Consider the following 55,709-nt stretch of genomic DNA (forward strand, 5'->3'; position numbering starts at 1 on the left):
GCCGGCGCTGGAAGACGTGCATGACCGTGCCGTTGAGAGTCACGCCGCCAGCGTGCGTTTCGGAAATGATCTTGCGCCGTTCCTCACTTTCGTCGCCAAAATAATAGAGCGCCAGCGGGCGCTCATGCCGGTTTACGTAGCGAATGAGCTCGTCTTCGGAGCGATATGGCATGATCGGCAGGATCGGTCCGAAAATCTCCTCCTGCATCATCGCCATGTCATCGGTAACGTCGAGAACCGCCAACGGCACGATCCGATGCCGTTCAGGAAGCGTTCCATCGCCGTTGTCCGAGAGGTTGAGCACCGTCGCGCCCTTGGCTTCGGCATCATCGAGCAAACCTTGGAGCCGCGCGAACTGTCGGTCATTGATGATACTGGTGAAATCGGGGTTGCTTGCCGCGTTGGGGTAGCATTTGGCAACCTGAGCGCGGAGTGCGGCGACGAAGCTTTCCATCTGATCGACATGGACGAAGGCATAGTCAGCGGCGATGCAGGTCTGGCCGGCGTTGAGCAGCTTGCCGAACACTAAGCTTTCACAGACTTGTGCAAGCGATGCACCCTTGCCCACGATGGCAGGGCATTTGCCGCCAAGTTCCAGAGTAACAGGTGTAAGGTTGGCAGCCGCCGCTTCATAGACTTTGCGGCCAACCGCGGGTGAACCGGTGAAGAGAATATGGTCGAAAGGTAGGGCCGTCATCGCCTGTGCCATGTCGGGCCCGCCCTGGACAATCGCGAATTCCTCTTCGGCGAAATACCGGCGCACAAGCCGCTCGCTGGCTTCGGCGGCGTTGGCGGAAACTTCGCTCGGCTTTGCGATCACGCGGTTGCCGGCCGCCAATGCACCGGCCGCGCCAACGAATATGGTGCCGAGCGGATAGTTCCACGTGCCGAGAACGCCCACCACACCTAGGGGCTGGGGGACCAGGCGCGATGAACCGGGAAGGCCGAAGATGTCAGTCTTCACCCGCCGCGGCCTCAGCCACGTCTTCAGATTGCGGCGCGCAAATTTAATTTCCGATATGCCAAGCATCAGGTCGAGCAGGATAGTCTCGTAGCGGGATCGAATGCCGAAATCGGCGGCAACGGCATCGACCAATTCGTCTCTGTGCTGCTCAAATATCCGGCCAAGGCGCCCGAGCAGGTCCATGCGTTCTTCGTAGCTGCGCGAAACCTGCTCACGCGTCCCTTCGCGTTGGGTCGCGAAAATTCGTTCCAGCTCAGTTCTGTTCCGAGACGCATCCACGTTAAATCGTCCGGAGGCGCGCTGGCCGCTCGGCGCTGCTCGCCTGGGCGGTGCTTTCAGCTGCGCCGATCTCAGTGATCACAGCGCGCTCGATTCTGTACGCCGTGCCGATGAATGAGGGACCGTTGCCGGTGGAACGTATCATGGATGCTCCTCGGTCTGAAAGTCAGGTCGAAAAAATCGGGGGCAGCGGGCGGGAGAGGATGCCCGCCGCCCCCGTCGCAGCAGCGATCAGAACTTGACTGTCGCTTCGACGCCATAAGTGCGCGGCATGCCGCGGTTCAGATAATCGTAGCCGAACACGTTGATGTTGAGGCCGTAGGTGTAGTAATATTTGTCGAACAGATTCTTCGCCCACAAGCTAACCGACATATTGTCGTGCGCATAGGTTAATCGCGCATTGGCGAGCCAGTAGCCCGGATTTGCGCATGTAATCGCCTTACCCGCGAGCGTTATGTTCGATCCCGCTGGGGGTGTATCGCACGGTGTCTGCCCATAATTCTTGAACGGATCAAAATAGTACTTGCCCATGTAGGACGCATCACCGCGCAAGGTCAGCTTGTTGGTGCCGTCATCGATCATATCCCAGTCGAATCCGGCCTGGAACGTAACCTCCGGCGCGTTCGGGAAGGGATTGCCGTTGACGTTCAATGTCGGGCCGGCCGGGTTTGCCGGATCGATCACATTGCCTTTGTACTTGCTGTTGAGATAGCCCAGCGAAGCATCGAAACGCAACGTATCGGCCACCTGCCAGGCGAGTTCGGCCTCGCCACCGAACAGGCGACCATTGGCGCTGCGCGTGAAGGTTGTAGCGCCGACCACCTGCGTTACTTGGTGATTCGAATACTCGTAGTAGAAGCCCGCGAGGTTAAGTTGGACGCGGCGATCGAACAGCCGGGTTTTGAGCCCCGCCTCATATGCATTCACCTTTTCAGGCTGGATATAATAGACTTGATTGACGCCCTGATAGGCAAGCCCGTTGAAGCTGCCGCTGCGGTAACCGCGACTGTACTGGAGATAGCCCATGATATCATCGGCGAACTCATAGCTGACATTGATACGGCCGGTTAGCCTGTTTGCCTTTTCGCGCTGCTCAAGCGGCGCGAGATTGGGGTTGTATGGATTGCTGTAGGGGATCAGGTTGACAACCGGCGTCGTACCGTCGAGCGCATAGAGGAAAGTGCTGCCGTTAAGGTAATTGACCTTATCCTGGGTGTAGCGTGCACCCACCGCCACGGTCAGCCGCTCGGTCGCTTTCCAGGTTACGTCGCCGTAGATCGCCTTCGAGGGGCGCGACACGTCAAAACGCTGTTCGCCGAGGATCGGGGTGAACGGAGGCGCGCCTGCCCCGGCGCAGCCCGCCGAAAAGCTACCCCCCATGCCGCCATTGCCCGTATTATTGATCGCGATGTCGGTCTGGAGTGCAATCAGCGAGCGTGCATCAAGGAAGCCGTTGGGATTGATCTCGATCGCGTCGCAGAATCCGGCATCGCCAGGCCCCAACGCCGGATTGGCGGCAAAGGCTGGGATATAGCGGATCGCGTCGGGCGTTCCGATTGCGGCGTTATTGTAGCTGCCCGGAAGACCGGCGCCAAGCAGCAGCGGCCTCAGCGCCCCGAAAAAGTCCGGGTAGTTGACCGTCTTGACCTTGTCCCTGCCATAATAAAGGCCGGCAATGATATCGAGGCGGTCGTTCGAATAGCTGAAACGCAGGTCCTGGTTGAAATTCTTGCTCGTCGACGTGAGGCCGATCGAGCAGAGATCGGCTGGGCCGCCATCGCAATCATCAGGATTGTTGATATAGTCGCCGGTGTCGTAGCCGGTAATCGAGGTGACGGAGAATTGGTCGCTGACATCCCATTTGATGTTGAGGGCTATCCCTTTCGACTTGCTGATGTTCTTACCTACCCGATCAACTGCGACCTCATTGTCACGCAGCAACCGCCCGCCTAGGAAAGGTTGCGGATCGTAACGCGAATAGCCGAGCGCATCCTGCCCGCCCGCGAGTTGACCACCTGCATAGGGCGCGGTGCCCCATGGATCGTCCTTCGCGGCATAGAGCTTCAAATTGATGTCGAGATCGGGATCGGGCCGGAAGCGGATCGAGATGCGACCGCCGATCGTATCGGTGGTCCCTAGGTCGCGCTCATTCCCAGGCAGTACATTGCGCTGCCAACCATCCCCTTTTGCAAAAGTACCGGCGACGCGGACGCCCAAGATGTCGGGAACCAGCGTCGCTTCAGCGGCGCCCTGCACCGTGAAAGTGTCGTAATTGGCATAGCCGGCGGTCAGATAGCCATTGGCCTCTCCCAGATCCGGCTTGCGCGTGAAGAAGCTGATCGCGCCACCCGTGGTGTTGCGACCGTAGAGTGTTCCTTGCGGTCCGCGCAGTACCTCGACCCGGTCGATGTCATAGAGTTGCAGGCCATGGCTCGCCCGGAAGCTCTGATAGACTTCATCGACATAGACGCCAACCGGCGACGCAGTGGAGGCGGAAAATTCGTTCGCCACTGAAATCCCGCGCAGCGAGAAATTCGGTTGGGTGCGACCATAGGGAGTGGTGACTTGCAGGCTGGGGATCGCGCCCATCAAGTCTGAGGTCTCCGTGATGCCGCGCGTGCGCAGCGTCTCGCCGCCTATGGCGGAAACGGCGGCTGGAACATCCTGCAAATTCTGTTCGCGCTTCTGCGCCGTGACGACGATTGTCTCAAGGCCACCTTCCTGCGCCTCGGGCTTTTCGCCCTGCGATGCAGCGTCCTGGGCATGTGCCGGCACTGCAAGCGCACACGCGATCGATAGCGCGGTGGCACAAAGCAAATTTGTCCTAAAGGCTGTGACCATGACTGTCCTCCCCACGGCATTTTTTGATTTGGCGCCATTTGCCGCGCCTTGGGGCTCATCGTCCAATTCAATTTGTTGGCGAACTATTCCTCCCACTCATTGATTAAGGACTGATGAGCCTGCACCGCTGACGCTTCGTGGCGACGCAAATAACCCCATATATTTCATTGAATTAGTCACGCTGAGCGCGTCCATCGGGACGGATGCGCGCGTTCTGCTCGCCCCAATCGAGCCCTTCCAGACGATGTATCGGCGTAATTGGCGGTCCCGGCGGTTTCCCTTGTCGAGTTGCAAGGGGAATCAGCTATGATGAGATGTAGTGAGATACGGTTTCTTGGAGTTCATTCTACTATTCGCGGATGCATCTAAGTAGCTGATATTTCTAACAACTATGGCAGAAAACCGCGCCTCTAAATCGGCGGTTCTGACTTTTGAGGCTCATCGCGAAGCCGCCCGAAGGGGGCGTTGCCAATACGGCTGTCTCTGGTCGCTTGGTGGCAGGTGCTGGATGGGAGCGGAACAGCGCATGAATTGTGAGAACTCGATAGGATTCTTCTCGACATTCGACACTGCGGTTGCCGCGTCGATCACGTCGGCCCAGTCTTGGAGCATCCGCCTTCGCGGTGTGAGATAGAGCGCACTGTTGTAAGCGCCGCGCACCTCATCCTCGTCCTCGTGAGCGAGCGCCATCTCGATCCAATCCGGCTTGTAGCGTTCGGCTTCGTTCGCCCAGGTCGAGCCGAGCCCCCTAAACCCATGTACCGTCTGCCGATGGAGATACCCCATCCGATAACAGGCATAGATCATGGTGTTCTCGGAAATAGACTTTCCAGGCTTGGCTCCGGGAAAGAGGAACGCATCGTTCGTCGCCTGCAAGCGGCGCTGAACGATCATTGCGGCCTGGCGGGACAGCGGAACAAGATGCTCACGTTCCATCTTCATGCGCTCCGGCGACAGACGCCATAGCGGGTTCGGTCCATAGAGATCCTCGAACTCGTCCCTGGCCGCGAAGCGGGTTTCGCTGGTTCGGACCCATGTGAGCAAGGTGAACAGCAGCGCGTCACGGGTGATCTCGCGGCGGCGCGGCGTGTCCTCGCCGTCATAGGCGAAGATCGCTCGCACCAGCTTCGGAAACTCCGCGAGCGGCACGCGCGCCATGTGCCTGACGGGCGGCTTGGGCTTGAGCGCATCGTTGAGGCCGAGCGTCGGATCGATGGTCGCCCAGCCGCTCGCGATCGCGAAGCGATAGATCTGGCTGACGTTCTGCTTGAGGCGACGGGCGATATCGAGGGCGCCGCGCGCTTCGACCGCGCGGATCATCTCGAGAATCTCGGGCGGGTCGATTTCCGTGATCGGACGCTTCCCGATGACCGGAAAGACGTCGCGCTCCATCCGGTTGATGACGCGCAGGGCATGGGCCGAGTCCAGCCCTTCAATACGATTGGCGTGCCAGGCCCGCGCAATCTCTTCGAACAGCTTGAGCGCGGCCCTCTGCTTCTTCGCCCGCTTCCTGGCCTCGGCGGGGTCCTCACCCTGATCGAGCAGCCGCTTGGCTTCGGTCCGCTTCTCGCGGGCGATCGCCAGCGTGACGGTCGGATATTTGCCGAAGCTCAGCAGTTTTTCCTTGCCGTCGAAGCGGTATTTCAGGCGCCAGAGCTTCGATCCGTTCGGCTGGACGAGCAGGTGCAGGCCTTCTCCATCGGACAGCTTGTAGGGGCGCTGCCGCTTGGTGGCGTATTTGACCTCAAGTTCTTTCAAAGCCATCTGGGGGTATCGCCTGTTTTGGGGACAGCCGAAAAATACCCCCAAAATACCCCCAATCCAAATCGCCGTGGGTGGCCGCAGCCGGTCGCACCGGGACGCCGGCGTACGCAACGGGACGCGAAAAATATTTGATTTTCCTCGAAAAATGTCTGCCAGTGGCCTCAGTGGGTCACTGGTGGACAATCCGGGTTGGTAGCGGAGGAGGGACTCGAACCCCCGACACGCGGATTATGATTCCGCTGCTCTAACCTGCTGAGCTACTCCGCCCCGAAAGGCCGCCCCGGTGGGCGAGCAGCGCCTATAGGCATGGCTGCTGCGCCGGTCAATATCATCTGCGCGGCGCGCGAAATTTGCGCGCGAAGGCGGGTTCCCATGGGCCGCCGCGATAGTGCCAGGCAGCAAGGCCGACGATGTCGAGCGGGCGCGGTCGGAAATCGGCGGCGAGTTCGGCGAGTACCGCCTTCGCCTCCCCCGCCGATACCTTGTTCTGCACGGTGATGTGCAACCGCGGGACGCCCTGATCCTGCGCGGTGAGCAGGCCGTGGAAATGGCCGGCAATCCGCGCGCGGATGGCGAGCAGTTCGGGACTGTCGATCCGGTAGGCGACCCCTTTGCCGAGCGAATAGACCTCGCGGATCGTCGCCGCGGGCGGCGGGGCGGCCGTCAGGACGCGCAGCAGCCCGTCGAGTTCGTCCAGCGCCGACGGCGGCAGGTGGTGGAAGAGCGTGATGTGCGCGCGCAGGACATTGCGTTCGGGCGGGAAATGCCTGGTTCGCAGATCGTCGAAGTGGCGCTGGTCTGCCGCACCCATCATCGCGGTAAGGATGACAGGCGCGGCGCCAGTGGCCCGGTAGGGAGGGGGAAAGGCCCGGGTCACCATGGGCGAGACGGGTTCGAAACAGCGGCCAAGGGGGACATGCCGCGAAAGATCGAACAATGCATCTCGTCGCGCGCATATATGGCCGACATGCTGATTACGATCCAATCGATTAATCGGGTCACTATGATCGACCTTGGCGATGACTTCGCGATTTCCGGTGGTTAGAGGCCGTTCCAGAAGCTGTGCAGCGCGGCGGCGACGGCATCCGGTCGCTCGGCGATCGCCCAATGGCCTGCCCCTTCGATCACGGTCAGCGGCGTTCCGGTGCGCGACGAGAAGCGCTGCGCGACCGACAGTTCGACATAGGGATCGCCCTCGCCCCAGACGAGCATGCCCTTTGCCGGCAATTTGCCGATATCGCGCGCCCAGTCATGTTCGAAGCTAAGCCCCTTCGCCGAGCGATAGAGTTTCAGGATCGCGCGGCGCTTGTCCTTGAGCGCCCATTGCGCGGCCTCTTCCTCGGCGATGTCGGCGGGCACCCCTTGCGCCGCGAGACCCTCCGCGAGCTTTGCCGGTTTGCTGAGCGCCATGAAGAGCTCGCCGAGGATCGGGGTGTTCCAGATGCGCGCGAGGCGATGGCCGCGATAGTCGGGATCGATCACCGCGTTGGACACCGCCCAGCTGCGGAACAGGTCCGGCCGCAGCATCGCAGCGCGCTGCGCGATGAGCGCGCCCCAGTCGTGGCCAGCGATGTCGATCGGGCCATGCTCGGCGAACAGCGCCTCGGCCTGCCCCACCGCCCAGTCGGCATACGCCTCCTTGGTGGCGGGAAAGCCGGCCGTGAGCGGCGCGGTAAAGCCCGGAAGCGCCGGGACCGCCACCGGCGTGTCACCGAGATCGAGCGCGGCGAGCAGCGGCTGCCAGATCGCGGGGCTGTCCGGAACGCCGTGGAGGAAAAGCTTTGCGGTCATGTCTCTCTCCGTCGCCCCCGCGTGCATCGCGGCCTATTCGATTTCGCCGCGCTCGCGGCGGAGCGCATACCATTTCTGGACGTTCGCATTGTGCTCGGACAATGTGCGCGCGAAGATGTGGCCGCCGTCGCCCTTGGCGACGAAGAAGAGATAATCATTGGCCTCGGGGTCGAGCACCGCGGCGATCGACGCCTTGCCGGGGTTGGCGATCGGCCCCTTGGGCAGGCCGGTCATGCTGTAGGTGTTATAGTCGTTCACCGCGAGAATCTCGGAGCGCAGGATACGACGACCTAGCGGTTTGCCCTTGGTGATCGGATAGATGATCGTCGGATCCGCCTGCAGCCGCATGCCGACCGCGAGCCGGTTGGTGTAGACTCCCGCGACGGTGCGGCGTTCGGACGGGACGCCGGTTTCCTTCTCGACGATGGAGGCGAGCGTGATCGCTTCGTTGCGGTCCTTCGCGGCGGTCCGCGGGCTGCGCTTCGCCCAGAGTTCGGCGAACGCCTTGTTCATCGCCGTCTGCATGCGCTTGACGACGGCGGCGCGGCTTTCGCCGGTGGTGAAGGCATAGCTGTCGGGCAGGATGCTGCCTTCGGCCGGGACCGGGATTTCGCCCTTCAGCCGCGGTTCGGCCATCAGCCGCTCCCAGACCATGATCGAGGGCATCCCCTCGGGGATCATCACGAGCCGCTGGATCGTCTTTCCCGACTGGAACAGTTCGAGGATATCGCCCGCGTCCATCCCCTTTTCGATCTTATACTCGCCGGGCTTGATCGGATCGTCCGACCCGAAGAAGCGCGCCTCGTTGCGGAAGCTGGATGCCGAAACCACACCCTTCGCCTCGAGAATCTCCCCCGCCTTCGCGATGCTCGCGCCGGGCGGGATGACGACCTCGGTATCGTTCGGCGCGCTGCCCGAGCAGGCGGCGAGCGACAATGCGATAATCGCGATCGTCAGCCAGCGGAACGGATGCAACCTAATCTCTCCAATCGACGCTTAAGGAGACAAAAGATACGCACAGGCGCATCGAAACTGTCTCCTTTGTCGCCTTAGCGCCAGTCACCCGGCAGGCTCAGCCGAGGGGTAAAGCATGGCGGGATAATGTAGGAAAGGCTTTTATCCTCCCTGTGGCGAAGCCATGGAGAGGTGCCAGCGCGCAGCGCTGACGGAGGGGCGATTGCGCCGACGTCGCCGGCCCCTCCACCACTTGCTTCGCAAGCGGTCCCCTCCCCATGGCCTTTGGCCACAGGGAGGATTGGAGCGTCAGTCGACCGCCTTGACGATCAGGCTGGCGTTGGTGCCGCCGAAGCCGAAGCTGTTGTTGAGCGCGGCGCGCACCTTGCGCTTTTTCGCGACCTTGGGGACCAGGTCGGCGCCCTCCGTGCCTTCATCGGGATTGTCGAGGTTGAGCGTCGGCGGGACGACCTGATCGCGGATCGCGAGGATGCAGAAGATCGTTTCGACCGCGCCGGCGCCGCCGAGCAGGTGGCCGATCGCCGATTTGGTCGAGCTCATCGAGACATTGCTCATCGCGTCACCGAACAGGCGCTTCACCGCGCCGAGTTCGATCGTGTCGGCCATGGTCGAGGTGCCGTGGGCGTTGATATAGTCGATGTCGGCGGGGGTCATGCCCGCCTTCTTCAGCGCCGCGCTCATCGAGCGGAACGCGCCGTCCATTTCGGGATCGGGCGCGGTCACGTGATAGGCGTCGCCCGACAGGCCGTAGCCGACGACCTCGGCGTAGATCTTCGCGCCGCGCGCCTTGGCATGCTCATATTCCTCGAGCACGACGACGCCCGCGCCCTCGCCCATCACGAAACCGTCGCGGTCCTTGTCATAGGGGCGGCTCGCCTGTTCGGGGCGATCGTTATAGCTCATGTTCAGCGCGCGCGCCTGTGCGAAGCCGGCGATGCCGATCGGGCAGATCGTCGCCTCGGCGCCGCCCGCGAGCATGATGTCGGCGTCGTCGTCCTTGATCATGCGCGCGGCGTCGCCGATCGAGTGCGCGCCAGTCGAGCAAGCGGTGACGACGGCGTGGTTGGGACCCTTGAGGCCATATTTGATGCTGACCTGGCCCGAGATCAGGTTGATCAGGCGACCGTGAACAAAGTGCGGCGAGACGCGGCCGGGACCCTTTTCGGCAAGCAGCAGGCTCTCGCTCTCGATGCCCGGCAAGCCGCCGATGCCCGACCCGATCGAGCAGCCGGCGCGCACCTTCTGTTCTTCGGTGAGGTCGGTCAGGCCGGCGTCCTCGAGCGCTTGGCCCGCGGCGTCGATGCCGAAGATGATGAAGGGATCGACCTGGCGCTGGACCTTGTGATCGACGCGCTTGCCGGGGTCGAAACCATATTCATGGTCCGGGCCCTTCACCTCGCACGCGATCGTGCATTTCTGGTCCGAGGCATCGAAATGGGTGATCGGACCCGCGCCCGATTTGCCGGCGATCAGATTTTTCCACGTGGTTTCCACGTCGGCGCCCAGCGGCGTCACCAAACCCAAACCCGTCACCACAACCCGGCGCATAGTCATTCCTTTCGTCGGCCCTGCCCCGCAGGCGTCCGTGTGTCACTCAACGCGATCCCAAGAAAAAGGCTTCCCGGTCACAGCGCGTAAAGCTCTGGACCGGGAAGCCGGAAACGCGTGGGCGGCGTCGCCGCCGCGTCCGGCTATGCCGGACGGGCCATGTCAGCCCTTGTTCGCTTCGATATAGTCGATCGCATCCTTGACGGTGGCGATCTTTTCCGCCGCGTCGTCGGGAATTTCGACGCCGAATTCTTCTTCGAACGCCATCACCAGTTCGACGATGTCGAGGCTGTCGGCGCCCAGATCGTCGATGAAGCTCGCTTCTTCGGTGACCTTATCGGCTTCGACGCCCAGATGTTCGACGACGATCTTTTTAACCTTTTCGGCCGAATCGCTCATGCACAGTTCCTTTTTCTGACTATGTCGTGAATGTTGGGATTTGCCCTAGTGCCCGTCGGCGGGGCTGGCAAGAGGGCTGGCGTCAGTCGGTGGGCGGAGCGCTTTGTCGACCAGTCTTTCTTCTGCGGCGCTGTAGGCCGAACGATCCCCTTTCTGCCCCTCCGGCACCTGCGTGACGAAATAGGCAATGCCATTGCCCGCTTCAAGGTCGAACCATAATCCCGAGCGCAGGCCATAGGCATCGCCCGAATGGCCGAGCCGCAGACGGCCGTCGCCGAACAGGTCGTCGCGGCACGCCGGATCGGCGAGCGCCGGCCCGCCCGTGCTGTGCATCGCCGCGCCATATTCGCAGAAAAGGCCGCCGGTCCCCTCGCCGCTCACCGGATGGACGCGCGCCATCGCCTCTAGCCGGGCCAGACTCTGCGGCTTCAAAAAGCCGTCGCCACCGCGCAGCAGCATGACGCCGATGCGCGCGAGGCCGTTCGCCGAGATGCGCAGCCCGCCCTGCGGGCTGAACCCCGCACCATGGCGCGCGAGGCGGTAGGTCGACAAGTCGCAGCTGCCGTCGGCAGCCGGGACGACGGGGCATTCGGGCCGCTTGCCGCCCAGATCGTCGCGCTGAACCATGCCGTCCGCGCCGTAAAGCACCACGGCGCGGGCGAGCGCGGCGTCGCTGCACGCCGGCCAGTTGAAGCAAGCGTCGAGGCCGAGCGGCTTGAAGACCAGCCGCTGCATCGCCGCGTCGAACCGCTCGCCGGTCGCGCCCTCGATCGCCGCGGCGATCACGGGATAGTTCATATTGGCATAAGCGAAATCGCCGCCGGGCGGTCGGGCACCGTCCCACGCGGCGGTATCGGCGAGCGTCTTTTCCAGATCGGCGTCGAGCGGCAGCGCATAATTGACGTCGTCGGTCAGTCCCGCGCGATGGCCGAGCAATTGGGCGAGCGTGACCGGGCGATTGGGGAAGGCCGGATGGCGCAGCCGCCAGCCGAGATAGTCCGACACGTCGCGATCGAGATCGAGCTTGCCCGCCTCGACGAGGCGCAGGACGCCCAGCGCGACGACGAGTTTCGAGACCGAGGCAATGCGAACCGGGTCGTCGGCGGTCACGGTCCGGCCGCGCCCAACGTCGGCGAGCCCCTCGGCGACGCGGGTTTCGACCGTGCCCGCGCGGTCGAACCGCACCGCGACCGCCGCGGGCGGCGGTGCGATCGACGTCAGGAGGAACAGGACCAGCGACATCAGATCAGCGTCGCCGCCGATGCGCCGAAGGTCAAGAGGCCAGCGCGGTCACGACCCCGGAATCGCGCAGCGCCGCCGCCGACCGCGTGATCACGACGGGCGAGATGACGAACTGCTGCAGCACTTTTTCGGGCGATGCGTCCTTCGGCTGTTTCGTATAGGCGACCAGCCGCCGCCAAAGCGCCCGCGCTTCGGGCAGCCGCCCCTGCCGCGCCAGGACGATCGCGCGCACCATGACGAATTGCGGCTCGCGCGTGCTGGTCGATGGAACGCGGTCGAGAATCGCCATCGCCGCATCTTGGTCGCCGCCCTGCGAGCGAATGAAGGCAAGCGTCACCGCCGGCACGCCGGGATAGGACGCGTCGAGATCGAGCGAGCGCTGGAGCAGCGCCGCGCCCGCTTCGGGCTGGTCGCAGGCGAGCTTGAAGAGCCCGAGAAAACCGGCGAGATCGGAATCATAGGGATTGAGCCGCGCCGCCGCCTCGCCCATCGCGACGCCGCCGGCGCAATTGCCGGAATAGAAATTGGCGCGCGCCATCGCGAACTGTCCCGCGGCGCTGCCCGATCCGTTTTCATAAGCGCGCTCGGCGAGCGACCGCGCCTCGGCAAATGCGGCGGCGCCCGCGGGCGTACCGCGCAGCTGCTGCCAGTCGCCGAAGCGAAGCAGCGACAGGGCGTTGAGCGCGACCGGATCGTGCGGATTGCGGTCGAGAGTGGCGCGCAGGCAGGCCTCGATCTGGCGCGCATTGGTCGTCGTGCGCATCTGGCGCATCCGGTTGAACTGCGCGAGGCAGGCGAAGCCCGGGGCAAAATTGTCGGGATGGCGCTGCAACTGGTCGCGGACGATCACGCCGTAGTCGCCGGCGATCTGGGCAATGGCGGTGTCGACGGCCTCGAAACGGGGCATCTGGTTGCCCACGAGATCGAATTGCTGCGACCAGATCGTGCGCTGGTCGGCGACGCGATTGAGGACAAGCGTCACCTCCGCCCGCTCGGCCTCAAGCTGACGGACGATCGACACGTCGAGGCGATAGTCGGCGCGGTCGGCGGCCGGCGTATTCGCGGGGGCTCGCGCACTGCGCAGATCGACGAGGTCAAAGCGGCGCAGCCCATCGCGCAGACGGCCGTCGAGACCACGGGCGATCGCACGCGAAGGCGCGGTCTCTCCCGACGACGGCGTGCTGACTTCCAGCAGCGGCATCGGCACCAGATCGCTTCCGAACAAGCGGCCGCGATTGTCCGACACCCACCAGGCCGCACCGATCAGCAATATCGCCACGAGCAGAAGCGTCAGCCAGCGCCACACGGGACGCCCGCCGGGAGCCGCCTGAACGCCAGCGCGCGCGGGCGGCGGCGCGACCGCCCCGGCGGGCGTCGTCGATGGCATGACGTCACCGGCTTCGACCGTCTCCTCGCCCGAGCGAGCCGCCGGCGGCGCGGCGCGATGCTGCACGACAATCTCGTAACTTCCCTGCGGCACCCGTAACCGGTGGACCCAGGCGGTTTCGGCATAATAGCGGTCGAGCAGCGTGCGGAGACGGCCGACCATCACGCGCGGATAGCTGTCGACCGCGGGATCGAAATCGGCGCTCCGGCCGAGCGCCTCGGTCGCGATCGCATAAGCCTTGGGCGCACTGCGCCCGCCGCGCAGACGATGCTCGACCAGAAACTGCAGCAAACGCGACAGCACCGGAGAACGCGTGAACAGCGGCGACGCGATCAGCCGCTCATATTCTTCCGCAATAATCCGGTCGGTGTCGGCCGTATCCGGTACGTCATTCGCTGTGATACGGTCCATGCAACCCTCTATAGCCCTCTTGCGAGGCTGGGCGGTAGATACGCGAAACGACCAGCACGACCAGCCAATTCGCTACCATGTAACGGTTACAAGCGGCGGCGACCTTGTAGCAGACTCGCGCCTCCGCACCAAATAGCCCGGAAAACAAAGCAAAATGATGAATAAATGGTTGCCAGATGGCTACACACCGCGACGCCACCTATTGTAACTGACATCTTCCGCACGCCCGTGGGAATGTCCAATTGTCGCGACGCGCCTCGTGCCGTCGTGGTCTGGGCTGGGCATCCGCCCGGGTTGGACGAATGAGGCCGAAAGATCGAAAAGTGCGAGCTGGTCCCTGGCGCTTTTCAATCCGTCTTCCGACCTCATAAACAGTGACTTCGCCGGGCGGGATTGTAGCCCCACCTACACCCCGCCCGGCAAGTCCGCTCTCCCCTTTCCCGAATATGCTGGCACGATGCGACTGTGCGCAGAGCCCCTTGTCGTCGCGCGCCATCTCAAAGGAAAAGGGCGCCGGTTCGCACCGACGCCCTCCCCGATCTGTTCGATGCGAGCCTTTTGGATCAGGTGGTCGCGCCGGTCTTGCAGGGGCCGGTGTGGGTGCTGGTCATCTGCAGCACCATTTCCATCGCGCCCTGACCGGTCGGCATCTTGCCCTTGGTCGTGATCGTGACGTCGGTCTTCTTGGCCTCCATCGTACCGGCCATCGTCATGTCGACGGTCTGGCCGTTCGCGGTGCAAGTGCCCGCGACGTCGATCTTGCCGCCAGCGACTTCCTTCTTGGACCATTTGCACTCGCCGCCGTTGCCGGGACCCTTCGACAGTTCGGACGCGATGTCTTCCTTGTCGACCTGTTCCTGCGTGAAGCACTGGTCCATGCCGCTGGCGCCTTCCATCATCTTCGCCATGCCGTCCTTCATTTCGGGCGGCATGCCGGGGACGTCGAATTTCACCAGCTTGACGTCGGTCTTCCAGTTGCCGGCCTCGCGTTTGACGGTGCCTCCCGCGTTTTCGCTCTTGCCGCAGCCCGACACCGCCAACGCCACGCCGAGAGCGGCGATCGTCATAAATTTCTTCATACCCAGTCTCCTGTGACTTTTAGTGACTCTCAATCGTGTTCCGTTCGGATTCATTGCGATTGTGGACCCGCGCCATCGATACCATATTGGCAGCGATGGCAATTCAGATTCGTACATCGCTCGATGAAATCGACACGGCGGAGGGCTATGTCCCGCATCGCCCGGCGCGCCCCGACAAGGTCGAAGGCGGCAAGCGATTTGAACTGGTTAGCGACTATGAGCCCGCCGGCGACCAGCCGACCGCGATCCGCGAGCTGGTCGATACCGCGCTGGCCGGCGAGCGCGATCAGGTGCTGCTGGGCGTCACCGGATCGGGCAAGACCTTCACCATGGCGAAGGTCATCGACGAACTGCAACGTCCCGCGCTGATCCTGGCCCCAAACAAGATCCTCGCGGCGCAGCTTTACGGCGAATTCAAGAGCTTCTTCCCAAACAACGCGGTCGAATATTTCGTCAGCTATTACGACTATTACCAGCCCGAGGCCTATGTCCCGCGGTCCGACACCTATATCGAGAAAGAAAGCTCGGTAAACGAGGCGATCGACCGGATGCGCCATTCGGCGACGCGCGCGCTGCTCGAACGTGACGACGTGATCATCGTCGCGTCGGTGTCGTGCCTTTACGGTATCGGGTCGGTCGAGACCTATTCGGCGATGATCTTCGACCTCAAAAAGGGCCAGGTCGTCGACAATCGCGAGATCATCCGCAAGCTCGTCGCGCTCCAGTATAAGCGCAACGATCAGGCATTCGCGCGCGGCAATTTTCGCGTGCGCGGCGACAGTCTGGAAATTTTTCCGTCGCATTATGAGGATATGGCGTGGCGCGTCAGCTTCTTCGGCGACGAGATCGAGGAGATTACCGAGTTCGACCCGCTGACCGGCAAGAAGATCGCCAACCTCAACTATGTCCGCGTCTATGCGAACAGCCACTATGTGACCCCCGGCCCGACGCTGAAACAGGCGTCCGAAGCCATCAAGCATGAGCTTGCCGAGCGGCTGAAGGAACTTGAGGCCGAGGGCCGGCTGCTCGAGGCGCAGCGGCTCGAACAGCGCACCAATTTCGACCTCGAAATGATCGCCGCGACGGGCAGCTGTGCCGGGATCGAGAATTACAGCCGTTTCCTGACCGGCCGCCTGCCCGGCGAGCCGCCGCCGACCCTGTTCGAATATCTGCCCGACAACGCGCTGCTCTTCGTCGACGAAAGCCACCAGACGATCCCGCAGATCGGCGCGATGTCGAAGGGCGACCATCGCCGCAAGATCACCCTCGCCGAATATGGCTTCCGCCTGCCGAGTTGCATCGACAACCGGCCGCTGCGCTTCGCCGAATGGGACATGATGCGCCCGCAGACCGTCAGCGTGTCGGCGACGCCGGGCACCTGGGAAATGGACCGCACGCAAGGTGTCTTCGCCGAACAGGTGATCCGCCCCACCGGGCTGATCGACCCGCCGGTCGAGATCAAGCCGGTCGAGGAACAGGTCGACGACCTGATCGCCGAGGCCAAGAAGACCGCGGCGGCAGGATACCGCACCCTCGTCACGACGCTGACCAAGCGTATGGCCGAGGATCTTACCGAATTCCTCCACGAAGCGGGCCTCAAAGTCCGCTACATGCATTCGGACGTCGAGACGCTCGAACGCATCGAGATCATCCGCGATCTACGTTTGGGCGTGTTCGACGTGCTCGTCGGGATCAACCTGCTCCGCGAAGGGCTCGACATCCCTGAATGCGGGCTTGTTGCGATCCTCGATGCCGACAAGGAAGGGTTCTTACGTAGCGAAACCAGCCTCGTCCAGACGATCGGCCGCGCGGCGCGCAACGTCGACGGCCGCGTCATCCTCTACGCCGACCGCATCACCGGCAGCATGGAACGCGCGATGCGCGAAACCGACCGCCGCCGCGAAAAGCAAAAGGCGTATAACGAGGAGCACGGCATTACGCCGACAACGATCAAGCGCAACATCGGCGACATCATCGCGCATGTCGCGTCGAAGGACGGCGTCGTCATCGACATCGGCGAAGACAAGCCCGCGCATATGGTGGGCCACAATCTGCGCGCCTATATCGCCGACCTCGAAAAGAAGATGCGCGACGCCGCCGTCGACCTCGAATTCGAGGAAGCTGGCCGCCTGCGCGACGAAATCCGCCGGCTCGAAGCCGACGAACTCGGCCTGCCCGCCGACGAACAGGTCGCGCCCCGCGTCGGGCGCTCGAACGAGGGCAAGCCGGGGACAAGGAAGGGGCGGTTCGGAAAGCAGAGCAAGACGAAGTGGGGGCGGTGAGCTTCCCTTCGACGAAACCCTGACTGTAACCGACAAGCAGCCTTGTCCCCTCTCCGCGCGCTGCATAGGGTTTACGCCTCAACCGGGGAGAACATCATGAAATCGGGTCTGTCGCTGATCGCGCTGGCGCTTGCCGTCGCTGCACCTTCGATCACTTACGCGCAGGATGCGTCCGCCGACAAGGCGAAGGCCGAAAAGCCGGTAGAATACGAGCCGCAGGTCCGTACCACCAAGCTCAGCGGCACTTTCGGCGGCCAGCGGATCAACTATGCCGCGACGATCGGCGAGACGATCATCAAGAACAAGGACGGCGTCCCAGAGGTTGCGGTCGTTACCACCTCCTACGTCAAGGAGCCGCGCGATCCGAACCGGCCGGTGACCTTCCTGTTCAACGGCGGCCCGGGGTCGGGCACCGTCTGGTTGATGATGGGGGCGTTCGGGCCGAAGCGCGTCGCCATCCCCAGCGATGCCCGTGACGACGGCGCCCCGCCCTACCCGCTCGTCGACAATCCTGATGCGCTGCTCGACGTCACCGATGTCGTGTTCATCGATCCGCCGGGCACGGGCTTTTCGCACCTGATCGGCAAGGCGGACCCTAAGGATTATTACGGGGTGACGCAGGACGCGAAGCTGGTCGCCGAGGTGATCCGGCTGTGGCTGAACAACAATGGCCGCTGGAACAGCCCCAAATTTCTGGGCGGCGAAAGCTATGGCACGACGCGCTCGGCGGCGGTCGCGAACCAGCTGATGAACGTCACCTACAACGACGTCGCGCTGAACGGCATCATCCTGATTTCGACCGTGCTCGATTTCGCGGCGGGCGCCGACACGCCGGGCAACGAGCTCAGCTACATCACCAACCTGCCCTCGATGGCGGCGACGGCGATGTTCCACGGCAAGGCAAGCGGATCGTCGACCGAGGCGTTCGTCGAGGAGGCGCGGCAGTGGGCGATCGGCCCCTATGCGTCGGCGCTGCTGAAGGGACAGAAGCTGCAGGGCGAGGAGCGTGCGGCGATCCGCCGCGACCTCGCGCGTTTCACGGGCTTGTCCGAAACCTATCTCGAAAGCGCCGACCTGCGCGTGACGCCCGGCCGCTTTTACAAGGAACTGCTGCGCGACCGCGGTCTGACCGTCGGGCGCCTCGACAGCCGCTATACGGGCAAGGATTATGACAGCGCGGGCGAGGAGCCCGATAACGATCCCAGCTTCTATGGCATTGACGCGAGCTATACCGCGGCGATCAACAGCTGGAGCCGCGATGTCCTGGGCTTCAAGACCGACCGCGAATATCAGTCGATCGGCGGCATCGGGGGCCAATGGGACTGGCGCATCGGCGGGCGCGACACCAACGCCTATATGAACGTCACGCCCTACATTGGGCAGGCGATGCGCGAAAATTCAGGGCTGCGGGTGTTCGTCGGCCAGGGCTATTACGACTTCGCAACGCCGTTTTTCGCGGCCGAATATGCGCTGTCGCGCACCGGCATCCCGCAGGACCGGATCGAGTATAGATATTATGGCGCGGGCCACATGATGTATATCCGCGATGAGGATCGCCATAAATTGTCGGCCGATATCCGCGCCTTCATCCGCGCGCGATAAGGATAGTGGCGAGCGGTCGGAAGCCCAATTTCCGCTCCCCTCCCCGCGGCGCAACAACAGCAGTAGGCGACGTCATCGCGATGTCGTACCCATACCGGCCCTATCACCGGAATAGCGGCATGGTGCGGATCCACTGTCCTTGCGTCGCTGTCTCAATATCGGTGCCTGACCGTCTGGCGGCGACGCGCTATCTCGCGAACACCCGTTTGAGCCACGCATCGACGGTCGCCGTCGGCGCATAGGCGGGGTCGCCCAATCGCCGGTTTATCTCGGCATGGCCTTGCAGGCCCTCGCCGGGGAAGCTGCCATGTTCGACGCGGCTGCCGCCTGCCTCCAGCGCGGCGCCGAGCGCCTTCGCCTGCCGCACGCCGTCCGCGCGCTGGACGTAGAGCAGCAGGAATTGCGGCGCATTGGGAGCGCCCGCCTGCAGCGTCGGCGACAACGCTCGCTGCCGCGCGGGATCGGTTCCGAACGCCTGCTTGTAGGTCGCCTGCATGATCTGCGGCCCCTCCTTCATCTGCGCCGGAACATCATAGGCCGCGCCATCGATCGGGATCACGCCCGCAATATCGGCAAAGCTCAGCCCGGCGCCCTTCAGATAGCGTTCGTCGCCGCCGACCAGCGCCACCAGATGCGCTCCCGCGCTGTGGCCCATGATCACAATCCGTCGCCGGTCGATGCCGAGGCTGCCCGCGCGCTCGATGAGCGCCTTCACCGCGCCCGCGACGTCGGCGGCCTGCTGTTCGACCGTCGCGTCGGGAACGAGCCGATAGTTGATCGACGCGAAGGCATAGCCCTCGCCCGGATAATGCGCCGGCTTATACTGCCCCGTCGCATTGTCCTTGCTTCCGCGCTTCCAGCCGCCGCCATGGACGAACAGGACGAGCGGCGCCGGCCCCTTGACGTCCTTCGCGCGCCAGAAATCGAGGTTTTGCAGTGTATTGCTGCCATAGGAAATTGTCTCGCCGCCCGGCGCCTTCGGTCCCTCGTCGGCGCCCATGCGCTCCGCAAGGCGCTCGCGCAGCCGATCGCGCATCTTCTCGCGCCCGTCGGCAAAGGGCGCCGGCACCGTCACGCTCACGACCGCAAAGGCCAACAGCCCCGCAAATCCAACCCAGTTTCGTTTCATCATCGCCCTTCTCCGCTGTCCTGGCCGTGCAGCTTTTGCCCGCAATTGTCGCAAAATCATCCCGCCTTGACTTGCCTCTCCGCCCAAATCGGTTAAGGCCGCGCCGGGCTTTTTCGCGCCCGTTTCTGCAGGACAGCATCATGGCAAATGTCACCGTCATCGGGTCGCAATGGGGCGACGAGGGCAAGGGCAAGATCGTCGACTGGCTCGCCAGCCGGGCCGACGCGGTCGTCCGCTTTCAGGGCGGTCACAACGCCGGCCATACGCTCGTCGTCGGCGAGCAGGTGTACAAGCTGTCGCTGCTGCCGTCGGGCATTGTCACCGGCACGCTGTCGATCATCGGCAACGGCGTCGTCCTCGATCCGTGGGCGCTCCGCGACGAGATGGCGAAGCTGCGCGACCAGGGCGTCGAGATCAACGCCGACAATTTCGCGATCGCCGACAATTGCGCGCTGATCCTGCCCTTCCACCGCGATCTCGACGCGCTGCGTGAAACCGCCGCGGGCGCGGGCAAGATCGGCACCACCGGCCGCGGCATCGGCCCCGCCTATGAGGACAAGGTCGGCCGCCGCGCGATCCGCGTCTGCGACCTTGCGCACCTCGACAAGCTGGGTCCGCAACTCGACCGCCTGACCGCGCACCACGATGCACTCCGCGCCGGTTTCGGTCAGCCGCCGATCGACCGCGACAAGCTGGTCGCCGATCTCTCCGAAATCGCCGATTTCGTGCTCGAATATGCCCAGCCGGTGTGGAAGCGCCTGAAGAAGGTCCGCAAGGCGGGTGCGCGCATATTGTTCGAGGGCGCGCAGGGGGTGCTGCTCGACGTCGATCACGGCACCTATCCCTTCGTCACCAGCTCGAACACGGTGAGCGGCACCGCCGCCAGCGGCTCGGGGCTCGGCCCCAGCGCCGTAGGATTCGTGCTCGGCATCGCCAAAGCCTACACGACGCGCGTCGGCAGCGGGCCTTTTCCCACCGAGCTCGAGGATGCGGTCGGCCAGCGGCTCGGCGAGCGCGGCCATGAATTCGGCACCGTCACCGGGCGCAAGCGGCGCTGCGGCTGGTTCGACGCAGTGCTCGTGCGCCAGAGCTGCGCGGTGTCGGGCGTCACCGGCATCGCGCTTACCAAGCTCGACGTGCTCGACGGCTTCGACACCATCCGCATCTGCACCGGCTATCGCCTGCGCGGCAAGATCCTCGACTATTTCCCGGCGCATTCGGCCGATCAGGCCGAGGTCGAGCCGATCTACGAGGAAATGGACGGCTGGCACGAATCGACCGCGGGCGCGCGCAGCTATGCCGACCTCCCCGCGCAGGCGATCAAATATATCCAGCGCGTGCAGGAACTGATCGAAACCCCGATCGCGCTCGTCTCGACCAGCCCCGAACGCGAAGACACGATCCTGATCCGCGATCCGTTCAGCGATTAGGGTCAGGACCTAGGCGAGGCGGCGGTAGCGGCCGATCAGCCGCAGCCGCCCGATCAGCAGCAGCAACAGCGCGAGCTGGATCAGCCCGGTAGCGAGGATCAGCGTGCCGTCGGGTCCGCCGAGCGCCGGTAGCGCGCGCAGCAGGCTGGCGGTCGTCGAGACGCCGATCGCGATGGCGGCGAAAACCAGCGGCGCGCGCATATCCGACCCTGATTGCGAACGCCCGCGCCGCCACGCGACAATCAGCGCCGCCGCGCCGATCAGAAAGCCTGTCCCGTCGGCCAGGCTCAGCAGCGTCGGACGAGCAAACGGATCGAACCCCAGCTGCATCGAACGCCAGCGCATGAACAGGAAGGTCGCGAGCGCCAGCCAGCCCGCGACGGTCAACGTCTGCCGCAACCGCTTCGGCAGCGCGGCGCTGGCATAGGAGCGCGCGATATCCTGCACGTCGCCGAAGCGCCGTTCGGCCTCGTCGCGGGCCAGTCCCGCATCGGCCATCTCGTCCAGATATTCGGCGAGGTCTTCGCGCGCGCGGTCGGCGAGCTGGCGGTCGAAGCCGAGTTCGCGCTCCAGCGCGCCGGCATAGTCGCCCGTCACGCGGCCCATGGCTTGTCGGGCTCCAGAAACACGCCGACCGCGCGCGAAAATTCGGCCCAGCCCTCGCGGCGTTCCTTCAGCGCCTTCTTACCTGTCGGGGTCAGCGTATAGACCCGTTTGCGCCGTCCCGCGTCCGGAGTCACCCAGTCGCTCGCAAGCAGCCCGGCAAGTTCGAGCCGATGGAGCGCCGGATAGACGGTCCCTTCGGGCAGGTTGAAACTTCCCCTGCTCCGGCGCCGTATCTCTTCGATAACCGCATAGCCGTGCGCGGAACCCTGCTCGAGCGTCGCGAGAATCACATTGTCCAAGTGACCTTTGAGCATTTCAGCGTTCATGCCGGGAAATTACCCCTTGCCTTGCTAGGGGTCAAGATATAACCTAGCGTCACTAGGTATATGGAGGGAATTATGGCAACAAAAGCGAGAGGCGGGATCGAAGGCGGACGATTGTGGCTGTTGCTGGCGGCCGGAGTGACCGTGATGGTCGCGATCATTCTCGCGACGGACAGCGGCGTCGAGGGCATCCGCCTGGCTGTCCGCGCCACGGCCCGCACCTCCTTCGCGATGTTCATGATCGCCTTCACCGCCAGCTCGCTCGTCCGACTGTGGCCCGGCGAGACGACGCGGTGGCTCGTGCGCAACCGCCGCTGGTTCGGCCTCGGCTTCGCCTGGTCGCATCTGCTCCATCTGCTCGCGATCCTGTGGCTGTTCGGAAACTATGCCGGACAAGTCCCCGCGCCGCCGATGGCGACGATCGTCGGGGGCGGCATCGCCTATGTCTTCATCGCGGCGATGGCGGCGACCTCGTTCGACGGCGCGGTGCGCTGGATGGGCGCGAAGAATTGGCAGCGGCTGCACAAGACCGGCGTCTGGTATGTCTGGATCGTCTTCATGACGAGCTATGGCAAGCGCGCGCTCGTCATGCCCGAATATATCCCGCCCGTCCTGCTGCTGATCGCCGCCGCGGCGCTGCGCTTTTCCTGGAAGCGGGCGCGAACGCCTGCCTAACGCGCCGCCGCGACGTCGCGGATCGCCGCCACGAAACCCGCGGGGTCGTCCTCCTGGATGAAGTGGCCGCCCCTCAGCGTGCGATGCGCCATCCTCTCGGTTCCCGAAACCCGGCCGGTGAACAGCGCATCGCCGCCGCGGGTGATCGGATCGCCGTCGGAGAAGCAGCAGAGGAAGGGCTTGTCGAACGCCTCGAGCGCCGCCCAGGCGCGCTTCTGGTCGGGCACCGCGACATTGTCGCCAAGCGGCACAAAGCACGGATAGACGCGCGCCGCGACCTTCGAGGCGCGCGTCGGAAAGGGCGCGTCGTACGCCGCGATCTCTTCGGCACTGAGGTCCCGTTTCGCCCCCGCATTGACGATCCTGCCGATCGGGAAGACGGGGCTGTAGCGCGAAAAGGCGCGCCAGATCGCAAAGGCGCGCGGCGCCCGCTGCCCTTCGGGAAGTCCGCCGTTCGACAGCGCGACGCCCGCGAACCGCCCGGGCATTTCGGCGACGAGGCGCAGGCCGATCAGCGAGCCCCAGTCCTGACAGGCGAGGATGATGTTCCGAAGGTCCAGCGCCTCGATCCATTGCCGCATCCACGCAACCTGCCCGGCATAGCTATAGGCCTTGCGATCCAGCGGCTTGTCCGAGCGGCCGAAACCGACAAGGTCGGGGGCGACGACGCGAAAGCCGGCCTCGACCACCGGGCCGATCATATGGCGATAGAGATAGGACCATGTCGGCTCGCCGTGCAGCATCAGCACCGGCTGGGCGGTTGCCGTTCCTTCGTCGATATAATGGACGCGCAGCCCGCCCGCGATGTCCCGATAGTTCGGCTTGTACGGCCAGTCGGGCAGCCCTTCGAAGCGCGCGTCCGGCGTGCGATAGATCCGCATAGTGTCCCCCCTCTTCCCGTCGGCAGCTTAACGCGCGGCGCGGCCTTGTCCATGCGCGCGCCGCGACTAAGATGGCGGGACATGATCACCCCGAAGGAATTCCGATGCCGCGCCACATCCTCGTCTTCTATGGCAGCTATCGCCGCGACCGGCAGGGCATCAAGCTCGCGCGCTGGCTGGTCGATGCAATCGCCGCGCGCGGTGACAGCGCCGAACTGATCGACGCCAAGGCGGTCGACCTGCCGATGCTCGACCGCATGTACAAGGAATATCCGAAGGGCGAGGCACCGCCCGCGATGGAAGAACTGGCGGACAAGATCCGCACCGCCGACGGCTTCCTGTTCGTCACCGGCGAATATAATTGGGGGCCGCAGCCGGGGCTCAAGAATCTGACCGACCATTTCCTCGAAGAGTGGTTCTGGCGGCCCGCGGCGATCGCCTGTTATTCCGCAGGACCGTTCGCAGGCGTGCGATCGATGATGGGCTGGCGCGACATTTTGGGCGAGATGGGCATGGCGGTGACCAGCTCGATCCTGCCCGTGGGACGGATCGGCGGCGCTTTCGACGCGGGCGGCCAGCCGGCTGGCGAGGACGGGGCGCGGCTGGCGAAGAGCTTCCCGCGCTTTGCCGACGACCTCAACTGGTGGATCGACGCCGCCAAGGCCCAGCGCGCGCGCCAGGACCCGCCTTACTAACCCGACTTCAGCTCGCGGCCGAGCCGCAGGCTGGCGCGCCAGAAGAAGAAGGCCGGGATCAGCCCGAGCCACGCCGCGCCGTAGAGGACGTATCGGACGCTCTCCTGCCCATAGGTCGGGGCGAGCTGATCGGACAGCACGCCGAACAGGAACGGCCCGAAGCCCAGCCCGATGAGATTCTGTCCGAACAACATGATCGACGCCGCGACCGCGCGTGCTTGCGGGCGGACCAGTCCCTGAACGCACGCGTAGGCAGGCCCGTAATAGGCGGAGTTGAGGATCGTCGGGATGATCAGCAGCGCGACGGCGACGCGCCAGTCCTCCATATAATAGCCGAGGAACAGGATCGGCGCCGCGACGGCCATGCCATAGGCGGGAAAGGTCAGAATATGCCGCTTGTCGCGCGCACCGAACCGGTCGGCCATTTTGCCGCCAAGCCAGGTGCCGAACACGCCGGCGAGGCCCAGGACCACCGCCATCGAGAGCCCCGCCTCGGTCGTCGACAGCCCGTGGCTGCGGATGAAGAAGCTGATCGTCCACAGCGCCTTGCCATAGCCGAGGAAGGCGACGACCGACGACGCGATCAATATGTAAACGAACGCGCGCGACGCGAAGATTTCGCGCATCGCCTCACCCGTCGACAGCCGGGTCACTGCGGCGGCGGTCGCGACGGCTTCGGCGGTGCGGCTGTGCCGCGGCTCGCGCATCACGAACAGCACGACGAGCGCGAGCAGCAACCCCGGTGCGCCGACGAGCATCAGCGCAACGCGCCAGCCGTAAAGATCGTTGATGATTCCGCCGATAATCAGCCCGAGCAGCGACCCGATCGGCACGCCGAGCCCGTAGAAGGCGATCGCCGACGAGCGCTTCTCGGGCGCGACGCTGTCCGAAATCAGTGAGTGCGCGGCGGGCGTGCAGCCGGCCTCACCCACGCCGACACCGATGCGCGCGAACAGCAGTTGCACAAAATTCTGCGCAAGCCCGCAGACCGCGGTCATCGCCGACCAGATAGCGAGCGCGAGAGCGATCAGGCGGACGCGGTTCGTGCCGTCCTTGTCGGCATAGCGCGCGATCGGGATGCCGAGCAGCGCATAGAAGACCGCGAAGGCCGGGCCCGCGAGCAGACCGAGTTCGGTATCGCTGAGTCCCAGATCGGCCTTGATCGGCTCGGCAAGGATGTTGACGATCTGCCGGTCGAGAAAGTTGAAGATGTAGACGATCAGCAGAATCCACAGCATCGTCCGCGTGTGCGCGGCGGCGCTGTCGGAGGGCGGCGAGCCGATGCCGGCGGCAAGGGCAGGTTTATCCGTCATTTTTCTCTCCCAGACGGCCAAGGTGCAGACCACAGCGCAGCCTGTCAACGCCGCCAAGGCGCGGCGCAACAAGGCACTTGCAATTGCCGCTACGGCTGCCAGCCTGCGGCCATGCAGAAAATTTTCCTCGCCGCCGCCATATCGCTTCTCGCTCTCGCGCCCGCTGCGGCGTTGCCGCCGCCGCTGCCCGAGGTCGAAGGCAAGGACGCGGCAACGCTGCGCGCCGAAATGGACAATGGCCAGATTTACGAAGGCCTGATCGCTCTCGTCTATCTCAACCGGATTGGGCGGATCGACGATTATGGCCCGAAACTCGACGCCGTCATCGCGACCGCGTCGCAAACCGATCTGAGTGCCGAGGGGAAGCGGCTTTATGATGAGCGCATGGCCGGGAAAGCGCGCGGTCCGCTGCATGGCATCCCGATCCTGATCAAGGATAATATCGAGGTCGCGGGGCCATGGCCGACGACGGCTGGCTCGCTGGCCCTGAAGGACAATGTGACCGGTCGCGATGCCCCGATCGTAGCGAGACTACGCGAGGCGGGCGCAGTGATCCTGGGCAAGACCAACCTCAGCGAGTGGGCCAATATCCGCTCGAACGATTCGACGAGCGGCTGGAGCGCGGTCGGCGGGCTGACCAAAAATCCGCACGCGCTGAACCGCAACAGCTGCGGCTCGTCGTCGGGCAGCGGTGCGGCGGTCGCCGCCAGCCTCGCCCCGATCGCGATCGGGACGGAGACCGACGGCTCGATCACCTGCCCTGCCGGGGTCAACGGCATCGTCGGCTTCAAGCCGACGGTCGGCCTCGTCAGCCGCACCTTCATCGTACCGATCAGCCATAGCCAGGACACCGCCGGGCCGATGGCGCTGACGGTGCGCGACGCCGCGGCCGTGCTTGGTGTCATCGCCGGAAGCGACCCGGCGGATCCTGCAACCGCCGAGGCCGATGCGCGCAAGACCGACTATGTCGCGAAGCTGTCGCCCGACGCCCTGACGGGCAAGCGCATCGGCGTGCTGCGCGACCGGATCGGCGGCCGCGCCGATATCGCCGCGCTGTTCGATGCAGCGCTGAAAACGATGGAAGGCGCGGGTGCGACCCTCGTCGAGATCAAGGACAGCAGGGCCGGCCTCGATGGTCTGGGCGATGCAGAGTTCGAGATTTTGATGACCGAGCTCAAGGCCGACATGGCGGCCTATCTGGCTGCGCTGCCCGCGAAGGACGGCCCCAAGACGCTCGCCGATTTGATCGCTTTCAACAAGGCGCATCCGGAAGAGCTGCGCTGGTTCGACCAGTCGCTGTTCGAACTCGCCGAGACCAAGGGCGGGCTCGACAGCAAGCCCTATCTCGATGCCAAGGCCAAGGCGGGCCGGCTAGCCGGGCCGGAGGGAATCGACCGGCTGCTCAAGGAGAATAAGGTCGATTTCCTCGTCGGGGTGACCAACGGCCCGGCATGGACGACCGATTTGGTCAATGGCGACCATTATACCGGACCGAGCGTCAGCCAGTTGCCCGCGGTCGCGGGCTATCCCCACCTGACCGTGCCGATGGGCGCAGTCGAGGACCTGCCGATCGGTCTGTCGATCATCGGCACCAAATGGAGCGACGCCGACGTGCTGGCGGCCGGCTATGCCTATGAGCAGGTCAGCCGGAAACGGGTAGCGCCGACGTACAGGCCGCAATGATCCGCCCCGTGCCGCAGGCCTGGGGAGGTGGCAACGCGAAGCGCTGATGGAGGGGAGATAACGCGACGTCGCAAAGCCCCTCCACCATCCGCTTCGCGGACGGTTCCCCTCCCCATCGCTGCGCGACAGGGAGGATCGGCGTGTCAGCGCCGCCCCTGACGCTTCTTCCAGCCCATTTCCTCGAGTTCGAGCAGCTCCATGGGGACATGGATCGTGCGGATCGCGAGCCGCACCTCGATCAGGAACAGCGCGAGCGACAGCAGCAGCAACAGCATCGCCACCGCAAAGACCCATGCCGCCGCGAGGCCGAGGTCGAAACCCGCGACCGCCTGCGTGAACAGCAGGGCGACAAGCAGGCAGACGACGATCCCGCACGCGACGGCCGCCGCGATCGAATTGTTGATCACGTCGATGCGCCGGTCGACGACGCGCAGCTCGGCGACGACGCGCGCATGCTCCTGCCCCTCTGTCTCGCCCCACAGCGCGATCAGCGCGCGCGAGCGGTCGACGACGCGCGCGAGCCGGCCGGTGAAGACGTTGAGCAGGCTGCCGGTCGCGACCAGCAGGAACACCGGCGTCACCGACAGCTGGATCGTCTCGGCAATCGCGCCGAGCCCGGACGCCATCAGCCGCCCGCCGCGACCGACGGCGTGTTCACGCCGTGCATCTGGAGGAATTTGCGAATGTTGCGCGCGGCCTGGCGGATGCGCTGCTCATTCTCGACCATCGCGATGCGGACATAGCCCTCGCCGTCCTCGCCATAGCCGACGCCGGGCGCCACGGCGACCTTGGCGTGGGTCAGGAGCTGCTTCGAGAATTCGAGGCTGCCCATTTCCTTAAGCGCGGGCGGCAGCGGCGCCCAGGCGAACATCGACGCGGGCGGGCTGGGGATGTCCCAGCCGGCGCGCGCGAAGCTCTCAACCATCACGTCGCGGCGCTTCTGATACAGCTCGCGGTTCTTCTGGACGATGTCCTGCGGCCCGTTGAGCGCCGCGCAGGCCGCGGCCTGGATCGGGGTGAAGGCGCCATAGTCGAGGTACGATTTCACGCGCGTCATCGCCGCGATCAGCCGCTTGTTGCCGACCGCGAAACCCATGCGCCAGCCCGCCATCGAATAGGTCTTCGACATTGAGGTGAATTCGATCGCGACATCCTTCGCGCCCGGCACCTGCAGGATCGAAGGCGTCGGATTGCCGTCGTAATAAAGTTCCGAATAGGCAAGGTCGCTGAGCACCCAGACCTTGTTCTCCTTCGCCCAGGCGACGAGGCGCTCGTAAAAGGCGAGATCGACGGCTTCGGCGGTAGGGTTCGACGGGTAGTTGACGACCAGGATCGACGGGCGCGGCACGGTGAAGGCCATCGCGCGGTCGAGCGCGCGCCAGTAATTCTCGTCGGGCGTCGTCGGCACACTGCGGATCGTCGCGCCGGCGATGATGAAGCCGAAGGTGTGGATCGGATAGCTGGGGTTCGGCGCCAGCACGACGTCGCCGGGGCCGGTGATCGCGGTCGCGAGGCTGGCGAGGCCTTCCTTCGACCCCATCGTCACCACGACCTCGCTTTCGGGGTCGAGTTCGACGTTGAAGCGACGCGCGTAATAATTGGCCTGCGCGCGGCGGAGACCCGGAATGCCTTTCGACTGCGAATAGCCGTGCGCGTCGGGCTTGGCCGCGACTTCGCACAATTTGTCGATCACATGCTGCGGCGGGGGCAGGTCGGGGTTGCCCATCCCCAGGTCGATGATGTCCTCTCCCGCGGCGCGGGCGGCCGCACGCATCGCATTGACTTCGGCGATGACATAGGGCGGCAGGCGCTTGATGCGATAGAATTCATCTTCGGACATGGGAAACTAGAACAACTCCTTTTCGTTATGCGAGGGTCAGACGCTAGGTTGACGCGAGCGGCAGTCTCGCCAGCCGCATCGCGGCTCGTTATAGGCATAATATCCGCACTGACCAGCAGGAACCAGCATGAGCGATACGGGCCAGAACGACACGACCGAAGCGCCGAATCCCTTCGTGCCGTCGCCCGACGATCTGCAGCATTGGGCCAGCGTCATGGGCCGCGCGCAGCAGATGATGCTCGATTATGCGCTGGGGCAAGCGAACCAGGGCAACAGCGCCGCGGCGGGCCTGTTCGATCCCGCAAGCTGGCTGCAAAATCCGACGACGCAGGCCTGGGCCGAACAGTCGGCGAAAATGTGGGAGCAAGGCGTCACCTTCTGGACGTCGATGGCGACGCTGCAACCGCCGTTCGCGCCGGCTGCCGACGTGCCGCAGGACAAGCGGTTCGCCGACCCCGACTGGACGCAGAACCCCGTTTTTGCGCTGATCCGGCAGACCTATGGCCTGCTGACCGAGCAGTTGCTGACCACGACGCGGACGATGCAGGGGCTTGACGAGAACGCCCGCGCGAAAATGGAATTCGCCGCGAAGACGATGGCCGAGGCATTGTCGCCTTCGAACCTCGCGATCACCAATCCGCAGGTGATCAAGCGCGCGGTCGAAACGCGCGGCGAGAGTCTGCTCAAGGGCCTGAAGCATATGCTGACCGACCTGTCGCGCGGACAGCTCAGCCACGTCGATCCCGACGCCTTCGAGGTCGGCGTGAACATCGCGACGACCCCCGGGAAGGTGATCCACGAGACCGACCTTTACCAGCTGATCCAATATGAGCCGGCGACCAAGGACGTCTTCACGGTTCCGCTCGTAATCTTCCCGCCGTGGATCAACCGCTTCTACATCCTCGACCTCAACCCCGCCAAAAGCTTCGTCAAATGGGTGGTCGAACAGGGCCTGACCGTCTTCATGGTGTCGTGGAAGTCGGCTGACGCGTCGATGAGCGAGATCGTCTGGGACGATTATATCGCGGCCCAAGTGGATGCGATCGACACGGTGCGCGAGCTGCTCGACGTTCCCGCGGTGCACACGATCGGTTATTGCGTCGCCGGCACCACGCTTGCCGCGACGCTGGCGATGCTCGCGGCCCGGCAAGAAGCCGACAAGGTCCGATCGGTGACCTTCTTCACCGCGCAGGTCGATTTCGAACTCGCGGGCGACCTCAAGATGTTCGTCGACGACAGCTATCTTACCCTGTTGCAGCAATTGTCGGCGGGCGGTTTTCTCGACGGGCGTTATATGGCCGCGACGTTCAATTCCTTGCGCGGCCGCGACCTCATCTGGAACTATGTCGTCGGCAATTATCTGCTCGGCAATGACTATCCGCCGTTCGACCTGCTCTATTGGAACGGCGACACCACCAACCTGCCCGCCAAATGGCACCGGCAATATCTGGTCGACCTCTATCGCGACAATCGTCTGGTGATCCCGAATAGCCTGTCGGTGATGGGCACCCCGATCGACCTCAAGAAGATCAAGACGCCGGCGTACATCCAGGCCGGCCGCGAGGATCATATCGCGCCGCTCGCGAGCGTGTGGCGGCTGATGGATCATTTGTCGGGGCCGAAGACCTTCCTGCTCGCGGGCTCGGGTCATATTGCGGGCGTGGTCAACCCCCCGGCGGCGGGCAAATATCAATATTGGACCGGCGACAACGACGCCGCGACGCTCGACGACTTCATCGCGAGCGCCAGCGAGACCAAGGGTAGCTGGTGGCCGCACTGGATCGGCTGGATTTCGGCACAGGATGGCGCAAAGACGCCCGCCAAGGGCTCGCGCATCCCCGGAAAGGGCGCAAAAAAGGCGATCGAGGACGCGCCCGGCCGCTATGTCAAACAGCGGTAATATCTAGCGATCATATCGCGGTCGGGACGGCGCTCCGATAATTTTTGTGCACTGCACAATTTTTTCCTTGAAATCGCCGATCCGCTCCTATATTGTGCAGTGCAACATAAAGGAGTTGTCCCGATGGCTACCAAGATGGATAGTGCCGAAAAGGCTTTCGAAGCCGCGACGCTGGAAACCGCCGCCAAGCCGGCGGCCGCTCCTGCCGCCCCGGTCGTCGAAGCTGCTCCCGCAGTGAAGGCCCCGGCGCCCGCAAAGACCAAGATCGTCAAGGCCAAGGCCAAGCCGGTCCAAAAGAAAGCCGCAAAGCCGGCAGCCAAGAAGGTCGCCCCCAAGAAGGCGGCCGCAAAGACCATTGCCCCCAAGCCCACGAAGGCTGCGCCGAAGCCGGCAGCCGTCGTTACCAAAGGAATCAAGACCATGAACGACACCGTCAAGAAGTTCGCCGACGAAGCCAAGACCCGCGCCGAGACCCTGACCGCCGATTTCCAGGCGCGTTCGAAGGACGCTCTCGCCAAGTCGAGCAAGCTTGCCGAGGAAGCCGTCGAATTCAACAAGGCGAACGTCGAAGCGCTCGTCGAAGCCGGCAAGATCGCTGCCAAGGGCATCGAAACGCTGGGCCAGGAAGGCGTCGCCTTCGCTCGCAAGAGCTTTGAAGACACGTCGGCCGCGCTGAAGGGCTACACCGCCGTCAAGACCCCGGCCGACTTCTTCAAGCTCTATGCCGAAAACAGCAAGAAGGCGTTCGACGCCGCTGTTGCGCAGACCTCGAAGACCAGCGAGCTTGTCGTCAAGCTGACGAACGACAGCTTCGCGCCGATCTCGAACCGCGTTTCGGTCATCACCTCGAAGCTGAAGGCAGCCTAAGGCCTTCATCTTCCCGTTGGCGCGGGCATCCCCCCTCCTCCCCGCCTGCGCCGACACCCCAAGACCGCTCGCTTCCACCGGAAGCGGGCGGTTCTTGTTTTTCGCGCGCCATGAAAAGGGGGTTAATGGCCCCCGACCCTCTTGCGATTCTGTCCCGGCTTGCGATATTCCCCATAATGATGCTTCCCGCTTCCATCCCTCACATCGTCCGCGCCATGGCGGGCAAGGAAGACGACGCTTCCGGCACCCCGGGCGTCGGCATCGCGACGCGCACGCGCGCGAAGCCCAAAAAGCCGTCGATGTACAAGGTGCTGCTCCTCAACGACGATTACACGCCGATGGAATTCGTCGTGATGGTGTTGCAGCGCTTCTTCAACATGGACATCGAACAGGCGACGCAGGTGATGCTGCACGTCCACCAGCAGGGCGTCGGCGTCTGCGGCGTGTTCAGCTATGAAGTCGCCGAAACCAAGGTCAATCAGGTGATGGACGCCGCCCGGCAGAACCAGCATCCGTTGCAGTGCACGCTGGAAAAGGCGTAATCTAAGCTGTCATCCCGGCGGAGGCCGGGATCTCGATTGGATAGGGTTTGGCCTATGCTCCTGCGCGCGCTGCCTGCTCGGCCTTGAGCGCCGCAGACGGCTCCCCCTTCAGATCGCCATAGCGCAGCGGTTCGCCGCACCCCGGACAGACCGTCGACGTCCCGACGTCGGCGCCGCAGGCGCGATGCGTATAGCGCACTGCCGGTCCGACAATCTCGCCCTCTTCATAAGCCCAGCGCTCGGCCCAGTTACGCATCGCATAGAGGACGTCGAACAGGTCCTTTCCCTTCGCGGTCAGCCGATATTCGTGGCGCGGCGGGCGTTCCTGATAGGCGTGGCGCTCGACCACCCCCTGCTCTTCCATGAGCTTGAGCCGCGCCGATACGAGTTGCGGGCCAAGGCCGGTGTTCGTTGCGATCGCCTCGAACCGGCGGCGCCCGAAAAACAGGTCACGCAGGATCAGCAGCACGGCGCGGTCGCCGAGCAATTCGGCCGAGCGCCCGACGGGGCAGAAAGTATCCGACAGATCGGTGCGTCTGGGCATAGGCGTGGCCAACTCCTCGTGCTCCCCGGCGAAAGTCGGGGCCTCTGGCGGCACAACGGGACCCCGGCCTTCGCCGGGGATCACATTGCGCAAAAATCGCTTGTCACTATGATTATCATAGTTACTATCGGGCGCAAGAGGAGAGTCGCCGATGCCTAACCCCGCAGCCGTCATCATCGGAGCCGGCGACGCCACGGGCGGCGCCATTGCCCGCGCCTTTGCCGCCGAGGGCCTGACCGCCTGCGTCAACCGCCGCGAACGCAATGCCGACGCGTTGGAAGCGCTCGCCCAGTCGATCCGCGAAGACGGTCATCAGGCGCGCGCCTTCCCTGGCGACGCGCGCGACGAAGCGGCGATGATCGCGCTGTTCGACCAGGTCGAGGCCGAGGTCGGTCCGGTCGAGGTCGCGGTTTTCAACATCGGCGCCAATGTGAACTTCCCGATCGCCGAGACGACGGTGCGCGTTTACACCAAGGTCTGGGAAATGGCCTGCCTCGGCGGCTTCCTGACGGGCCGCGAAGCCGCCAAACGGATGATCCCGCGCGGCCGCGGCACGATCCTCTTCACTGGTGCGACCGCCAGCTTGCGCGGCGGGTCGGGCTTCTCGGCCTTCTCGGGCGCCAAGGGCGCGCTCCGCATGCTCGCGCAATCGATGGCGCGCGAATTGGGGCCCAAGGGCGTCCACGTCGCACACACGATCATCGACGGCGCGATCGACACCGAATTCATCAAGGGCCGTCATCCCGATTTCGACAATGCGAAGGCGCAGGATCTGATCCTCAATCCGGGGGCCATCGCGGCCAATTATGTGATGCTCCACAAGCAGCCCAGAAGCGCGTGGACGCACGAACTCGACCTCCGTCCCTGGGGAGAGAAATGGTGAGCAAAACCCTCGAACTGATCTTCGATTTCGGCAGCCCCAATGCCTATCTCACGCTGAAGGTGCTCCCCGAGCTGCTCGACCGCACCGGCGCCGACCTGATCATCACCCCATGCCTGCTCGGCGGCATCTTCAAGGCGACGGGCAACAAGGCGCCGATGGTGCAATATGCCGATGCTCCGGCGAAGCTCGCATACGAAAATCTCGAGATGCGCCGTTTCATCGCACGCCACGGCCTGACCAAATTCCGCATCAATCCGCACTTCCCGGTCAACACGCTCACCATCATGCGCGGCGCGATCGTCGCCGAGGATGAGGGCGTGCTCGACGACTATGTCGACGCGGTGAACCGCGCGATGTGGGAAGATGGGGTCAAGATGGACGACCCCGAAGCGGCGGCTAGCTTCCTGTCCGCCAACGGCTTCGACGGCGCCGCGCTGCTGGCGCGTACGCTGGAGCCGGAGATCAAGGCGAGGCTGGTCGCCAACACCGAAGCCGCGGTTGCGCGCGGCGTGTTCGGCATCCCGACCTTTTTCGTCGGCGATCAGATGTTCTTCGGAAAGGACAGGCTCGGTCAGATCGAAGAGGCACTCGCCTGACCCTTAACTCGCCGCCCCTGCCGTGCGGGGGCGGCGGTTTTCTGATCTAGGGGGATGGAAGAGCTTTACGTCGCTCCCCCACCCAAAAAGGCGCTTAGCGCAGCACGCCTCTCGACGCTTGCGCACGGGCGTAGAGATAAAGGGCGATCAGAATTACCCAGATGATCGCGGTGAAGATCGTCGGGAAGTTGCCGAACAGGCGCGTCAGATCGCTGTAATGTAGGCCGAACTGATAGATGCAGCTGATGGCCAGGCCGACCAGCGAGATCAGGAAGGCAGTAACCGCATGACGGCTGCGGATCAGAAGCAGGATGGACCCCAGCATCGAACCCCAGACGCCGAGCGCCCAGCCGATGTTCGCCCAGAGCGGAAAACCGGCGAACCACGCCTGCTGTTCTGCCGAGAAGGCCGCGAGATATCCGGGATCCTTTATTTTGGTCATGACATAGTCGAACGCGCCCACGGCGTTCCACAATAGCGAGACGACCCCGACCACCCAAAGGTGCCACGGCGTCTTGACGGCATCGGTCATAGGCTTTCCCCCTCCAGAAAGATCAGATCATGCTATCAGATTTTGCGCGGGCGATCAACGAAGTGATATAGTCGCGCAATACAGCAGGATCGCGACCTTGGTGGCCGTGCGCTCGACGGCGAGGTCGCGATGATCGAGGGCAGACGTGAAGCGGGCGGCCGTCCCGGTGGAACGACCGCCCTGAATTTCCGGATCGGCTGAAGCCAATCCGTCGCCCCCGCGGAGGCGGGGCGCGACGAGCTCTTACTTCGGCGCGATCACCATGACCATCTGGCGACCTTCAGTGCGCGGATGGGCCTCGACCTTGGCGATTTCGGCGGTCATCTCGGCGACGCGCTGGAGCACGTTGAGACCGAGCTGGGTGTGGCTCATTTCGCGGCCGCGGAAGCGCATGGTCATCTTGACCTTGTCGCCTTCGCCCAGGAAGTCGAAGACCTTCTTCATCTTCACGTCGAAATCATGATCGTCGATGTTCGGACGCATCTTGATCTCTTTGATTTCCTGCGTCTTCTGGCTCTTGCGAGCGAGGTTCGCTTTCTTCTGGGCTTCGTATTTGAACTTGCCCACGTCGAGGAATTTGCACACCGGCGGATCGGCGTTGGGGGAGACTTCGACCAGGTCGAGGCCGACTTCAGCCGCCTGTTCGATCGCTTCGGCAGTCAGCATTACGCCCAGATTTTCCCCTTCCTCGTCGATCACGCGGACCTTCGGAGAGGAAATGAACTCATTGTATCGCGGGCCGTTTTTGGGCGGCACGGGCGCCATCGAGCGGCGGGTCATGGGCGGTGGTATAGCTGTATCTCCTGGTCGTTTACGATAGGCGCGCGGAATCGACGCAATCGCGGCGCGCCATGCCCATATAGTGAACGCGGGCGCTGCGTAAAGGCTGCCCCGGTCACAAAGATGACGCTTTTCGCCGCGCTGTGGCGGTTATGCCACTACCATTTGGTCGGCGCAGGATCGACGACGCGGAAACCGCCGGCCCCGATCTCGCTGACCTCGAGCGCGCGCGTGGCGATGCCGCGGTTGTTGAAGCGGAAAATGCCGTCGATGCCGCCGAAGCCATCGGCGGCAAGCAGGCGCGACGCTGGGAAGGTCGTCCCCGGCTTCCACTCGCGCGCGATGCGCACCGTCAGCAGCACCGAGTCGTAACCAAGGCTGGCGAGCCGGTATGGCGCCTTGCCGAAGCGGGCGCGGTATTTGGACGCGAGCTGGCCATAGAGGCCGTCCGAAACGGAAGCGAACCACGAGCCGCGCATCGCGGCGTTGCCGCCGAGCGAGGCGTCGGTGTTCCACAGCTCGGTGCCGAGGATCTGCCGGTTGCCGGTGCCCTTGACGATCGGGACCGCGCGCACGGCGTTGCCGCCCGAGTCGGCGATCAACACCGCATCCATCGCGCCGGCGTTGGCGAGGCGGCGCGCCGCGCCGGTGAGCGCGGTCGCGCTGCGGTCGTAGCTTTCGACCGCGACGAGGGTGCCACCGGCTTCGGCAACCGCGGCGCGGAAGGCCGCGGCCGAGCGGTCACCATAAACGGTCTTGGGCACGAGCGCGCCGAAGCGCTGATGTCCCTTGGCGCGCGCGAAGGCGACGACGCGCTCGACCGACTGGCCAGGAACGAAGCCCATGATGAAGACGCCGTTGCCGGCGACGCTGCTGTCGTTCGAGAAGCTGAGGACAGGCACCTTCGCATCGCGCGCCACGGGAGCGACGGCGGCGACATCCTCGCTGAGCAGCGGCCCCAGGATCAGCTTGTTGCCGTCGGCGACCGCCTGCCGCGCCGCCGCGGCGGCGCCGAGCGCGGTGTCATAGGTGGTGATGCGAACCTTTTCGGTGCGCGAGTCGAGCAGCGCGAGCGTCGTCGCATTGGCGATCGCCATGCCGACGTCGGCGTTGGGACCGGTCTGCGGCACCAGCAGCGCGACGCGGTGGCGGTCGGTGTCGGTGGGCAGGCCGGGGCCGACATTGTCGGTCGGGGTTTCGGGCGGCGGCGCGGTCGCGGGGCCGTTGGCTTTGGGCACCATCTGGCACGCCGCGAGCAGACCGCCGAGCGCCAGCGTCGCCATGCCGCGCAGCATTCGGCGCCGCGACGACGCATTCGCTTGGCGCTGGGCAGCAGTTTCTGCCATTTTCGGCTTCATGCCGGATTCGACCATCACAAAATCTCCCTTACCCGGACTCTATATCGTCGCGACGCCGATCGGCAACCTCGGCGACATCAGCGCCAGGGCCGCCGCGACGCTGGCCGCCGCCGATGTCATCGCGGCGGAGGACACGCGCGTGACCGCGAAACTTCTGTCGCACCTGGGTTTGCGCGTTCCGATGACCCCCTATCATGACCATAGCGACGAACGCACCCGCGCTACCCTGGTTGCGCGCATGGCGAGCGAAGTTGTCGTTTTGGTGTCGGACGCCGGCACGCCGTTGATTTCGGATCCCGGCTACAAGCTGGTCCGCGATGCGCGCGCGGCGAGACGGCATGTCGCCACCCTGCCCGGCCCCTGCGCGGCGATCGCGGGAATCACCCTGTCGGGTTTGCCGAGCGACCGTTTCCTCTTCGCGGGTTTCCTGCCGAACAAGGCAAAGGCGCGCGCCGACACGATCGCCGAGTTTGCAGGGCTGCGGGCGACATTGGTTTTCTACGAAAGCGGCCCGCGCCTCTCCGCCGCGCTCGGCGCGCTGGCCGAAGGTCTGGGCGATCGCGAGGCGGCCGTCGCGCGCGAGATCAGCAAGCTGTACGAAGAATGCGTGACCGGCACGCTCAGCGAGCTTTCCGCGCGCTATGCCGATGCACCGCCCAAGGGGGAGATCGTCGTGATCGTCGGGCCGCCCGGGGAGCCGGTGGCCGAGGACGCCGACGAAGCGACGATCGACGCAGCGCTGCGCAAGGCGATGGCCGACAAGCCTGTTGCGCAGGCCGCAAAGGCCGTTGCCAAGCAATATGGCCTCGACCGGCACGACCTTTATGCCCGTGCGCTTGGCCTGAAAGAGCAGGCTTGAACCGCGCCGCCGCCGAAGCGCGCGGCCGCAGGGCCGAACGGCGCGCCGCCTGGTGGCTGCGCCTCCATGGCTGGCGCATTCTGGGCGAGCGGCTGCGCGTGCCCGTCGGCGAGGTCGACCTCGTCGCGCGGCGCGGCCGCACGGTCGCCTTCATCGAGGTCAAATGGCGCGACCGCGCCGCCGATCTCGACCTGGCCATCGACCAGTACCGCCTGCGCCGCGTCGCGGCCGCGGCCGAAATGCTGAGCCCACGCTTCGCCGGTCCGCGCGACGACATCCGGATCGACGTGATGCTGCTTGCGCCAAGGCGCCTGCCGCGCCATCTGGTCCACGTCTGGCAGCCGTAACGGCGCCCAAGGAGAAGAAGATGACCCTGCGCGCCGCCGTGCAAATGGACCCGATGGACGGGATCAACATCAACGGGGACAGCAGTTTCCACCTGATCCTGAAGGCGCTCGAGCGCGGCTATGAGCTCTATCATTACGACGTGCGCGGGTTGACGTGGGAGGCCGGGCGGCTGACGACCAAGGCGCACCGAATTCTCGACGCGAAGCGCGAGGCTGGTGCCCATTACAGCTTCGGCGATCTGGTGACGCTCGACCTTGGCCGCGATATCGACGTCGTGCTGATGCGGCAGGACCCGCCCTTCGACCTCGGCTATCTGACCGGCACCTGGCTGCTCGAGCGGTTGGCCGGACAGACCTTGGTCGTCAACGACCCCGTCTCGGTCCGCAACGCGCCCGAAAAGGTGTTCGTACTCGATTTCCCCGAGTTCATGCCGCCGACGATGGTCACCCGCGATCTGGACGCGGTGAAGGATTTCCAGGCACGGTACGGCGCCGTGGTGATCAAGCCGCTGCACGGCAACGGCGGCAAGGCGGTGTTCCGCGTCGAGGCCGACGGCAGCAATCTCGGCGCGCTGGTTGAATTGTTCGGCCAGGTCTGGCCCGAACCCTTCATGGTCCAACAATTCCTGCCCAGCGTGAGCCAGGGCGACAAGCGCATCGTCCTGGTCGACGGCGAGGTCGCCGGCGCGATCAACCGCAAGCCCGGCGAAGGCGAATTTCGCTCGAATCTGGCGGTCGGCGGCTATGCCGAGGCGACCGAGCTAACCCCGCGCGAACAGGAAATTTGCGATGTGCTCGGCCCGCGGCTGCGCGAACGCGGGCTCGTCTTCGTCGGGATCGACGTGATCGGCGGCGAATGGCTCACCGAAATCAACGTCACCTCGCCCACCGGGATCGTCGCGATCGACCGTTTCAACAACAGCGATACGGCAGGCATGATCTGGGATGCAATTCTGCGGCGGATCGGCTGACGCGCCCGCGCGTTCTACCCCTATGACCGACTTCATTCTCGATCTGATTCAGGGCTGGGGCTATCTCGGCATCTTCGTGCTGATGTTCCTCGAAAATGTGTTCCCGCCGATCCCGTCGGAAGTCATCATGGGCCTTGGCGGCATCGCGGTTGCCAAGGGCCATTTCGACTTCTGGACGCTCATCGCGGTGGCGGTCGCGGGCACCACCGCAGGCAACTGGGTCTGGTACGGCATCGGCCGCTGGATCGGATATGAGCGGCTGAAGCCCTTCATTGACCGCCACGGCCGCTGGCTGACGCTCGACTGGGCCGAGGTCGAGCGGCTGCACAATTTCTTCCTGAAATATGGTCCCGCGATCGTTTTCGTCGCGCGCTTCATGCCGGTCGCGCGGACGATGGTGTCGCTCCCCGCGGGCATGGTGAAGATGAACCAGGCGAAATTCCTGATCTGGACCGCCGCCGGATCGACAATCTGGATCTCCGCACTAGCGGGCGCGGGCAACTGGTTCGGCGGCAAGTTCGCCAATCTCGACGCCTTTGTCGGGCCGGTCGCGCTGGTCGCGATCGGGTCGCTCGTCCTCATCTATATTTACCGCGTCATCACCTGGAAGCCGCGGCAGACGGACTAGGCGCCCGATCCTAGGCCCGCGGATGGGCGCTGCGATAGATGTCGAGCAGATGCGCCGCATCGACCGCCGTGTAGACCTGTGTCGAGGCAAGGCTCGCGTGACCGAGCAATTCCTGCAGGCTGCGCAGATCGGCGCCGCCCGCCAGCAGATGCGTCGCGAAACTGTGGCGCAAGGCGTGCGGAGTCGTGCGTTCGGGGAGCCCTAACGCGCGCCGCGCCGAGCGTACGCTGGCGCGGACGACGCCGGGCTGGAGCGATCCACCGCGCGCGCCGAGGAACAGTGGCGCGTCCTTGGCGATCGGCCAGGGGCAGGCTTCGACATAGCGGGTCACGGCGTTTGCCACGGCGGGAAGAATCGGGACGATGCGCGTCTTGTTACGCTTGCCCGTCACGCGCAGCGTGTCGCCGAGCGGCAACACCGCACTGGTCAGCGACAGCGCCTCACCAATACGCAATCCCGCACCATAAAGCAGCAGCAGCAACGCGAAATCGCGCGCGCCGACCCAGCCCTCGCGGGCATTATCCTCGACATCCTGCGCCAGCTGCAGCGCCTCGGCGGGCGCGACGGGTCGCGGCAGGCCTTTCTTGACGCGCGGCCCGCGCATTTGCGGGACGCTGGCGTTCGATCCGCCGACAAAGCGCAGAAAACCGCGCAAGGCCGAAAGCTCGCGCGCCGCCGACGCATTGGCCAGACCCTCGGCGCGGCGGGCGGCCAGGTAGGCGCGAAGATCGTTCGGAGTGAGCGACTTGAGCAACCGCCCATCGACGGCGCCGCCGCGATGGCGTGACAGGAACAGGCAGAAGCGTTCCGCCGTCGCGATATAGGCGCGGCGCGTATGCTCCGACCGGCGCCTTTCATGCGCCAGATGGGCGTCCCAGTCGCGGACCAATCCGTCAGCCAACATCAATTCCGTTCGGGCTGAGCTTGTCGAAGCCCCATCCTTCCTTCCAGCCTCGCAAAAGAAGAACGGCCCCTCGACAAGCTCAGGGCGAACGGACGTTATGAGAGCTTAGCCTGTGCGAACCACCTCGGAAAGGATCGAGTCGAGGAGCAATATGCCGTCGTCGGTCACCGCGAGCCGATCGTCATCCTGCACCAACAGCCCCTGCCCCGCCAGCCGCTCCACCGCGTCGGCATCGACGAAGGCCTCGCGCGGCAGTCCGCTCCGCGTCTCGACGCGGGCAAGGTCGACCCCTTCGGTGAGCCGCAATCCCATCAGCATCGCCTCGGTCGCGCGCTCATGCGCGGGGAGGTCGGTTTCGACCTTCAGCCCGTGGCCGTTGCGCGTCACCGCGGTGATAAAATTCTCCGGCTTCTTGTGCCGCTCGGTCGCCTGACCGAGTCGCCGACCGTGCGCGCCCGGCCCGACCCCGGCATAGTCGCCATAGCGCCAATAGGTCAGATTGTGCCGGCTCTCCTCGCCCGGTCGCGCATGGTTCGACACCTCGTAGCGCGGCAGGCCGGCGGCGCGCGTGATCGCCTGCGTCGCGTCGAACAGGTCGGCGGCGGTATCGCCATCGGGGATGGTAAGATCGCCCTTCGCCGCCAGTGTCGCGAACCGAGTGCCGGGTTCTATGGTGAGCTGGTAGAGCGAAAGATGGTCGGTGCCGAACGCGAGTGCCCCCGCCAGTTCGGCTTCCCACGCCGCCATCGACTGGCCCGGCCGCGCATAGATCAGGTCGAAGCTGACCCGCGCGAAATGCTCCTGCGCCGTCGCAATTGCACGCCGGGCTTCGTCTTCGCTATGGGCCCTTCCAAGAAATTCAAGCACTTCGGAATCGAAGCTCTGAACCCCTATCGAAACGCGGTTGACGCCCGCGGCGGCAAGGTCGGCGAAATTAGCGACCTCGACCGAATTGGGGTTCGCCTCCAGTGTAATCTCAACATCGTCGCAGAGGCCCCACGCCGCTTCAGCCGCAGCAATCACCGCAGCGACCGTGGCGGGCGGCATCAGGCTGGGCGTACCACCACCAAAGAAAATCGACCCGACCGTGCGTCCCGGCAACAAAGCCGCCTCATGCCGCAGATCGGCAAGCAACGCCTCGCGCCATACCGCCTGATCGACGCTCTCGCGGACATGGCTGTTGAAATCGCAATAGGGGCATTTGCTGACGCAAAAGGGCCAGTGGACATAAAGGGCGAGCGGTTCGGCCATAACGTCGGCCTAGAAAGCTCCCACGACCAGCTTGGCGAAGGCGTCTGCGCGGTGGCTAATCGCATGTTTCTCCGCCGGATCAATCTCCGCGAAAGTCAGTGCGCTACCGACCGGAACGAATACCGGATCATAACCGAAACCCAGCGTTCCGCGCGGCGGCCAGGTCAGGCTGCCTTCGGCCTTGCCCTCAAACACCTCGGCATGACCGTCGGGCCACGCCAGCGCGAGCGTGCAGACGAAACGTGCGCTGCGGTCGACCGCGGGGCCCTGTTCGGCGAGCAGGCCTTCGACCTTGCCCATCGCCATGTACCAGTCGCGGCCCTCCGCACCTTCGAACCATTGCCGTTCGGCCCAGTCGGCGGTGTAGACGCCGGGACGGCCGCCAAGCGCCGCCACCTCGAGTCCGCTATCGTCGGCGAGCGCGGGCAGTCCCGCGGCCGACGCGCTCGCATGCGCCTTCAGCAGCGCATTTTCGACGAAGGTCGTGCCCGTCTCCTCCGGCTCGGGCAGGCCAAGGTCGCCCGCCGACACGGGCTCGATCCCAAAGGGCAAGAGCAACGCGCGGATTTCGCGCACCTTGCCCGCATTGTGGCTCGCGATCACGAGCTTGCCGGGGGTCAGTTTGCGGTGGGTCATGCACGTCGATCTTCCGTCATTTCTGGCCGCGAAGGAGGGTCTGTAATAGTTTTACGCGAAGACGCGAAGGCGCGAAGATGTTGCGTTTGCCGCTAAGCGGCTTTCTCCATCCTCGCCGCATCATGACGCTTCGTCGAAAGGAGAATAGGGCCTGCCGGCCCAAAACCTTCTTCGCCTCTTCGCGTCTTCGCGTGAACCAAATCAATCCGACTTATCGCCCCACCGCCTTCGCCTGCGCCGCAAAAATATCCGCGCAGCCGATGCGCGCGAGGCGGAGCAGGCGCAGCAGGCCTTCCTCGTCATAGGTCGCGCCCTCGGCGCTTGCCTGCACCTCGACGATCCGGCCCTTGCCGGTCAGCACGAAATTGCCATCGGCTTCGGCGACCGAATCCTCGTCATAGTCGAGGTCGAGCACCGGCGTGCCCTTGTAGATGCCACACGAGATGGCGGCGACGCTGTCCTCGATCGGGTCGGCGGTGAGCGCGCCTGACGCGATCAGCTTGTCCACCGCGATCCGCAGCGCAACCCACGCGCCCGAAATCGATGCGGTGCGGGTGCCGCCATCGGCCTGGATCACGTCGCAATCGATGACGATCTGGCGCTCGCCGAGCTTCGCCATATCGACAACGGCGCGCAAGCTACGGCCGATAAGGCGCTGGATTTCCTGAGTCCGCCCCGATTGCTTGCCCTTCGCCGCCTCGCGGCTGCCGCGCGTATGCGTCGCGCGGGGCAGCATGCCATATTCGGCCGTGACCCAGCCCTGCCCCTTGCCACGGAGGAACGGCGGAACCTTTTCCTCAACGCTGGCGGTTACGAGCACCTTGGTGTTCCCGAAGCTGACGAGGACGCTGCCCTCGGCATGGATGGTGAAGTTGGTTTCGATGCCGATTGCACGCATCTGGTCGGGGGCGCGGCCGGAGGGGCGCATAGTCTGTCCTTTCAGGTAATGGGTGCGCCGCCCTTAGGCCGCCACCTTCAACCGCTCAAGCGCATCCTGAAGAAATCGAGGATTTCGTCGCGCGCCTGCACCGTCGGCTGGCCTTGCTCGTCGATCAGGTGGATGGTGACGACGCTGTGCGGATTTTTCATCGGGCTGTCGGGGTTCGCCGCCGCGTCGGGGAGAACGCGGCCGATGAAGCGATCGCCGAGCACATTCTCAAACGCCTCGAACCGGGCGGCCTTGCAATATTTGTCGCCTTCGAAACGATAGGCAAGCACCGTCAGATCCTCGGCCTCCATCCGCGCTTTTACGGCAGCAAGCTCGTCGGGATGGATATGCATCCCTGCCGCGTCGTTCAGCGGCAGCGAGGGCTGCGACAGCACCGGCGCGAGCACGGCGGGTTCGAGCATCATCGACAACGCAAAATTACCGGTGAAGCACATGCCGATCGCCCCGACCCCCTTGCCGCCGCATTCCTGATGCGCGAGCGCCGCGAGTGCGCGCAGCCACTGCGTTGCGGGCGAGCTTTCGTTGGCCTGGAAGGCGCGGAACTGGCGGCTGATGCAGCCGCCGAGGATTGTGAACAACGCGCCGGGCATCCGCGGCACGGCGCCATCCTTCCCAAATATATGCGGCATATAGACGGTGAAGCCCGCATCGCGGACCCAGCGGGCGAAGCGCGCGACGTGCGGGCTGATGCCGGGCATTTCGGTCATGACGATCACTGCAGGACCGCTGCCCATCGTATAGACGCGGTGCTTGCGACCAAGCAGCGCAATGTCGCGATGCTCGAAATCGTCGAGCGTGTCGTCCTGGTCGAGCGAGCGTTTGGTCATGGCTTCCTCCCCCGGCGGGGAGGCTAAGCAGAAGCCCGCCCAATTGCATCTTCTTTCGTCATCCCCGCGCAGGTGGGGGCTCCAACTTTTTCCGTCTTCGTGCCTTTGCGCCTTTGCGTGAGATTTTCCGGGTCTCACGCAAAGGCGCGAAGGCGCAAAGGAAAGATGACAAAAAAGCTGGATCCCCGCCGTCGCGGGGTGACGTGGAGAGGCGCGGCGGGCGGCTTTTGTTGCGCTTGAGTGTCTCCGTCCCTAAATCCTGCCCATGACCACCCCGCCGATCACCGAACTGACGACACGCGCGCGCGACGTGTTCCGGCTGGTCGTCGACGCCTATCTGGAAACCGGGCAGCCGGTCGGATCGCGCACGCTGTCGAAGCTTGCCGCGCTGAACCTGTCGCCGGCGTCGATCCGCAATGTCATGCAGGATCTGGAAGAGTTCGGCCTGCTCGCCAGCCCGCACACCAGTGCCGGGCGGCTGCCGACCGAACAGGGCCTGCGCCTGTTCGTCGACGGCATGATGCAGGTCGCCGAGCCCAGCGCCGAGGACCGCGCGCAGATCGAGGCGAGCCTTGTCGAAGGCGGCCCGATCGAAAGCGCGCTGGCGCAGGCGACCGCAGCGCTGTCGGGGCTGTCGGCATGCGCCGGGCTCGTCCTCGTCCCCAAGCACGAGCGGGTGCTGAAACAGCTCGCCTTCGTCCCGCTGTCGGCCAACCAGTCGCTCGTCGTGCTGGTCGCGGGCGACGGGACGGTCGAGAATCGCGTGATCGAGATTCCGGCGGGGCTCAATCCGTCGGCGCTCGTCGAGGCGGGCAATTATATCAGCGCGACCTTATCGGGGCTGACACTCACCGAAGCGATGGCGCGCGTCCGGCGCGAGATCGAGGCCGAGCGGATCGCGATCGACCGCGCGGCGCAGGATCTGGTCAGCCGCGGGCTCGCGGTCTGGTCCTCCGACGGCGCCGATCGCCCGGTGTTGATCGTCCGCGGCCAGGCGAATCTGCTCGACGAGAGCGCGGTCGGCGACCTCGACCGGGTACGCCAGCTGCTCGACGAGCTCGAGACCAAGCAGGAAATCGCCGGACTGCTCGACAGCGCGCGCGAAGGCGCCGCGACGCGCATTTTCATCGGGTCGGAGAATAAATTATTCTCGCTTTCGGGCTCGTCCGTGATAGCGGCGCCCTACCGCGGATCGGACGGGCGCGTGGTCGGTGTCGTCGGCGTAATCGGCCCGACGCGCTTGAACTATGCCCGCATCGTTCCCATGGTGGATTTCACCGCACAATCGCTCTCAAGACTGATACGATAGGTTTATGACGAACATCGAAAACGACACGCCCGTCGAAGACGGCGCTACCGAAGAAACGGCTGCGGCCTTAGCACCCGAAGCGCAGGACGAAAGCGCGAAGCTCGCCGAGCAGATCGCCGCGCTGCAGCAGGACCTGCTCTATGCTCGCGCCGAGACGCAGAATGTCACGCGCCGCAAGGACAAGGAAATCGCGGACGCGCACGCCTATGCGTCGACCAAGTTCGCACGCGACATTTTGTCGGTCGCCGACAACCTCGGCCGGGCGCTCGCGACGCTGACGCCCGAGCAGCGCGAGGACGCGGCAATCAAGCCGCTGATCACGGGGCTCGAAGCGACCGAGCGCGAGTTGCTGAGCGTGTTCGAACGCAACGGCATCACGCGCATTGCCGCGATCGGCCTGCCGCTCGACCCGAACCAGCACCAGGCGATGCTCGAAATCCCGAGCGACAAGGCGCCCGGCACGATCGTGCAGGAAATGCAGGCGGGCTATATGATGAAGGACCGGCTGCTGCGCCCCGCGATGGTGGGCGTGGCGAAGGCGGGGTAGGCCCACCGCCCCATAATTACGTTCCCCCGCGAAGGCGGGGGTCCATCTCCCGATGGTGCAACTCCGAAACGGACGGTGATGGGCCCCCGCCTTCGCGGGGGCACACGGCTTTATTCTGCGGTCACGCCGCCTTGCGCAGCTTCGCGAGCTTTTTCAGCACCATCTCGCGCTTCAGCCGCGACAGATGGTCGATGAACAGGATGCCCTCCAGATGGTCATGCTCGTGCTGGATGCACGTCGCCATCAGGCCGGTCATGCGTTCGCGGTGCTTGTTGCCGTCCTCGTCCTGCCAATCGACGGTCACCTCGGCGGGGCGCGTCACTTCGGCATATTGCTCGGGGACCGACAGGCAGCCTTCCTGATAGACGCTATGCTCCTCGCTCTCTTCGGAGAAGACGGGGTTGATGAAGACGCGTGGGCTCCGGATTACCTTCTTGCCCTCTTCATCCTCGGGATCGGGTTCTTGCAGGTCGATCACGAGGATGCGCTTCGGCACCCCCACCTGGATCGCAGCGAGCCCGATGCCGGGCGCGTCGTACATCGTCTCGAACATATCGGCGACCAGCGTCTTCAGCTCGGCGTCGAAGGTCTCGACGGGCTTAGAAATGACGCGCAGCCGCGGATCGGGGGTCTCTATGATGGGTAGGATGGCCATGGGGTGCAGGTATGAATTCCCGGCGCCGCCGTCAACCCACCGGCCGTCTTGCCCTGAGCGCCTGCGCCAGCGTCCCTTCATCGAGATAGTCGAGCTCCCCCCCCACCGGCAGGCCATGCGCCAGCTGCGTCAGCCGCACCGGATAGCCCTCCAGCCGCTCGGCGAGATAATGCGCCGTCGTCTGCCCTTCCAGCGTCGCGTTCATCGCCAGAACCACCTCATCAATCCCGCCCGCGGCGACGCGCGCGACCAATGCATCAATGCTGAGGTCCTGCGGCCGCACGCCTTCCAAGGCCGACAGCCGGCCGCCGAGGACGTGATATTTACCGGGGAAGAGGCGCGACTTGTCGAGCGCCCAGAGGTCGGAAACTTCCTCGACGACGCACAGGCTGCGCGCATCGCGGCGCGGGTCGGCGCAGATCGCGCAGGGGTCACTGGTGTCGACATTGCCGCAGATGCCGCACGTCACCAGCCGTTCGGACACCGTCTGGAGCGCCGCGAGCAGCGGGGCGAAGCTGCTCTCGCGCTTCTTCATCAGGTGCAGCACCGCGCGCCGCGCCGAGCGCGGGCCGAGGCCCGGCAGGCGGGCGAGTTGCTGAACGAGCGCTTCAATCTCTTGCGATGCCATGACGGATGGTCTTAAGCGGCGCGCAAGAAATGACAATGCGCATCGCCTTCATGGGAACGCCGCCCTTTGCGGTGCCGACGCTCGCCGCGCTTCATGCCGCTGGGCATGAGGTCGCGTGCGTCTATAGCCAGCCGCCGCGCCCCGCGCAGCGCGGAAAGAAGGTGCAGCAAAGCGCGGTGCATGGCTGGGCCGAAGAACATGGCCTGCCCGTCCGTACCCCGAAGAGCCTGCGCGGCGAAGAGGCGCAGGCCGAGTTCGCGGCGCTCAATCTCGATATCGCGGTGGTCGCGGCCTATGGCCTGATCCTGCCGCAGGCGGTGCTCGATGCGCCGCGCGAGGGCTGCCTCAACGTCCATGGCTCGGTCCTGCCGCGCTGGCGCGGCGCGGCGCCGGTGCAGCGTGCGATCCTGGCGGGCGATGCCGAGACGGGCGTGACGATCATGCAGATGGACGCGGGCCTCGACACCGGCGCGATGCGGCTGGTCGAGACGACGCTCGTCGGGCGCAAGACAGCGGGACTGCTCACCGACGAACTCGCCGAAATGGGCGCGCTGATGATGGTGAAGGTGCTGAGCGACCTCCACGCCTTCTCGCCCGTGCCGCAGCCCGACGAGGGCGTCACTTATGCGGCGAAGATCGACAAGAGCGAGGCGCGGCTCGATTTCCTGACCAGCGCGGTGCAGGTCGAGCGGCAGGTGCGCGCGTTCAACCCCGTGCCGGGCGCGTTTTTCGAGCTGGAGGGCGAGCGTTACAAGATCCTTGGGGCCGAGGTCGTGCATCCGTCCGAGACTGTCGCGGGCGCGGCGCCGGGCGTGACGCTCGACGATGCGCTGACGATCGCGTGCAACCCCGGCGCGATCCGCGCGACGCGCGTTCAGCGCGCGGGAAAGCCCGCGATGGACGCGGGCGAGCTGCTGCGTGGGCGGGCGATCCCGGCTGGGACGCGCCTGGCCTAGAAGCTGGCCGCCAACCAACTCCGTTCGTGCGGAGCTTGTCGAAGCACCGTCCTTTCCTGGGCGGTGAGAGAAGGACGGCCCTTCGACAAGCTCTGGGCGAGCAACGGTAGCGCCATCCCTCGACTTTGCTCGACACGAACGGCTAAAGGGCGGCCATGACCCGCTTCGCCCTGACCATCGAATATGACGGCCGCCCCTATATGGGCTGGCAGCGGCAGGCGCATGGCCCCAGCGTCCAGCAGACGATCGAGGAAGCGATCCACCGTTTCACCGCCGAGGAGGTGCAGGTGTTCAGCGCCGGGCGGACCGACGCCGGGGTTCATGCGATCGCGATGCGCGCGCATGTCGACATCGCAAAGCCGCTGACCCCGTTCAAGCTGACCGAGGCGCTGAATGCGCAGCTACGCCCTGCCCCCATCGCGATCGTCGGGTGCGAGATCGTGCCCGACGACTGGCATGCGCGCTTCGCCTGCATCGGACGCGCTTACGAATATCGCATCGTCAACCGCCGCGCGCCGCTGACGTGGGACAAGGGCCTGTCGTGGCAGGTTCCCCAGCCGCTCGACGCCGGCGCGATGCACGCCGCGGCGCAGCAGCTGATCGGGATGCACGATTTCACCACCTTCCGCTCGGCGCATTGCCAGTCGCAAAGCCCGATGAAGACGCTCGACAAGCTGTCGGTCAGCCGCCACGGCGACGAGCTGATCGTCGAGGCGGCGGCGCGCAGCTTCCTGCACCATCAGGTGCGCTCGATGGTCGGCTGCCTGGTGCTGGTCGGCTATGGCAAATGGTCGGCGCGCGACTTGAAAGCCGCGCTCGATGCGGCCGATCGGCAGGCGCTGGGGCTGAATGCGCCGCCCGACGGGCTCTATTTCGTCTCAGCTACATATCCAGCGTAGCAATATTCCATTCGTCACCCCGGACCCTTCGACTGCCTTGCAGGCGCTCGGGACAGGCTTGATCCGGGGTCCACGACTTCGACGTTGTAATGGATGCCGGATCAAGTCCGGCATGACGAAAGCGGGAATGAAAAAGGGCGGCCCCGCGGGACCGCCCTTTCCTGGTTCGTCCGGAACGAAGGCTCAGACGGCCTTTTCCAGATAATATTTCGGCGCATGCTCGTTGAGGATCTGGAGGATCTTCGCCTGCGCGGTCTTTTCGTCGCTTTCTTCCATCGCGCCGAGTTCGCGCGCGAGGCGGCTTGACGCCGCTTCGAAGATCTGACGCTCCGAATAGCTCTGCTCGGGCTGGTCGTCGGCGCGGAACAGGTCGCGGGTCACTTCGGCGATCGACACGAGGTCGCCCGAATTGATCTTGGCTTCATATTCCTGCGCGCGGCGCGACCACATGGTGCGCTTGACCTTCGGCTTGGTGGTCAGGACCTGCAGCGCTTCCTTCAGCGTCTTGTCCGACGACAGCTTGCGCATGCCGACGCCTTCGGCCTTGTTGGTGGGAACGCGCAGCGTCATCTTTTCCTTTTCGAAGCGCAGAACATAGAGTTCCAGCTGCATTCCGGCGATTTCCGATTTTTGAAGCTCGATGACGCGCCCCACGCCATGCTTCGGATAAACGACATAATCACCGACTTCGAACAAGAGCGTTGCAGACATGCAAATTCCTTTCCTGGCCTTGCCGGTGAACTGGGAAGCGCAAAAAGCCGGTTGCATCCTGCCCTTGTGAAAAGGTGGATCGGCGATTTTGGGCGGCGCTAGCCAGTCAGAGTGGCAAGGGATATGGCTCCATAGGAACGCCGCAGAGACCTCTGCCATGGCAGGAAGAGGCAAACTGTCGGCGTGTTGATATTTCATATAACAGATTCGCAACAAAATTGCCACCCCCGCGCGGAAATGCGTGGAGTCGGCACCTTGACGGCTCGCTGAGCCCGTTTCAGGTTGCAACGAAATCTCAGATAGGGAACGGTTATGCAGGATCAAGTCTGGTGGGTTACGGGTGCGTCGTCGGGAATCGGCGCCGCGCTGGCGCGGGAGCTGGCGGGCCGCGGCGCGCGGCTGATCCTGTCGGGGCGCAATCTCGCCGCACTCGAGGAGGTAGCCAAGGACTGCGGCCCCGGCACGATGATCCTGCCCTTCGAGGCGACCGACTATGCCGCGCTGCCGACGCTGGTCGAAGAGGCGTGGGAGTGGTGCGGGCGGATCGACGGGCTGGTCAACAACGCCGGCATCTCGCAGCGCAGCCTGGCGGTCGATACCGATTTCTCGGTCTATCAGAAGATCATCGACGTCGACCTGCTCGCGCCGATCGCCCTCACCCAGCAGCTCTTGCCGCGCATGATCGCGGCGGGGGGCGGGCAGATCGTCGCGATTTCCAGCGTCGCCGGCATCGCGGGCGTCCCGCTGCGCAGCGCCTATTGCGCCGCCAAGCACGGGCTGATCGGCTATCACGACAGCGTGCGCGCCGAGAATGAGCATCTGGGGCTGAAGGTGCTCGTCGTCGCGCCGGGATCGGTGCAGACCAACGTCAGCCGCAATGCGCTCAACGCCGACGGCAGCACGCGCGGGGAGAGCGACAAGGCGATCGACAACGGCCTGTCGCCCGACTTCGCCGCCGCGCAGATTTTGGATGCGGTGGCGTCGGGCACGCGCGAGCTGATCGTCGCCGAGGGCGCAGAGGCCGCGATCCCGGCCCTGCGCCGCGGCGACCCCGACGCGCTGTTCGACCGGATGAGCGCAATGGTGCAGGCGGGCTATGCGCAGCAGATGAAGGCGACGGGCGCGTCCTGAGCGGCCGGTTTCCACCGGAAGTTGCCGTCGCCCCCGCAAAGGCGGGGGCCGCTGGAGCCGTTGCGCAAGGCCGACGACGGCCCCCGCCTTCGCGGGGGCGACAGACCGTTTTAACGTCCGCTCCCACCCCGAATCAGACAAAATAAGGCCCCGCCGGATCGCTCCGACGGGGCCTTTCGTTTGCCCGCCAGGGCCGCGCAGCTTACGCCGCGCCGTGCGCCAGCGCCGCGAGGAGCAGGATCGCCACGATGTTGGTGATCTTGATCATCGGGTTGACTGCCGGACCCGCCGTATCCTTGTACGGATCGCCCACGGTGTCGCCGGTCACCGCGGCCTTGTGGGCCTCGCTGCCCTTGCCGCCGTGGTTGCCGTCTTCGATATATTTCTTGGCATTATCCCATGCGCCGCCGCCCGAGGTCATCGAGATAGCGACGAACAGCCCGCCGACGATCACGCCGAGCAGGAGCGCGCCGAGCGCCTCGAGCGCCGCGGCCGGACCGGCCACGGCGCGGATCACGAGGAACACCACAATCGGCGCTAGCACCGGCAGCAGCGACGGGATGATCATTTCCTTGATCGCCGCCTTGGTGACGAGGTCGACCGTCCGCGCGTAGTCGGGCTTCGATTCATAGGTCATGATGCCCGGGTTGTTCTTGAACTGCTCGCGAACATCCTTGACGACCTCGCCCGCCGCGCGGCCCACGGCGGTCATGCCGAACGCACCGAACAGGTACGGCAGCAGCGCGCCGAGCAGCAGACCGACGATGACATACGGCGACGACAGCGAGAAGGTCAGCGGTTCGCTGAGGCCGAGCTTCGCCGAATATTCGGTGATGTCGGCGGTGTAGGTGCCAAACAGCACCAGCGCCGCGAGGCCCGCCGAACCGATCGCATAGCCCTTGGTCACCGCCTTGGTCGTGTTGCCCACAGCGTCGAGCAGGTCGGTCTTTTCACGAACGGAATCGTCGAGGCCCGCCATCTCGGCGATGCCGCCGGCGTTGTCGGTGACAGGACCATAAGCGTCGAGCGCAACGACCATGCCGGCGAGCGCGAGCATTGCGGTCGCGGCGAACGCGATGCCGACGATACCGGCAATCTGATAGGCAATGATGATGCCCGCGCAGATCACGAGCGTCGGCAGTGCCGTCGCTTCCAGGCTGATGGCAAGGCCCTGGATGACGTTGGTGCCGTGGCCCGTTTCCGACGCCTTGGCGATCGACCGCACCGGGCGGTAATTGGTGCCGGTATAATATTCGGTGATCCAGATGATCAGGCCGGTGATGACCAGACCGAGCAGCGAGCAATAGAAGAGGCTGCGCCCATTATAGTCGGTTCCGGTGATCAGCGTTTCCATGTCGCCGAGTGCATATTGGGTCGAGAACCAGATCGCCGGGATCGACAGGACCGCGGTGACCAGGAAGCCCTTGTACATCGCGCCCATCACGTTCGTCCCGCCGCCAAGACGGACGAAATAGGTGCCGATGATCGAGGTGATGATGCACACGCCGCCCATCAGCAGCGGCAGGCTCATCAGCGGCAGCAGCTGGTCGCCCGCGCCCTTCAGCAGCAGCGCGATCAGCACCATCGTGGCGCCGACGGTGACCACATAGGTTTCGAACAGGTCGGCGGCCATGCCGGCGCAGTCGCCGACATTGTCGCCGACGTTATCGGCGATCACCGCGGGGTTGCGCGGATCGTCCTCGGGAATGCCGGCCTCGACCTTGCCGACGAGATCGGCGCCGACGTCGGCGGCCTTGGTGAAGATACCGCCGCCGAGGCGCGCGAAGATCGAGATGAGCGACGCGCCGAAGGCGAGCGCGACGAGCGCGTCGACGACAGTGCGGTCGTCACCGCCGACGGTGTAACCACCGGGGCCGATCAGATACCAGAAAAAGACCGAGATCGCGAGCAAGGCGAGACCCGCCACCAGCAGGCCGGTGATCGCGCCGGCGCGAAACGCCATAGTGAGGCCCGCCTGCAGCCCGGTCTGCGCCGCAGCCGCGGTGCGGACGTTGGCCTTGACCGAAATGTTCATGCCGACGAAGCCGGCGACGCCCGACAGAACTGCGCCGATGACGAAACCCGTCGCCGAAATCGGGCCGAGAAACCATCCGACCAGAACGGCAACGACGACGCCGACGATGGCGATGGTGCGATATTGGCGGCCGAGATAGGCCTTCGCGCCTTCCTGGATGGCGGCAGCGATTTCCTGCATTTTCTCATTACCCGCAGAGGCGCCGAGCACCTGCCGCGAGGTAATGAACCCATAAAGCACGGCCAGCAGGCCGCACCCTATCGCGATCAAAACCGGATTCATGCGTGTCTTTTCCTTCCCCATTGAGAAGGGCGAACGCAGATAGCAGTCGAACGTCCGACTTATTGATGCCGGCTCGCTCTCTCCCCTGATGCGACCGCCCCAAATTTGGACGCCGGGGTTATGGGAAGAAAGAAAGCCGAGGGCAAGCCCGCACTTTCGGCAATTTTACGCGCGTTTGCGGCCTAATGTGTGAAACCGAGACGCTCGGGCAGCGCGATCCGCTGTGCGTTGTGGATCAAGGTGAGGCCGTCGCCCACCCCGGCATGGCCGATCGGCGTAACGGCGACTCCCAAGCCCGTCGCAATCTCGCGAATTGTCGCCGCCTTGCCCGGATCGGCCGCGAGAAGCAGTTGATAATCGTCACCCGCTGTCGCGGCCGCGAGCCGCGTGTCGAGCACGTCGGGGCGCACGGCGAGCAGCGCCGCCGACAGCGGCACGGTCTCAAGCATCAGCGTGATGTCGCAGCCGCTCGCCGCCGCCATGCGCGCGGCGTCGATCAGCAGGCCGTCGGAAACGTCCATCATCGCATGGACATGCGGCACGGCCGCCTGTCCGAAGGCGAGCTGCGGCTGCGGGCGGCTGTAGGCGGCCAGGCAGGTCTCGTTCGGGTCGATCTCGCCCAGCCGCATCGCCAGCCCGACGCCGGCGTTGCCGATGGTGCCGCTGACCCAAATCTGGTCGCCCGGCCGAACGCCCGAACGCGCGGGCGCGCCGGTCACGGGCGCTTGGCCGATCGCGGTGAGGCCGAAGCTGCGCGGTGCGCCCGCGGGTATCCCCACCGTATCGCCGCCGAGCAGCGGCACATCATAGCGGCGAAGCACCTCGTCCAGCCCCTGCGCAAATGCCGCGTCCCACTCGCCGTCGCCGGTCAGGCTGTAGCCGAGCAGCACCCCCGTCGGCGCCGCGCCCTTGGCGGCCAGGTCGGAGAGGTTCACCGCGACGAGCTTCCATGCGACGTCCTGCGGGCGTTCGTCGGGCAGGAAATGGATGCCCTCGACGATCATGTCGTGCGTGAGCACGACATCGCCGAGCACCGCGACGTCATCGGCGAGCCCGCGCGCGGCGGGGTCGGTGGCGATGGCGCGCAGGCGGGCGATGAAATCGGCTTCGGGCATCTCACAAATTCCGTTTGCCCTGAGCTTGTCGAAGCTTGTCCTGAGCTTCACCGAAGGGGGCGGTTCTTACTTCCCGCTATAGCAGAAAAGGACAGGGCTTCGACAAGCTCAGCCCGAACGGCTAAAGGGGCGTTTCAGCTTTTCGCCCGCACATCCCTGCCGATCGCGTCGAGCAGGCCGTTGGCGAACCCCGCCTCGCGCGCGTCGAAAAAGGCCTTCGCGACATCGACATATTCGCTGACGACCGCCCCCACCGGCACATCGCCGCGCGCGAGCAGTTCATAGGTGCCGGCGCGCAGGATCGCCTTCATCGTGCGGTCGAGCCGGTCCATCGTCCAACCGCTCGCCAGCCGCGTCGTGATCGCGGCATCGATCTCTTCCGAGCGCGCGAGCGCGCCTTTCACCAGATCGTCGAAGAAGGGCGTGTCGGCATCGGCATATTCGGCATCCTCGATCGTCGCGCCGATGCGGTGCTGGTGAAATTCGTGGATCAGCTGCGCAACCGGGGTCGCCTCCATCTCGTGCTGATAGAGGGCCTGCACGGCGGCAAGGCGGGCGGCGGAGCGGGATTGGGCGCGTTTGTTCATATGATCTGCTTTAGCTTAAATCGTTATCCCGGCGAAGGCCGGGATCTCATCGGCGCGTCATGACGCCAGGGTGAGATTCCGGCCTTCGCCGGAATGACGGGCGGTTCAAAGGTTATTTTGCCAATCTGTTCTGGACGCTGAGAGCATGCGCCGGAAGCCCCTCGGCGCCGGCGAGCGCGACCGCGGCCGGGCCGATGGCGGCAAGGCTCGCTTCGTCGAGCGCGAGGAAGCTGGTGCGCTTCATGAAGTCGGTGACCGACAGTCCGCTCGAAAAACGCGCGCGGCGGCCGGTCGGCAGCACATGGTTCGGACCGGCGACATAGTCGCCGATCGCTTCGGGG

55 protein-coding genes and 1 tRNA gene (2 of these 56 cut by a window edge) are annotated in these 55,709 nt (G+C 64.8%); 20 read left to right on the plus strand and 36 right to left on the minus strand.

What is annotated here, in order from left to right:
* From ATE67_RS10795 to ATE67_RS10850, 12 genes are all read right to left on the minus strand, one after another.
* A protein-coding gene (locus ATE67_RS10795; RefSeq protein WP_157228455.1) for an aldehyde dehydrogenase family protein crosses the window boundary here: on the minus strand, positions 1–1,243 show its 5' portion. 182 nt of this gene lie to the left of the window's left edge; only the first 1,243 of its 1,425 coding nucleotides appear in the window; its start codon is at positions 1,241–1,243; its stop codon lies beyond the left edge, outside the window.
* A 231-nt stretch (positions 1,244–1,474) separates the two neighbouring features.
* Positions 1,475–4,150, minus strand: a complete 2,676-nt coding sequence (locus tag ATE67_RS10800; RefSeq protein ID WP_231728114.1) for a TonB-dependent receptor — start codon at positions 4,148–4,150, stop codon at positions 1,475–1,477.
* A gap of 372 nt (positions 4,151–4,522) precedes the next feature.
* Entirely contained in the window at positions 4,523–5,893 is a 1,371-nt protein-coding gene (locus tag ATE67_RS10805) for a tyrosine-type recombinase/integrase (protein WP_269433448.1), read from the minus strand.
* 145 nt (positions 5,894–6,038) lie between these two features.
* Positions 6,039–6,115 (minus strand) — tRNA-Met (locus ATE67_RS10810).
* 61 nt (positions 6,116–6,176) lie between these two features.
* On the minus strand, positions 6,177–6,728 hold the full coding sequence (locus ATE67_RS10815; protein WP_231728115.1) for a 2'-5' RNA ligase family protein: 552 nt from the start codon (positions 6,726–6,728) through the stop codon (positions 6,177–6,179).
* A gap of 161 nt (positions 6,729–6,889) precedes the next feature.
* Positions 6,890–7,639, minus strand: a complete 750-nt coding sequence (locus tag ATE67_RS10820; protein ID WP_058816672.1) for an alpha/beta fold hydrolase — start codon at positions 7,637–7,639, stop codon at positions 6,890–6,892.
* Positions 7,640–7,672: 33 nt separating this feature from the next.
* A complete protein-coding gene (mltG, locus tag ATE67_RS10825) occupies positions 7,673–8,614 on the minus strand; it encodes an endolytic transglycosylase MltG (RefSeq protein ID WP_058816673.1) in 942 nt (313 codons plus the stop codon).
* Between the two features lie 288 nt (positions 8,615–8,902).
* Positions 8,903–10,162: a beta-ketoacyl-ACP synthase II gene (fabF, locus tag ATE67_RS10830; RefSeq protein ID WP_058816674.1), complete on the minus strand. Its 1,260-nt coding sequence runs from the start codon at positions 10,160–10,162 to the stop codon at positions 8,903–8,905.
* 162 nt (positions 10,163–10,324) lie between these two features.
* Positions 10,325–10,561 (minus strand): acyl carrier protein, encoded by a 237-nt coding sequence (locus tag ATE67_RS10835; protein ID WP_003039428.1) that lies wholly within the window; start codon positions 10,559–10,561, stop codon positions 10,325–10,327.
* Between the two features lie 45 nt (positions 10,562–10,606).
* The gene (locus ATE67_RS10840) at positions 10,607–11,803 is read right to left on the minus strand and encodes a serine hydrolase domain-containing protein (RefSeq protein ID WP_058816675.1); all 1,197 of its coding nucleotides are present in this window, start codon (positions 11,801–11,803) and stop codon (positions 10,607–10,609) included.
* 31 nt (positions 11,804–11,834) lie between these two features.
* Positions 11,835–13,601: a tetratricopeptide repeat protein gene (locus tag ATE67_RS10845; RefSeq protein ID WP_058816676.1), complete on the minus strand. Its 1,767-nt coding sequence runs from the start codon at positions 13,599–13,601 to the stop codon at positions 11,835–11,837.
* A gap of 563 nt (positions 13,602–14,164) precedes the next feature.
* The gene (locus tag ATE67_RS10850) at positions 14,165–14,680 is read right to left on the minus strand and encodes a DUF3617 domain-containing protein (protein ID WP_058816677.1); all 516 of its coding nucleotides are present in this window, start codon (positions 14,678–14,680) and stop codon (positions 14,165–14,167) included.
* Between the two features lie 95 nt (positions 14,681–14,775).
* Here ATE67_RS10850 and uvrB point away from each other — a divergent pair, with 95 nt between their 5' ends.
* Positions 14,776–16,962: an excinuclease ABC subunit UvrB gene (gene uvrB / locus ATE67_RS10855; RefSeq protein WP_058816678.1), complete on the plus strand. Its 2,187-nt coding sequence runs from the start codon at positions 14,776–14,778 to the stop codon at positions 16,960–16,962.
* A 96-nt stretch (positions 16,963–17,058) separates the two neighbouring features.
* Positions 17,059–18,564, plus strand: coding sequence for a S10 family peptidase (locus tag ATE67_RS10860; protein WP_058816679.1), 1,506 nt, complete (start codon positions 17,059–17,061; stop codon positions 18,562–18,564).
* A gap of 187 nt (positions 18,565–18,751) precedes the next feature.
* Here the strand turns inward: ATE67_RS10860 and ATE67_RS10865 are convergent, their stop codons facing one another.
* Complete coding sequence (locus tag ATE67_RS10865; protein WP_058816680.1) at positions 18,752–19,696, minus strand: alpha/beta hydrolase; 945 nt, start codon at positions 19,694–19,696, stop codon at positions 18,752–18,754.
* A gap of 137 nt (positions 19,697–19,833) precedes the next feature.
* Between ATE67_RS10865 and ATE67_RS10870 the strand changes: the two genes are divergently transcribed.
* Entirely contained in the window at positions 19,834–21,123 is a 1,290-nt protein-coding gene (locus ATE67_RS10870) for an adenylosuccinate synthase (protein ID WP_058816681.1), read from the plus strand.
* Between the two features lie 9 nt (positions 21,124–21,132).
* Here the strand turns inward: ATE67_RS10870 and ATE67_RS10875 are convergent, their stop codons facing one another.
* Both ATE67_RS10875 and ATE67_RS10880 read right to left on the minus strand, forming a co-directional pair.
* Positions 21,133–21,729, minus strand: a complete 597-nt coding sequence (locus tag ATE67_RS10875) for a hypothetical protein (RefSeq protein ID WP_058816682.1) — start codon at positions 21,727–21,729, stop codon at positions 21,133–21,135.
* A complete protein-coding gene (locus ATE67_RS10880; protein ID WP_231728123.1) occupies positions 21,717–22,019 on the minus strand; it encodes a PadR family transcriptional regulator in 303 nt (100 codons plus the stop codon). Before ATE67_RS10880 ends, ATE67_RS10875 begins: the two co-directional genes overlap by 13 nt.
* Positions 22,020–22,127: 108 nt before the next feature.
* On the opposite strand from ATE67_RS10880, the gene ATE67_RS10885 reads away from it, so the two are divergent.
* Positions 22,128–22,727, plus strand: a complete 600-nt coding sequence (locus tag ATE67_RS10885; RefSeq protein ID WP_156416986.1) for a hypothetical protein — start codon at positions 22,128–22,130, stop codon at positions 22,725–22,727.
* Here the strand turns inward: ATE67_RS10885 and ATE67_RS10890 are convergent.
* Complete coding sequence (locus ATE67_RS10890; RefSeq protein WP_058816685.1) at positions 22,724–23,608, minus strand: haloalkane dehalogenase; 885 nt, start codon at positions 23,606–23,608, stop codon at positions 22,724–22,726. The genes ATE67_RS10885 and ATE67_RS10890 overlap by 4 nt on opposite strands.
* Positions 23,609–23,712: 104 nt before the next feature.
* Here ATE67_RS10890 and ATE67_RS10895 point away from each other — a divergent pair, with 104 nt between their 5' ends.
* On the plus strand, positions 23,713–24,303 hold the full coding sequence (locus tag ATE67_RS10895; RefSeq protein ID WP_058816686.1) for an NADPH-dependent FMN reductase: 591 nt from the start codon (positions 23,713–23,715) through the stop codon (positions 24,301–24,303).
* On the opposite strand, the gene ATE67_RS10900 is transcribed toward ATE67_RS10895, so the two are convergent.
* On the minus strand, positions 24,300–25,616 hold the full coding sequence (locus tag ATE67_RS10900; RefSeq protein WP_058816687.1) for a spinster family MFS transporter: 1,317 nt from the start codon (positions 25,614–25,616) through the stop codon (positions 24,300–24,302). The two genes, ATE67_RS10895 and ATE67_RS10900, sit on opposite strands and share 4 nt — an antisense overlap.
* A 111-nt stretch (positions 25,617–25,727) precedes the next feature.
* Between ATE67_RS10900 and ATE67_RS10905 the strand changes: the two genes are divergently transcribed.
* A complete protein-coding gene (locus ATE67_RS10905) occupies positions 25,728–27,299 on the plus strand; it encodes an amidase (protein WP_058816688.1) in 1,572 nt (523 codons plus the stop codon).
* Positions 27,300–27,442: 143 nt separating this feature from the next.
* On the opposite strand, the gene ATE67_RS10910 is transcribed toward ATE67_RS10905, so the two are convergent.
* Both ATE67_RS10910 and ATE67_RS10915 read right to left on the minus strand, forming a co-directional pair.
* On the minus strand, positions 27,443–27,925 hold the full coding sequence (locus tag ATE67_RS10910) for a DUF2721 domain-containing protein (protein ID WP_058816689.1): 483 nt from the start codon (positions 27,923–27,925) through the stop codon (positions 27,443–27,445).
* Complete coding sequence (locus ATE67_RS10915) at positions 27,925–29,139, minus strand: LL-diaminopimelate aminotransferase (RefSeq protein WP_058816690.1); 1,215 nt, start codon at positions 29,137–29,139, stop codon at positions 27,925–27,927. Before ATE67_RS10915 ends, ATE67_RS10910 begins: the two co-directional genes overlap by 1 nt.
* Before the next feature lie 127 nt (positions 29,140–29,266).
* On the opposite strand from ATE67_RS10915, the gene ATE67_RS10920 reads away from it, so the two are divergent.
* From ATE67_RS10920 to clpS, 3 genes are all read left to right on the plus strand, one after another.
* Positions 29,267–31,039, plus strand: a complete 1,773-nt coding sequence (locus ATE67_RS10920; RefSeq protein WP_058816691.1) for a PHA/PHB synthase family protein — start codon at positions 29,267–29,269, stop codon at positions 31,037–31,039.
* A 123-nt stretch (positions 31,040–31,162) separates the two neighbouring features.
* Positions 31,163–31,906, plus strand: coding sequence for a phasin family protein (locus tag ATE67_RS10925; RefSeq protein ID WP_058816692.1), 744 nt, complete (start codon positions 31,163–31,165; stop codon positions 31,904–31,906).
* Between the two features lie 176 nt (positions 31,907–32,082).
* Entirely contained in the window at positions 32,083–32,448 is a 366-nt protein-coding gene (gene clpS / locus ATE67_RS10930; protein WP_058816693.1) for an ATP-dependent Clp protease adapter ClpS, read from the plus strand.
* A 52-nt stretch (positions 32,449–32,500) separates the two neighbouring features.
* Here the strand turns inward: clpS and ATE67_RS10935 are convergent, their stop codons facing one another.
* Positions 32,501–32,992 carry a winged helix-turn-helix transcriptional regulator gene (locus tag ATE67_RS10935; RefSeq protein ID WP_058816694.1) on the minus strand — a complete coding sequence of 164 codons (492 nt, stop codon included), beginning with the start codon at positions 32,990–32,992 and terminating at the stop codon, positions 32,501–32,503.
* A 151-nt stretch (positions 32,993–33,143) separates the two neighbouring features.
* Here ATE67_RS10935 and ATE67_RS10940 point away from each other — a divergent pair, with 151 nt between their 5' ends.
* Positions 33,144–33,875, plus strand: a complete 732-nt coding sequence (locus ATE67_RS10940) for an SDR family oxidoreductase (RefSeq protein ID WP_058816695.1) — start codon at positions 33,144–33,146, stop codon at positions 33,873–33,875.
* Positions 33,869–34,471, plus strand: a complete 603-nt coding sequence (locus tag ATE67_RS10945) for a 2-hydroxychromene-2-carboxylate isomerase (RefSeq protein ID WP_058816696.1) — start codon at positions 33,869–33,871, stop codon at positions 34,469–34,471. The genes ATE67_RS10940 and ATE67_RS10945 overlap by 7 nt, the downstream gene beginning before the upstream one ends.
* A gap of 94 nt (positions 34,472–34,565) precedes the next feature.
* Here ATE67_RS10945 and ATE67_RS10950 read toward each other — a convergent pair whose 3' ends face one another.
* The 4 genes from ATE67_RS10950 to ATE67_RS10960 form a co-directional block, all read right to left on the minus strand.
* The gene (locus ATE67_RS10950) at positions 34,566–35,003 is read right to left on the minus strand and encodes a hypothetical protein (RefSeq protein ID WP_058816697.1); all 438 of its coding nucleotides are present in this window, start codon (positions 35,001–35,003) and stop codon (positions 34,566–34,568) included.
* Between the two features lie 54 nt (positions 35,004–35,057).
* A complete protein-coding gene (locus ATE67_RS21400) occupies positions 35,058–35,210 on the minus strand; it encodes a hypothetical protein (protein ID WP_156416987.1) in 153 nt (50 codons plus the stop codon).
* Positions 35,211–35,246: 36 nt separating this feature from the next.
* Positions 35,247–35,783, minus strand: a complete 537-nt coding sequence (infC, locus tag ATE67_RS10955; RefSeq protein ID WP_058816698.1) for a translation initiation factor IF-3 — start codon at positions 35,781–35,783, stop codon at positions 35,247–35,249.
* Positions 35,784–35,941: 158 nt separating this feature from the next.
* Positions 35,942–37,078, minus strand: a complete 1,137-nt coding sequence (locus ATE67_RS10960) for a penicillin-binding protein activator (RefSeq protein ID WP_156416992.1) — start codon at positions 37,076–37,078, stop codon at positions 35,942–35,944.
* A gap of 61 nt (positions 37,079–37,139) precedes the next feature.
* Between ATE67_RS10960 and rsmI the strand changes: the two genes are divergently transcribed.
* Genes rsmI through ATE67_RS10980 form a run of 4 tightly spaced genes read left to right on the plus strand, consistent with a single transcriptional unit; the run spans position 37,140 to position 39,946 of the window.
* Positions 37,140–38,000 (plus strand): 16S rRNA (cytidine(1402)-2'-O)-methyltransferase, encoded by an 861-nt coding sequence (rsmI, locus tag ATE67_RS10965; protein WP_058816699.1) that lies wholly within the window; start codon positions 37,140–37,142, stop codon positions 37,998–38,000.
* Positions 37,997–38,347 (plus strand): YraN family protein, encoded by a 351-nt coding sequence (locus ATE67_RS10970; RefSeq protein ID WP_058816700.1) that lies wholly within the window; start codon positions 37,997–37,999, stop codon positions 38,345–38,347. The genes rsmI and ATE67_RS10970 overlap by 4 nt, the downstream gene beginning before the upstream one ends.
* Positions 38,348–38,367: 20 nt before the next feature.
* Positions 38,368–39,318 carry a glutathione synthase gene (gene gshB / locus ATE67_RS10975; RefSeq protein WP_058816701.1) on the plus strand — a complete coding sequence of 317 codons (951 nt, stop codon included), beginning with the start codon at positions 38,368–38,370 and terminating at the stop codon, positions 39,316–39,318.
* A 22-nt stretch (positions 39,319–39,340) separates the two neighbouring features.
* Positions 39,341–39,946 carry a DedA family protein gene (locus ATE67_RS10980; RefSeq protein WP_058816702.1) on the plus strand — a complete coding sequence of 202 codons (606 nt, stop codon included), beginning with the start codon at positions 39,341–39,343 and terminating at the stop codon, positions 39,944–39,946.
* 10 nt (positions 39,947–39,956) lie between these two features.
* Here ATE67_RS10980 and ATE67_RS10985 read toward each other — a convergent pair whose 3' ends face one another.
* From ATE67_RS10985 to ATE67_RS11005, 5 genes are all read right to left on the minus strand, one after another.
* Positions 39,957–40,850: a tyrosine recombinase XerC gene (locus ATE67_RS10985; protein WP_058816703.1), complete on the minus strand. Its 894-nt coding sequence runs from the start codon at positions 40,848–40,850 to the stop codon at positions 39,957–39,959.
* A gap of 105 nt (positions 40,851–40,955) precedes the next feature.
* Positions 40,956–42,101: a radical SAM family heme chaperone HemW gene (hemW, locus tag ATE67_RS10990; protein ID WP_058816704.1), complete on the minus strand. Its 1,146-nt coding sequence runs from the start codon at positions 42,099–42,101 to the stop codon at positions 40,956–40,958.
* A 9-nt stretch (positions 42,102–42,110) separates the two neighbouring features.
* Complete coding sequence (gene rdgB / locus ATE67_RS10995) at positions 42,111–42,737, minus strand: RdgB/HAM1 family non-canonical purine NTP pyrophosphatase (protein WP_058816705.1); 627 nt, start codon at positions 42,735–42,737, stop codon at positions 42,111–42,113.
* A 211-nt stretch (positions 42,738–42,948) separates the two neighbouring features.
* Entirely contained in the window at positions 42,949–43,665 is a 717-nt protein-coding gene (gene rph / locus ATE67_RS11000) for a ribonuclease PH (RefSeq protein ID WP_058816706.1), read from the minus strand.
* Positions 43,666–43,712: 47 nt separating this feature from the next.
* Positions 43,713–44,513 (minus strand): dienelactone hydrolase family protein, encoded by an 801-nt coding sequence (locus ATE67_RS11005; protein WP_058816707.1) that lies wholly within the window; start codon positions 44,511–44,513, stop codon positions 43,713–43,715.
* Between the two features lie 265 nt (positions 44,514–44,778).
* On the opposite strand from ATE67_RS11005, the gene hrcA reads away from it, so the two are divergent.
* Together hrcA and grpE are read left to right on the plus strand one after the other, a co-directional pair.
* Positions 44,779–45,822: a heat-inducible transcriptional repressor HrcA gene (gene hrcA, locus ATE67_RS11010; RefSeq protein WP_058816708.1), complete on the plus strand. Its 1,044-nt coding sequence runs from the start codon at positions 44,779–44,781 to the stop codon at positions 45,820–45,822.
* Between the two features lie 4 nt (positions 45,823–45,826).
* Entirely contained in the window at positions 45,827–46,369 is a 543-nt protein-coding gene (gene grpE / locus ATE67_RS11015) for a nucleotide exchange factor GrpE (protein WP_058816709.1), read from the plus strand.
* A gap of 121 nt (positions 46,370–46,490) precedes the next feature.
* On the opposite strand, the gene def is transcribed toward grpE, so the two are convergent.
* Together def and recR are read right to left on the minus strand one after the other, a co-directional pair.
* On the minus strand, positions 46,491–47,024 hold the full coding sequence (def, locus tag ATE67_RS11020; RefSeq protein ID WP_058816710.1) for a peptide deformylase: 534 nt from the start codon (positions 47,022–47,024) through the stop codon (positions 46,491–46,493).
* Positions 47,025–47,055: 31 nt separating this feature from the next.
* The gene (gene recR / locus ATE67_RS11025) at positions 47,056–47,652 is read right to left on the minus strand and encodes a recombination mediator RecR (protein ID WP_058816711.1); all 597 of its coding nucleotides are present in this window, start codon (positions 47,650–47,652) and stop codon (positions 47,056–47,058) included.
* 35 nt (positions 47,653–47,687) lie between these two features.
* Here recR and fmt point away from each other — a divergent pair, with 35 nt between their 5' ends.
* Both fmt and truA read left to right on the plus strand, forming a co-directional pair.
* Complete coding sequence (gene fmt / locus ATE67_RS11030; protein WP_058816750.1) at positions 47,688–48,608, plus strand: methionyl-tRNA formyltransferase; 921 nt, start codon at positions 47,688–47,690, stop codon at positions 48,606–48,608.
* A gap of 155 nt (positions 48,609–48,763) precedes the next feature.
* On the plus strand, positions 48,764–49,507 hold the full coding sequence (gene truA / locus ATE67_RS11035) for a tRNA pseudouridine(38-40) synthase TruA (RefSeq protein ID WP_058816712.1): 744 nt from the start codon (positions 48,764–48,766) through the stop codon (positions 49,505–49,507).
* A gap of 183 nt (positions 49,508–49,690) precedes the next feature.
* Here the strand turns inward: truA and ATE67_RS11040 are convergent, their stop codons facing one another.
* Positions 49,691–50,218 (minus strand): CarD family transcriptional regulator, encoded by a 528-nt coding sequence (locus tag ATE67_RS11040; protein WP_058816713.1) that lies wholly within the window; start codon positions 50,216–50,218, stop codon positions 49,691–49,693.
* Positions 50,219–50,530: 312 nt separating this feature from the next.
* On the opposite strand from ATE67_RS11040, the gene ATE67_RS11045 reads away from it, so the two are divergent.
* Positions 50,531–51,349 (plus strand): SDR family NAD(P)-dependent oxidoreductase, encoded by an 819-nt coding sequence (locus ATE67_RS11045; protein ID WP_058816714.1) that lies wholly within the window; start codon positions 50,531–50,533, stop codon positions 51,347–51,349.
* Positions 51,350–51,551: 202 nt separating this feature from the next.
* Here the strand turns inward: ATE67_RS11045 and ATE67_RS11050 are convergent, their stop codons facing one another.
* From ATE67_RS11050 to hisD, 4 genes are all read right to left on the minus strand, one after another.
* Positions 51,552–53,666 (minus strand): sodium-translocating pyrophosphatase, encoded by a 2,115-nt coding sequence (locus tag ATE67_RS11050; RefSeq protein ID WP_058816715.1) that lies wholly within the window; start codon positions 53,664–53,666, stop codon positions 51,552–51,554.
* A 182-nt stretch (positions 53,667–53,848) separates the two neighbouring features.
* Entirely contained in the window at positions 53,849–54,781 is a 933-nt protein-coding gene (thiL, locus tag ATE67_RS11055) for a thiamine-phosphate kinase (protein ID WP_058816716.1), read from the minus strand.
* A 134-nt stretch (positions 54,782–54,915) separates the two neighbouring features.
* Positions 54,916–55,368 carry a transcription antitermination factor NusB gene (gene nusB / locus ATE67_RS11060; RefSeq protein ID WP_058816717.1) on the minus strand — a complete coding sequence of 151 codons (453 nt, stop codon included), beginning with the start codon at positions 55,366–55,368 and terminating at the stop codon, positions 54,916–54,918.
* Positions 55,369–55,480: 112 nt separating this feature from the next.
* Positions 55,481–55,709, minus strand: the 3' portion of a protein-coding gene (hisD, locus tag ATE67_RS11065; RefSeq protein ID WP_058816718.1) for a histidinol dehydrogenase. 1,067 nt of this gene lie beyond the right edge of the window; the window shows 229 of its 1,296 coding nt (coding positions 1,068–1,296); its start codon lies beyond the right edge, outside the window; the stop codon is at positions 55,481–55,483.

It is taken from the genome of Sphingopyxis sp. H050, assembly GCF_001468265.1.
Classification (GTDB): domain Bacteria; phylum Pseudomonadota; class Alphaproteobacteria; order Sphingomonadales; family Sphingomonadaceae; genus Sphingopyxis.

Excerpts from the sequence above, each read along its gene's own strand:
- gshB (WP_058816701.1), top strand. The coding sequence starts at position 38,368 with ATGACCCTGCGCGCCGCCGTGCAAATGGACCCGATGGACGGGATCAAC.
- hrcA (WP_058816708.1), top strand. The coding sequence starts at position 44,779 with ATGACCACCCCGCCGATCACCGAACTGACGACACGCGCGCGCGACGTG.
- ATE67_RS10910 (WP_058816689.1), bottom strand. The coding sequence starts at position 27,925 with ATGGCGTCCGGGCTCGGCGCGATTGCCGAGACGATCCAGCTGTCGGTG.
- ATE67_RS10960 (WP_156416992.1), bottom strand. The coding sequence starts at position 37,078 with ATGCTGCGCGGCATGGCGACGCTGGCGCTCGGCGGTCTGCTCGCGGCG.
- def (WP_058816710.1), bottom strand. The coding sequence starts at position 47,024 with ATGGCCATCCTACCCATCATAGAGACCCCCGATCCGCGGCTGCGCGTC.
- ATE67_RS10870 (WP_058816681.1), top strand. The coding sequence starts at position 19,834 with ATGGCAAATGTCACCGTCATCGGGTCGCAATGGGGCGACGAGGGCAAG.
- ATE67_RS10945 (WP_058816696.1), top strand. The coding sequence starts at position 33,869 with ATGGTGAGCAAAACCCTCGAACTGATCTTCGATTTCGGCAGCCCCAAT.
- ATE67_RS10835 (WP_003039428.1), bottom strand. The coding sequence starts at position 10,561 with ATGAGCGATTCGGCCGAAAAGGTTAAAAAGATCGTCGTCGAACATCTG.
- ATE67_RS10915 (WP_058816690.1), bottom strand. The coding sequence starts at position 29,139 with ATGTCCGAAGATGAATTCTATCGCATCAAGCGCCTGCCGCCCTATGTC.
- ATE67_RS10845 (WP_058816676.1), bottom strand. The coding sequence starts at position 13,601 with ATGGACCGTATCACAGCGAATGACGTACCGGATACGGCCGACACCGAC.
- ATE67_RS10940 (WP_058816695.1), top strand. The coding sequence starts at position 33,144 with ATGCCTAACCCCGCAGCCGTCATCATCGGAGCCGGCGACGCCACGGGC.
- ATE67_RS10950 (WP_058816697.1), bottom strand. The coding sequence starts at position 35,003 with ATGACCGATGCCGTCAAGACGCCGTGGCACCTTTGGGTGGTCGGGGTC.
- ATE67_RS10865 (WP_058816680.1), bottom strand. The coding sequence starts at position 19,696 with ATGATGAAACGAAACTGGGTTGGATTTGCGGGGCTGTTGGCCTTTGCG.
- ATE67_RS10820 (WP_058816672.1), bottom strand. The coding sequence starts at position 7,639 with ATGACCGCAAAGCTTTTCCTCCACGGCGTTCCGGACAGCCCCGCGATC.
- uvrB (WP_058816678.1), top strand. The coding sequence starts at position 14,776 with ATGGCAATTCAGATTCGTACATCGCTCGATGAAATCGACACGGCGGAG.
- ATE67_RS10875 (WP_058816682.1), bottom strand. The coding sequence starts at position 21,729 with ATGGGCCGCGTGACGGGCGACTATGCCGGCGCGCTGGAGCGCGAACTC.
- hemW (WP_058816704.1), bottom strand. The coding sequence starts at position 42,101 with ATGGCCGAACCGCTCGCCCTTTATGTCCACTGGCCCTTTTGCGTCAGC.
- ATE67_RS11050 (WP_058816715.1), bottom strand. The coding sequence starts at position 53,666 with ATGAATCCGGTTTTGATCGCGATAGGGTGCGGCCTGCTGGCCGTGCTT.
- ATE67_RS10895 (WP_058816686.1), top strand. The coding sequence starts at position 23,713 with ATGCCGCGCCACATCCTCGTCTTCTATGGCAGCTATCGCCGCGACCGG.
- clpS (WP_058816693.1), top strand. The coding sequence starts at position 32,083 with ATGATGCTTCCCGCTTCCATCCCTCACATCGTCCGCGCCATGGCGGGC.
- ATE67_RS10885 (WP_156416986.1), top strand. The coding sequence starts at position 22,128 with ATGGCAACAAAAGCGAGAGGCGGGATCGAAGGCGGACGATTGTGGCTG.
- ATE67_RS10905 (WP_058816688.1), top strand. The coding sequence starts at position 25,728 with ATGCAGAAAATTTTCCTCGCCGCCGCCATATCGCTTCTCGCTCTCGCG.
- ATE67_RS10980 (WP_058816702.1), top strand. The coding sequence starts at position 39,341 with ATGACCGACTTCATTCTCGATCTGATTCAGGGCTGGGGCTATCTCGGC.
- recR (WP_058816711.1), bottom strand. The coding sequence starts at position 47,652 with ATGGCATCGCAAGAGATTGAAGCGCTCGTTCAGCAACTCGCCCGCCTG.
- thiL (WP_058816716.1), bottom strand. The coding sequence starts at position 54,781 with ATGCCCGAAGCCGATTTCATCGCCCGCCTGCGCGCCATCGCCACCGAC.
- ATE67_RS11045 (WP_058816714.1), top strand. The coding sequence starts at position 50,531 with ATGCAGGATCAAGTCTGGTGGGTTACGGGTGCGTCGTCGGGAATCGGC.
- ATE67_RS10815 (WP_231728115.1), bottom strand. The coding sequence starts at position 6,728 with ATGGTGACCCGGGCCTTTCCCCCTCCCTACCGGGCCACTGGCGCCGCG.
- ATE67_RS10850 (WP_058816677.1), bottom strand. The coding sequence starts at position 14,680 with ATGAAGAAATTTATGACGATCGCCGCTCTCGGCGTGGCGTTGGCGGTG.
- ATE67_RS10890 (WP_058816685.1), bottom strand. The coding sequence starts at position 23,608 with ATGCGGATCTATCGCACGCCGGACGCGCGCTTCGAAGGGCTGCCCGAC.
- rdgB (WP_058816705.1), bottom strand. The coding sequence starts at position 42,737 with ATGACCCACCGCAAACTGACCCCCGGCAAGCTCGTGATCGCGAGCCAC.
- infC (WP_058816698.1), bottom strand. The coding sequence starts at position 35,783 with ATGACCCGCCGCTCGATGGCGCCCGTGCCGCCCAAAAACGGCCCGCGA.
- ATE67_RS10840 (WP_058816675.1), bottom strand. The coding sequence starts at position 11,803 with ATGTCGCTGGTCCTGTTCCTCCTGACGTCGATCGCACCGCCGCCCGCG.
- ATE67_RS10985 (WP_058816703.1), bottom strand. The coding sequence starts at position 40,850 with ATGTTGGCTGACGGATTGGTCCGCGACTGGGACGCCCATCTGGCGCAT.
- rsmI (WP_058816699.1), top strand. The coding sequence starts at position 37,140 with ATGCCGGATTCGACCATCACAAAATCTCCCTTACCCGGACTCTATATC.
- truA (WP_058816712.1), top strand. The coding sequence starts at position 48,764 with ATGACCCGCTTCGCCCTGACCATCGAATATGACGGCCGCCCCTATATG.
- grpE (WP_058816709.1), top strand. The coding sequence starts at position 45,827 with ATGACGAACATCGAAAACGACACGCCCGTCGAAGACGGCGCTACCGAA.
- nusB (WP_058816717.1), bottom strand. The coding sequence starts at position 55,368 with ATGAACAAACGCGCCCAATCCCGCTCCGCCGCCCGCCTTGCCGCCGTG.
- ATE67_RS10925 (WP_058816692.1), top strand. The coding sequence starts at position 31,163 with ATGGCTACCAAGATGGATAGTGCCGAAAAGGCTTTCGAAGCCGCGACG.
- ATE67_RS10935 (WP_058816694.1), bottom strand. The coding sequence starts at position 32,992 with ATGCCCAGACGCACCGATCTGTCGGATACTTTCTGCCCCGTCGGGCGC.
- ATE67_RS10900 (WP_058816687.1), bottom strand. The coding sequence starts at position 25,616 with ATGACGGATAAACCTGCCCTTGCCGCCGGCATCGGCTCGCCGCCCTCC.
- fmt (WP_058816750.1), top strand. The coding sequence starts at position 47,688 with ATGCGCATCGCCTTCATGGGAACGCCGCCCTTTGCGGTGCCGACGCTC.
- ATE67_RS11040 (WP_058816713.1), bottom strand. The coding sequence starts at position 50,218 with ATGTCTGCAACGCTCTTGTTCGAAGTCGGTGATTATGTCGTTTATCCG.
- ATE67_RS10860 (WP_058816679.1), top strand. The coding sequence starts at position 17,059 with ATGAAATCGGGTCTGTCGCTGATCGCGCTGGCGCTTGCCGTCGCTGCA.
- fabF (WP_058816674.1), bottom strand. The coding sequence starts at position 10,162 with ATGCGCCGGGTTGTGGTGACGGGTTTGGGTTTGGTGACGCCGCTGGGC.
- ATE67_RS10920 (WP_058816691.1), top strand. The coding sequence starts at position 29,267 with ATGAGCGATACGGGCCAGAACGACACGACCGAAGCGCCGAATCCCTTC.
- rph (WP_058816706.1), bottom strand. The coding sequence starts at position 43,665 with ATGCGCCCCTCCGGCCGCGCCCCCGACCAGATGCGTGCAATCGGCATC.
- ATE67_RS11005 (WP_058816707.1), bottom strand. The coding sequence starts at position 44,513 with ATGACCAAACGCTCGCTCGACCAGGACGACACGCTCGACGATTTCGAG.